Origin of the sequence: Pantoea sp. MBLJ3 (assembly GCF_000816655.1) — a bacterium.
In the GTDB taxonomy this organism is placed as follows: domain Bacteria; phylum Pseudomonadota; class Gammaproteobacteria; order Enterobacterales; family Enterobacteriaceae; genus Pantoea; species Pantoea eucalypti.
This window is the reverse complement of the sequence record NZ_JSUT01000011.1, coordinates 55,971-113,459: the sequence shown is the minus strand read 5'-3', so window position 1 is coordinate 113,459 and position 57,489 is coordinate 55,971. Positions and strand designations below refer to the sequence as shown.

The window sequence follows — 57,489 nt, the reverse complement described above, 5'->3', positions numbered from 1 at the left end:
CCCTCTTCCCTTCCTGTCATCTGTGTGTAAAATATTCACCGCTATAATTGAACTTGTGGATAACTTTAGCACTCTAAGTAGCACAGATTGCTTTCGGATTTCGCGCGACGTTGACGTAATGTATCGTCTGCGCAGGGAAATGTGCGGCAATTCCACTAAATTTGTGAGGGTTTGAATGACCAAAGAAATGCAAACTTTAGCTATTGCTCCTCTTGGCAACCTGGAGTCTTACGTCCGGGCTGCGAATACCTGGCCGATGCTCTCGGCTGAAGAGGAAAAAGCGTTGGCTGAACGGCTGCATTACCAGGGCGATCTGGAAGCAGCAAAGACGCTGATCCTGTCTCACCTACGCTTTGTAGTTCATATCGCTCGTAATTACTCCGGCTACGGTCTGCCACAGGCTGACCTGGTCCAGGAAGGCAACATCGGTCTGATGAAAGCGGTGCGTCGCTTCAATCCTGAAGTGGGCGTGCGTCTGGTTTCATTTGCCGTGCACTGGATTAAAGCGGAGATTCACGAATACGTGCTGCGTAACTGGCGTATCGTGAAAGTCGCGACCACCAAAGCACAGCGTAAGCTGTTCTTTAACCTGCGTAAAACCAAGCAGCGTCTGGGCTGGTTCAATCAGGACGAAGTCGAGATGGTTGCGCGTGAGCTGGGCGTAAGCAGCAAAGATGTGCGTGAAATGGAATCGCGTATGGCCGCGCAGGACATGACCTTTGATATGTCTGCCGACGATGAGAGCAGCGAAGGCCGTTCGATGGCGCCGGTGCTTTATCTCCAGGATAAAACCTCTGACTTTGCTGACGGCATTGAAGAGGATAACTGGGACGCGCATGCCGCTGACAAGCTGAGCTATGCGATGGAAGGTCTGGATGAGCGCAGTCAGCACATCATTCGCGCCCGCTGGCTGGATGAAGACAATAAAACCACGCTGCAGGAGCTGGCCGATCAATACGGCGTATCAGCGGAACGTGTCCGGCAGCTGGAAAAGAACGCCATGAAGAAACTGCGTATGGCGATCGAAGCGTAACGCACTTCGACACCTCAAGGGGCGACAGATGATGTCGCCCTTTTTGTTTTCTGCGTCAGGCTACTCTACCGCCAGTATCCACCCATCACTCTGAGCCCTGAAACCACACGCCTGCATAAATGCCGCCCGCACCTGCTGATCGTCACTGCCATCATCGGCAATCCACCAGTCTGATATCGACCCGTTCTGCCTGATCGTCTCCTCAAGCAAATATTGTCCCACACCGCGTCGCCGGGTGACATCGCGCACCGTCAGCCGGTGGACCTTGCCATGCATCCCTGAGATTTCCAGCTGCAGACCCGCCAGCAGCCGATCGTTAAAGCGTGCGGCATAAAGACGATGACGCTCATCCAGGTGCTGCTCCAGTTTTTCAATCTCCAGATCCGGCCAGACTTTGCCCAGATCGATGCGGTCCTGCGCGGTCAGCGTGGTTAAACGCTGAATAGTGAGCTTCATAACAAAAACCTCTGTAATAGGGGAAAGTGCAGCGAAAGTATACAACCAGAGTGCCACCACATTTTCATCAATAAAACAGGTCAAAAGATGGCCTGGATGCCAGGATGATAGTTGTAAACAGGGAAATCAGACGATCAATCCAGCACAACGCGCTGGCAAAATGGTGAAAAACCGGCCATTGCCTCCAGTGTATTATGCTGTTTCACTCAGTCAATTCTGAATATGTCAGTTGATTTAAAGAAGAAAATTCCTGTTTAATAACCTGAAAAATAAAGCCTTATTATCAAAAAATACCGGAAAAGTGCGCTAAGCCATTCATAAACATCATTTTTCGGCTTTATCCGGTAGCAACAGCAAACCACAACTCACAGTCACAACAAGATGGGGAAGTCCGCATGAAAATGAGTAAAGGCCGCGCATTACTGGCGGGTTGCGTTGCGCTGGCAATGAGCCACGCCGCCCTGGCTGCCGACATTAAAATCGCTATCGTTGGTGCCGTAACTGGCCCGGTCGCGCAGTACGGTGATATGCAGTTCACTGGTGCCGCGCAGGCGATTAAGGACATTAACGCCAAAGGCGGCATAAACGGCAACAAGCTGGTCGGCGTAGAGTATGACGATGCCTGCGATCCGAAACAGGCCGTGGCGGTGGCAAACAAGGTTGTTAACGACGGCATTAAATACGTTATCGGCCATCTTTGCTCCTCTTCTACCCAGCCTGCGTCCGACATCTATAACGATGAAGGTGTGCTGATGATTACCCCGGCAGCCACGGCACCGGAGCTGACGGCACGCGGTTACGAAACCATTATGCGTACAACCGGCCTGGACTCCGATCAGGGCCCGACTGCCGCGAACTATATTCTTGATCAGATCAAGCCTAAGCGTATCGCCGTGGTGCATGACAAGCAGCAGTATGGTCAGGGTCTGGCGGAATCAGTACAGAAAACGCTGAAAGCGAAAGGCGGCAACGTGGTGCTGTTTGAAGGCATCACTGCAGGCGATAAAGATTTCTCTACGCTGATTACGCGCCTGAAGAAAGAGAACGTCGACTTCGTTTATTACGGTGGCTACTACCCGGAAATGGGTCAGATTCTGCGTCAGGCGAAAGCGGCTGGCCTGAAAGCGGGCTTTATGGGACCGGAAGGCGTGGGTAACGCTTCACTCTCCAATATCGCGGGTGATGCATCAGAAGGTATCTATGTGACGCTGCCGAAGCGCTACGACCAGTTGCCGGAGAACAAGGCGATTGTTGAGGCCATCAAAACCAACAGCGCACAGAATCGCAAGGATCCGACCGGCCCGTTCGTCTGGACCACTTATGCGGCAATCCAGTCGCTGGTAGCGGGTATCGAACGCAGTAAGAGCGACGAGCCAGACGCGATCGCGAAAAACCTGAAAACCGGTGAGCCGGTACCAACAGTGATGGGCAACCTGAGCTGGGATCAGAAAGGCGATCTGAAAGGCTTCGAGTTCGGCGTATTCAAATGGCACAAAGACGGTTCGTCTACCGCAGTTAAGTAATCGTTCCATCGACAGACCAATCCTCTGCCGCGTCGGCAGAGGATTTTCCCGTTCTCATGCAGGTCTTCACTATGTCCGAGCAGTTTCTTTATTTCATTCAGCAGATGCTTAACGGGGTCACTCTCGGCAGCACCTACGCGCTGATCGCCATTGGTTACACCATGGTTTACGGCATTATCGGCATGATCAACTTCGCCCACGGCGAAGTCTATATGATCGGCAGCTATGTCTCTTTTATCGTGATTGCCGCCCTGATGATGATGGGTATCGACACGGGCTGGCTGATGATTGCCGCTGGCTTCGTGATGGCGATACTGATCTCCAGCGCCTACGGCTGGAGCATAGAGCGCGTCGCCTATAAGCCGGTGCGATCGTCGAAGCGTCTGATCGCACTGATCTCCGCCATCGGCATGTCGATCTTTCTGCAAAACTACGTCAGCCTGACGCAGGGTTCACGCGACCTGGCGCTGCCGAGCCTGATCACCGGACAGTGGACGGTAGGCGAGAGCAACGGTTTTGCCGCCACAATTTCTACCATGCAGGTTGTGATCTGGGTGGTGACGTTCCTGGCGATGCTGGCGCTGACCACCTTTATCCGTTATTCCCGCATGGGCCGCGCCTGTCGCGCCTGCGCTGAAGACCTGAAAATGGCCAGCCTGCTGGGAATTAACACCGACCGCGTCATCTCGCTGACCTTTGTGATTGGTGCTGCCATGGCGGCGGTAGCGGGCGTGCTGCTGGGCCAGTTCTACGGCTCCATCAACCCCTTCATCGGCTTTATGGCGGGCATGAAAGCCTTTACCGCTGCCGTGCTGGGCGGCATTGGCAGTATTCCGGGCGCGATGATTGGCGGCCTGGTTCTGGGCATTGCTGAAGCACTGACCTCCGCATATCTCAGCACGGAATACAAAGATGTGGTGTCGTTTGCTCTGCTGATCGTGGTGTTGCTGGTAATGCCGACCGGGATTCTGGGTCGCCCGGAGGTTGAGAAAGTATGAAATCTTCCTTTATCAACGCGCTGCTCTCTTCTGTCATGCTGCTGGTGCTGGCCAGCTTCTTTATGGGCATGCGTCTCGGCCTCGACGGCACCCGACTGGTGGTGCAGAGCGCGGGCGACGTGCGCTGGAACTGGATTTTCGTCGGCTGTGCCGTGGTCTTTCTGTTTCAGCTGCTGCGTCCGTTCTGGCAGCGCGGTCTGAAAAAGATTTCCGGTCCGGCGCTGGTGCTGCCTGGCATCGACGGCTCAACGCCGAAGCAGAAGCTGTTTATGCTGGCGCTGATCCTGGTCGCGGTGGCCTGGCCCTTTTTCGTGTCGCGCGGCACGGTAGACATCGCCACGCTGACGCTGATCTACGTGATGCTCGGTCTGGGCCTGAATGTGGTGGTCGGCCTGTCGGGGCTGCTGGTGCTCGGCTATGGGGGCTTCTATGCCATTGGCGCTTACACCTTTGCTCTGCTGAACCACTATTTTGGTCTCGGCTTCTGGGAGTGTCTGCCGCTGGCGGGCATTGTCTCGGCGCTGTTCGGGCTGCTGCTCGGCTTTCCGGTGCTGCGCCTGCGCGGAGACTATCTGGCGATCGTCACGCTGGGCTTCGGCGAGATTGTGCGTATTTTGCTGCTGAATAACACGGCGATTACCGGCGGTCCCAATGGCATTGCGCAGATCCCCAAACCGTCACTGTTCGGCCTTGAGTTTGGCCGCAAAGTCTCTGAAGGGGGCTGGAACACCTTCCACGATTTCTTTGGCCTGAAATACGATCCCAGCGACCGCGTGATTTATCTCTACCTGGTGGCGCTGCTGCTGGTGGTGCTGACGCTGTTCGTGATCAACCGGCTGCTGCGGATGCCGCTGGGCCGTGCCTGGGAAGCATTGCGTGAGGATGAGATTGCCTGCCGTTCACTGGGCCTGAGCCCGACCCGCATCAAGCTGACCGCCTTTACCATCAGTGCCGCGTTTGCTGGTTTCGCGGGCACGCTGTTTGCTGCGCGCCAGGGCTTTGTCAGCCCGGAGTCCTTTACCTTTGTCGAATCGGCTTTTGTGCTGGCGATTGTGGTTCTGGGCGGAATGGGTTCGCAGTTTGCAGTGATTCTGGCGGCCATTCTGCTGGTGGTGTCGCGCGAGCTGATGCGTGATCTGAATGAATACAGCATGCTGGTGCTGGGTGGCCTGATGGTGCTGATGATGATCTGGCGTCCGCAGGGATTATTGCCGATGAAGCGTCCGCATCTGAAGCTCAGAACCGGTAAAAAAGGAGAGCAGGCATGATCCAGCCTTTATTAGCCGTTGAAGGCCTGATGATGCGCTTCGGCGGTTTGTTAGCCGTGAACAATGTGGCACTGGAGCTGCGGCCGCAGGAGATCGTTTCGCTGATTGGCCCTAACGGTGCCGGTAAAACCACCGTGTTTAACTGCCTGACCGGTTTTTATAAGCCCACTGGCGGCACGATTAAACTGCGTGAACAGCATCTGGAAGGATTGACGGGTCAGAAGATTGCGCAGATGGGCATTGTGCGTACTTTCCAGCATGTGCGTCTGTTCCGTGAGATGACGGTAATTGAAAACCTGCTGGTCGCTCAGCATCAGCACCTGAAAAGCGGCGTGTTTTCCGGCCTGCTAAAAACACCTGCGTTTCGCCGTAGTGAGAGCGAGGCGCTGGATCGCGCGGCGACCTGGCTGGAGCGGGTCGGTCTGCTGGAGCTGGCTAACCGTCAGGCGGGCAATCTGGCCTATGGTCAGCAGCGTCGGCTGGAGATTGCACGCTGCATGGTGACGCGCCCGGAGATCCTGATGCTGGATGAACCGGCAGCAGGCCTTAACCCTAAAGAGACCCACGAGCTGGATGCGCTGATTGCGGAGCTGCGTGGCGAACACAAGGTATCAGTGCTGCTGATTGAACATGATATGAAGCTGGTGATGGGCATTTCTGACCGTATTTATGTGGTTAATCAGGGAACGCCGCTGGCTAACGGAACGCCGGAAGAGATTCGTAATAATCCGGATGTCATCCGTGCCTATTTAGGAGAGGCCTGAGATGGCAAATGCGATGTTAACCATTGAGAACGTCAGCGCCCACTACGGCAAAATTCAGGCGCTGCACAATGTCAGCCTCTATATCAATCAGGGCGAAATCGTTACCCTGATTGGCGCTAACGGCGCCGGAAAAACCACGCTGCTGGGTACGCTGTGCGGTGAGCCACGCGCCACGCAGGGCACCATTACCTTTGATGGCAAAGCTATCACCGACTGGCAAACGGCGCGCATTATGCGTGAAGCGATTGCCATCGTGCCGGAAGGCCGGCGGGTGTTTTCGCGCATGACGGTGGAAGAGAACCTGGCGATGGGCGGTTTTTTTGCCAGCCGTCCGGATTATCTGACGCGGATCAAACGCGTTTATGAACTCTTCCCGCGTCTGGAAGAGCGTAAAATCCAGCGCGCTGGCACCATGTCAGGCGGCGAACAGCAGATGCTGGCAATTGGCCGTGCACTGATGAGCCAGCCGCGACTGCTGCTGCTGGATGAGCCGTCACTGGGGCTGGCACCGATCATTATTCAGCAGATCTTCGACACTATTGAGCAACTGCGTAGCGAGGGGATGACGATCTTCCTGGTGGAGCAGAATGCGAACCAGGCGCTGAAGCTGGCGGACAGGGGCTATGTGCTGGAGAACGGGCATGTGGTGCTCGAAGACACAGGTGCAGCGCTACTCTCCAACGAAGCCGTCCGCAGCGCTTACCTCGGCGCTTAAGGTTTAGAGGCCTGGCTTACTTGCCATTTCGACACCGGGCAGTGCTCGCATTCCTCACGTACTTCAGTACGCTCCGGATGCTGTGCGCTGGCCGGTGCCGAACTGCCTGCGACGCCGACGGCCTTGAGTGTCGGTGTGGGTGGTGGTGCCGACGGCCTTCAAATTTGCCTGAAAGTAGGGGCAAGTTCTGCCATTGCCAGAGGCCGTTGCAGCTTCTGGTAATAAATTCGACGTAATAATGATGTATAGCAGCTCAGGCTGCTGACAAACTCAAATCAGGTGAATCTGGCCGCAACACATAAACTTAACGCGCAGGGAACACGGGCAGAAGAGGAAAGCGTCCCGCGCCATGGACGGTGCGGGCCGAGCGTGTCATGGATGACGGATTTTGCGTCTTTCCGATCTGACCGTGTTCTCTGCGCAGGGCACAGTCTTAAAGCAACCAAGCCAGACTTTGTCAACAATCTCAACAATAGTTAGCTGCTCCGCTTTTCCTCTTTTTCGCCTGTCATCCTGCTGTCATCTCCCTGTTATTAATCCGTCATTTCCCCGTGTCATGTTACTTCGCGAAACAGAAATCCGTGATTTCACGCGTATTTACCTGCACAGGAAAATTCTATGTCCGTCGTTACCTTTCGTCGTAGCCTGATGAGCGCGCTGCTCGGTCTGACGCTCTGCAGCCATGCCATGGCCGCCACTGAGATCCCTTTCTGGCACTCCATGGAAGGCGAGCTTGGCAAAGAAGTGGATTCGCTGGCACAGCGTTTTAACGAGACGCATCCCGATTACAAAATTGTTCCGACCTACAAAGGTAACTACGAGCAGAGCCTGGCAGCAGGGATTGCGGCCGTGCGCAGCGGCAAAGCGCCAGCGGTGCTGCAGGTCTATGAAGTCGGTACGGCGACCATGATGGCCTCAAAGGCGATTGTGCCGGTGCATCAGGTATTCAAAGACGCCGGCATTCCCTTCGATGAAAAACAGTTCGTGCCAACGGTGGCGGGCTACTACAGCGACAGCAAAGGTCAGCTGATCTCTCAGCCGTTCAACAGCTCGACACCGGTGCTCTACTACAACAAAGACGCCTTTAAAAAAGCGGGCCTGAACCCGGACCAGCCGCCTAAAACCTGGCAGGAGCTGGCGACAGATGCCGCCGCACTGCGTAAATCGGGCATGAGCTGTGGCTACGCCAGCGGCTGGCAGGGCTGGATCCAGATTGAAAACTTCAGTGCCTGGCATGCTCTGCCGGTCGCGACGGAAAACAACGGATTTGACGGACTCGATGCGGTGCTGGAGTTCAACAAGCCGGTGCAGGTTCGTCATATCGAACTGCTGGAAGCGATGAACAAGAAAGGGGACTTCACCTACTTTGGTCGCAAAGATGAATCCACCGCCAAGTTCTACAACGGCGATTGCGGTATCACCACTGCCTCATCCGGTTCGCTGGCCGATATCCGTCACTACGCCAAATTCAACTTCGGCGTTGGCATGATGCCGTATGACGACACCGTACCGAATGCGCCACAGAACGCCCTGATTGGCGGAGCCAGCCTGTGGGTAATGAAAGGCAAAGATGCAGCAACGTACAAAGGCGTAGCTGAGTTCATGCAGTTCCTGGCTAAACCGGAAATCGCTGCGGAATGGCACCAGAAAACCGGCTATCTGCCGATTACGACCGCCGCCTACGAGCTGACGAAACAGCAGGGCTTCTACGACAAAAATCCGGGTGCGGATATCGCCACTCGCCAGATGATGAACAAGCCGCCATTGCCCTTCACTAAAGGCATGCGTCTGGGCAATATGCCGCAGATTCGTACCGTGATCGACGAAGAGCTGGAAAGTGTCTGGACCGGCAAACAGTCGCCACAAAGCGCACTGGATAACGCCGTGAAACGCGGCAACGAGCTGTTGCGCCGCTTTCAGCAGCAGGTGAAGTAATCTCTTCCTGCGGGCCCGCTCAGGCTGGCCCGCTCTTTCTGACGCCAGGTATGCCATGTCTTCATCCCGTCCGGTCTTTCGCACCAGTCTGTTGCCCTATCTTCTGGTACTGCCGCAACTGCTGATTACCGCCATCTTCTTTCTCTGGCCTGCGGGTGAAGCGCTGTGGTACTCGCTGCAAAGCCTCGATCCCTTTGGCATCTCCAGCAGCTTTGTCGGGCTGGAAAACTTCAGACGGCTATTTGCCGATCCTTACTATCTGGATTCCTTCTGGACCACGATAAAATTCAGTGGCATGGTCACGGTGTTTGGCATGGTCTTCTCGCTGCTGCTGGCGGCGCTGGTGGATTATGTGGTACGACTCCGCCGCCTCTATCAGACCCTGCTGCTACTGCCTTACGCCGTTGCGCCGGTGGTGGCTGCGGTGCTGTGGATGTTTCTGTTTAACCCTGGCCTGGGTCTGTTCAGCTACCTGCTGAACCACGTCGGCTACAACTGGAACTTCGCGCAGAACAGCGGTCAGGCGATGTTCCTGGTGGTGCTGGCCTCGATCTGGCAGCAGATGAGCTACAACTTCCTGTTTTTCTTTGCCGCACTGCAGTCTATCCCTAAATCGCTGGTGGAAGCCGCTGCCATCGACGGTGCCGGACCGGTGCGTCGCTTCTTCAACCTCTCACTGCCGCTGATCACGCCGGTCAGCTTCTTCCTGCTGGTGGTGAACCTGATCTACGCCTTCTTCGATACCTTCCCGGTGATCGATGCCGCAACCGGCGGCGGGCCGGTGCAGGCGACCACCACGCTGATCTACAAAATCTATCGCGAAGGCTTTACCGGTCTGGATCTCTCCTCTTCCGCGGCGCAGTCGGTGGTGCTGATGTTGCTGGTGATCGGGCTGACGGTGCTTCAGTTCCGCTTTGTTGAACGTAAGGTGCAATACCAATGATTGAGAATCGACGCGGGCTGGATATCTTCAGCCACATCGTGCTGGTGCTGGGCGTGCTCACTATCCTCTTTCCGCTCTATGTCGCCTTTGTGGCGGCAACGCTGGATAACGAGGCGGTCTATCAGGTGCCGATGACCCTGGTGCCCGGCACGCACCTGTGGGAGAACATCTCGCGCATCTGGACGCAGGGCGTCAACGGCAGCGGACCAGCGTTTGGCCTGATGCTGCTCAACAGCATGATCATGGCGCTGGGTATCACCTTCGGCAAAATTACCGTCTCAATGCTGTCGGCGTTTGCGCTGGTCTGGTTTCGCTTTCCGCTGCGCACGCTCTTTTTCTGGCTGATCTTCATCACCCTGATGTTGCCGGTTGAAGTGCGTATCTTCCCCACGGTGCAGGTGATAGCCGACCTTAATATGCTCGACAGCTACAGCGGATTAACTCTGCCGCTGATGGCGTCGGCCACCGCGACTTTCCTGTTCCGTCAGTTTTTTATGTCGCTGCCGGATGAGCTGGTAGAAGCGGCGCGTATCGACGGTGCCAGCGCAATGCGCTTCTTTATCGACATTGTTCTGCCGCTGTCGAAAACCAATCTGGCGGCGCTGTTTGTCATCACCTTTATCTACGGCTGGAACCAGTATCTCTGGCCGCTGCTGATCATCAATGACGCCAGCCTCGGCACAGCGGTGGCGGGGATCAAAAGTATGATCTCCACCAGTGGATCGCCGACCCAGTGGAATGAAGTGATGGCGGCAATGTTATTAACCCTGATCCCGCCGTTGGTGGTGGTGTTAGTCATGCAGCGTGCCTTTGTGCGCGGTCTGGTTGAGAGTGAGAAATAAGATGGCAGGCGTAACCCTTCAGGCAGTAACCAAGTCCTACGATGGCAAAAATCAGATCATTCAGCCGCTGAACGTCACCATCAATGACGGCGAGTTTATGGTGATGGTGGGGCCATCCGGCTGCGGTAAATCGACGCTGCTGCGCATGGTAGCCGGACTGGAGCGCGTCAGCTCCGGTGATATCTACATCGACAACCGGCGCGTCACTCAGGAAGAGCCAAAAGATCGCGGCATTGCGATGGTGTTCCAGAATTACGCGCTTTATCCCCACATGTCGGTGGAGGAGAACATGGCCTATGGCCTGAAAATCCGCGGCATGGGCAAAGAGCAGATTCGCCAGCGGGTGCTGGACGCAGCGCGCAGCCTGGAACTGGATCACCTGCTGATGCGTCGGCCTCGCGAACTCTCGGGCGGTCAGCGCCAGCGCGTGGCGATGGGTCGCGCCATCGTACGTGAACCGGCGGTGTTTCTGTTCGATGAGCCGCTGTCGAATCTTGATGCCCGCCTGCGGGTGCAGATGCGGCTGGAGCTGCAGCAGCTGCACCGCCGCTTACAGACCACCAGTCTCTATGTGACGCACGATCAGGTCGAGGCGATGACGCTGGCACAGCGGGTGATGGTGATGAACAAAGGCGTGGTCGAGCAGCTTGGCACGCCGGTCGACGTATATGAACGTCCGGCCAGCCAGTTTGTGGCCTCGTTTATCGGTGCGCCCGCCATGAACCTGCTGAAAGGACAGTTCAGCAGTGACGGCTCGCGCTTCCAGCTTGATGCCTCACACGCGCTGCCACTCAGCGACACAAAAGCGAAATGGGCTAACCGCCCGGTGGTGCTGGGCATCCGGCCAGAGCATATTCAACTCAGTAGCCGCGAGCAGGGCGGCGTGCCTTTGCGGGTCGATACACTGGAGATGCTGGGTGCCGATAATCTGGCACATGGTCGCATCGGGGAGACGCCACTGGTGGTACGCTTAGCCCACAGCGAACGGCCGCAGCCAGGCAGTACGCTGTGGCTGCATCTGCCGTCAGATGCGTTACACTTCTTCGATTCAACCCATGGAAAGCGTCTGGAATGAGCACACAACACTGGCCTTATCCCCGCATCGTCGCTCATCGCGGCGGCGGTAAACTGGCACCGGAAAATACCCTGGCAGCCATCGACACGGGTGCAAAATATGGCCATCAAATGATTGAGTTTGATGCTAAATTATCAATGGATGCCCAAATCTTCCTGCTGCATGACGACACACTGGATCGCACCAGCAACGGCTGGGGCGTGGCAGGTCAGTTGCCCTGGGAGAAGCTGTCGCAGCTCGATGCAGGCAGCTGGTTTGATAAGGCGTTTACCGGCGAGAAGCTGGCGCGGCTGGATGAGGTGGCAGCACGCTGCCGTCAGCATCAGATGATGGCAAACATCGAAATCAAACCGACCACCGGCAGTGATGCCGAAACCGGACGTGCGGTGGCGCAGGCAGCCGCAATCCTGTGGCAGGGACAGACCGCGCCGTTGCTCTCTTCATTCTCGTTTGAGGCGCTGGAGGCAGCAATGCAGGCCGAACCACAACTGCCGCGTGGTCTGTTGTCGCACAGCTGGGATCCCGAGTGGCAGGCAAAAACAACAGCGCTGGCCTGCGTCTCGATCCATCTGAATCACAAGGTGCTGACCGCTGAGCGGGTCGCCGAACTGAAAGCGGCCGGACTGAAAATTCTGGTTTATACCGTGAACAACCCGGATCGGGCGCGGGAATTGCTGAAATGGGGCGTCGATGCCATCTGTACTGACAGCATCGACATCATTGGCCCCGATTTTCATTAGTTCTGGTTTTGATTCTGCTGGCCCGGCTGCGAGGTAATAACCCGCTGCTGGGCGCTATTTCGCTGTTCCTGCATTTTGCGCTGCATATCCTGCGTCTGACGCTGCTGATCCTGGCGCAGCTTCAGCTGCTGCTGCTGCTGATCGGTCTGCATCTGCGACTGCATCCGCTGCTGGCTCGGGTTATAGCCCGGTTTATTGGGATCATTGGTGCTGTTGAGCGTGTTCGCCTGGCTGGCGAATGGCAGCAGGGCCGCTAAAACAATTATCCACTTTTTCATCACTCCTCCTTCCGTAAACGCGACAGGGTTTTGGGTGCACAATCGCGCACCCCGATATCAGGGTCGCATCCATAAGTTTACCCGATATCACAGACCTTACTTTCAGATGTATTCCTGATTTGACTTAACCCCGGTTATTTTGCTGTATTTGTAGAGACTTGCAGAAATGATAAAAAAATGTAAATAACTATACGGGATGGTGGCAGGATGAAAATGCAGCAAACAGTGCGTCAGCTTAGCTGGTCGCTGGTGATGAGTTTCACCGTGGTGGCAGGGGCGAACGCCGCACCCACTCAGGCACCGCCGGTCTCTTACGGCGTGGACAGTGACACCTTTCATCCGGTAAAAGCGCAGCACGGCATGGTGGCGTCGGTGGATGCGATGGCAACCCAGGTCGGCGTGGAGATCCTGCGTCAGGGCGGGAATGCAGTGGATGCCGCGGTCGCTGTGGGCTTTGCGCTGGCTGTGACCCATCCGCAGGCAGGCAATCTGGGCGGCGGCGGGTTTATGCTGCTGCGCACCGCATCGGGACGCGCGACGGCTATTGATTTCCGTGAAATGGCACCGGGCCACGCGTCGCGCGATATGTTCCTGGATAAGCAGGGTAATGCCGACAGTAAGCTGTCGCTGACATCACATCTTGCCTCAGGTACGCCGGGCACTGTGGCCGGACTGGCGCTGGCTGCGCAGAAATATGGCACCCTGCCGCTGAGCACTCTGCTGGCACCGGCGATCAAACTGGCGCGTGACGGTATTCCGGTCAATGACGCACTGGCGGATGACCTGAAAACCTACGGTAAAGAGGTCCTGATTACCCATCCCAACAGCAAAGCGATCTTCTATAAACCGGACGGCACGCCGTGGCAGAAGGGTGACCGGCTGGTGCAGAAGAACCTGGCGCACAGCCTGCAATTGATTGCCCGTCAGGGACCGGATGCCTTTTACAAAGGTGAAATTGCAGATGAGATTGCCGGAGAGATGGCGCAACACGGCGGCCTGATCAACAAAGCTGACCTGGCAGCCTATCGCGCGGTCGAGCGTAAGCCCGTCAGCGGGACATACCGTGGCTATGAAGTTTTCTCAATGCCGCCTCCCTCATCCGGTGGTATCCATATCGTGCAGATTCTGAATATCCTGGAGAACTTCGATCTGGCGAAGATGGGCTTTGGCAGTGCTGACGCCATGCAGGTGATGGCTGAAGCGGAAAAATATGCCTACGCGGACCGCTCGGAATATCTCGGCGATCCCGATTTCGTGAAGGTGCCGTGGCAGGCGCTGACCAGTAAAGCCTATGCTAAAAGCCTGGCGCAGCAGATCGATGTGGCGAAGGCGCGGCCTTCCAGTGAGATCAAACCCGGCAAGCTCGAACCTTATGAAAGCAATCAGACGACCCATTTCTCGGTGGTCGACAAGCAGGGAAATGCGGTTGCGGTGACTTACACGCTGAACACCTATTTCGGCAGCGGAATTGTGGCGGGCAAAAGCGGCATCCTGATGAATAACGAGATGGATGACTTCTCTGCCAAGCCAGGCACGCCAAATGTCTACGGACTGGTGGGCGGTGAGGCGAATGCGGTGCAACCGGCGAAGCGTCCGTTGTCATCGATGTCACCAACCATCGTCGCCAAAGGCGGCAAAACCTGGCTGGTCACCGGCAGTCCTGGCGGCAGCCGCATTATCACTACGGTGTTGCAGATGGTGGTAAATAGTATCGATTTCGGGATGAATGTGGCGGAAGCCACTAACGCGCCGCGCTTCCATCATCAGTGGCTGCCGGACCAGCTGCGAGTGGAGAAGGGCTTCAGTCCTGATACGTTGCGTCTGCTGGAAGCCAAAGGTCAGCATGTGAAGGTGCTGCCATCGATGGGCAGTACGCAGAGCATCATGATTGGGCCGGATGGCATGCTGTATGGCGCGTCTGATCCGCGTAGCATTGATGATTTGAGTGCGGGTTATTAATTTCCAGGACTGCTGACAAACCTAAACCCAGGTGAATCTGACAGCAATAAATAAGCTCAATGTGCAGGGAACTGGGTCAGAAGAGGAAAGCGTCCCGCGGCAGGACGGCGCGGGCCGAGCGTGTCATGGATGACAGCTTTTGCATCTTTCCGATCTGACCCTGTTTCCTGCGCAGGCGCTAACTGACAGCGAATCCTGGCAGGTTTATCAGCATAAAGGGCACCTTCGGTGCCCTTTATGCTTCCAATCGTCAGGCTTTAACCCGCGCCATATAATGCGCGTCGATCAGTTCACCGTGTCGCATAGCGAAGCCTTTAGCCGTTCCCTCAATCTCAAAACCGAAACGCTGATAAAGGGCGATGGCCGGGCCATTATCGACAAACACCGTCAGCTCCATCCGGCTCACCTGCAGCCAGTTGTCGCACAACGAGACCATTTCACGCATCAGCGCCGTGCCGACGCCGCGCTGCCGGTAGCGATCATCCACGCCCATCCCTAAAGAGGCAGCGTGACGGCGTCTGGCGCGATCTTCTACGTGCAGCGCACACTGACCAACAACCTCTTCGTCGATACAGGCGACCAGCAGATGCGCATTGGGCTGTGGCGTAGCGAGACGGGCATGCCACATCTGCAGGGATGCGTGAGGCAGATGCAATGTGCTGGCCTGAGTATCTGGCTGACCATAAATTCTGTGCAGTGCAGCGGCATCTTCTGGCGTAACGTGGCGGATAACGATGTCACTCATGTGCTCTCCTTTTGCCGATAAAAACCCTTTAAACATCAAGGTATTCACCACAATAATCAAGCGAAAAAAACGTGAAAACAGCTTTACAGATACGAATGATAATGATTATTATTGTCATGCGTTCCCGGGCAGTCATCGACAGTCTGAGAAAGCACGACATTGCTCACATTGCTTCCAGTATTATTTAGCCAGCTTATCCGCTGGCTTTTTTTTGCCTGCCACTCACTGACTGGAAAAGAGAGGCGGTAAGCTCACTCATCATTTGGTTTTAAGCCGGTAATATGAGCCTGACCGACAGCGGAACAGGTTTCCCTTTTCGCCCCTTTTCAGACATAGCCATAATTCAATAAAAATAAAGCCTGAAGGTTATATTTCATCGCTTACTTTGTTAATAAATAACTTACTTTGATGCAGGTGCTGTTATTTTAAAATTATCTTCTTTATTTGCCGGCGGGTTTACTCAATAATTTATTCTGTATATCCCGCAATGAGATATTGCTATGCGTTTTAATACTCTTTCCGATGGCGCAATAATTGCTGAATTGTGCTGCAGAATTAAAGAAACCCGTATGCAGCTTGGGATCTCTCAGATTGAACTGGCTGAACGTGCACGCGTTGGTACGGCCACCATTAAACGGGCAGAGTTAGGTGAGTCCGTTACGCTGAGCACCTTAATAGGAATATTGCGGGGTCTTGGACGGTTGCATCAGCTGGAGTCCATTTTGTCCGATTCTCATATGCGAACCTTTAATGCGCAGTTTACCGACTCGCCACCTGCACGTATTCGCATCCGAAAAAAACAGCGCAGCCAGTCACCGGCGGCGAATAACACTGAAGCTGTTGCTGAGCAGTCTGTCAGCGCAACGATAAATGAGTGGTACACCTCCTCTGAAATGCGGAGTATGGTCTGGTCCAGTCTGCCCCGCGAAAACGAATCAAAATAATCCTGCTCAAAGCCCATCTTCAGCAAAACCGGAGCAATGAAGAAACCGCCAGCCTCACAGCCAGCGGTTTTCAGATCGTTACGATTCACATATCGCCACTTTGATCGCCAGACCGCCGCGGGCGGTTTCACGGTATTTGGCGTTCATGTCTTTGCCGGTTTCAAACATGGTTTCGATAATCTTATCCAGTGACACTTTGGGATCGCTGGTGCGGTACATCGCCATACTGGTTGAGTTAATGGCTTTGACGGCAGCAATCGCATTCCGCTCAATACAGGGCACCTGGACCTGACCCGCTACGGGATCGCAGGTCAGACCAAGATTATGCTCCATGCCAATTTCAGCGGCGATGCAGACTTTCTCCGCATCGGCCCCCAGCAGTTCAGCCAGTCCCGCCGCCGCCATGGAACAGGCCACGCCGACCTCTCCCTGACAGCCGACTTCAGCGCCAGAAATCGACGCATTCATCTTATAAAGAATGCCGATTGCGCCTGCTGTGAGGAAATAGCGCATATAGAGTTCAGGCGTTACCGGCTTGATGAAGCGATCATAATAAGCCAGTACCGCCGGAATAATCCCGCATGCGCCATTGGTGGGTGCGGTGACCACACGTCCTCCAGCGGCATTCTCTTCACTCACTGCCATCGCGAACATATTCACCCAATCCATGGCACTCAGGGGATTAATGGACTGGCTCAGTGGCGCCAGGATGCGATGCAGGGAAGAAGCCCGCCGTGGCACCTTCAGCGGACCGGGTAAGACGCCCTCAGTGCTGATGCCACGTGTTATCGCATTGCGCATGGTTTGCCACAGTTGTGCCATGTTCTCTTCGACCTCACGGCGACCATGACGCGCTATCTCGTTCTTCATCATGACGGCCGAAACCGAAAGGTTATTGCTATGGCAATGTGCCAGCAGGTTACGGGCGGAATAGAAGGGGAAGGGAATATCGATTTCGCTATCCAGGCTTTTACCAAAATCGTCTTCGGTGACAATAAAGCCGCCTCCGACAGAATAATAGGTCTGGGTGTAAACGCTTTTTCCATCACAAAAGGCGGTTATGCTCATGCCATTTTCATGTAACGGCAGAAACTCGCTGTGAAAGCGTATGCACTCTGCCACCGGGAAGGCAATCTCCCGGTGCCCTTCTTCGATACGTAACTGTTGCTGCGTATTCACGTCGCGAATGATGGCGGGGATCTGATCGATATTTACCGTGTCAGGCAGATAACCACTCAGGCCGAGAATAATCGCAATATCTGTATGGTGGCCTTTTCCCGTCAGGGAAAGAGAGCCATAAATATCCACGACCAGCCGGCTCACACTATCCAGCAGGCCTTTTTCCTTTAGCGTATCAACAAAATGTTTACCCGCTTTCATGGGGCCCACCGTATGCGAACTGGATGGCCCGATGCTGATTTTAAAAATATCGAAAACGCTAATCATGATTCACCCATGCGGATTGCAATATGAAAGAGGCGCTGACCAGTATGGCAAGCGACGGCATCAGTTAAGTAAAGAAAAGGCGATGGCGGAGATAGCAATCAGGCCAATGATGACGACGAAAAGATTGCTCAAATGACCGCTATATTTACGCATCGCCGGGACTTTATTAATGGCGTACATCGGCATCAGGAACAGGATCATGGCGATAACCGGTCCGCCCAGGGTTTCAATCATGCCCAGAATGCTGGGGTTTAGGGTGGCGACAATCCAGGTGGTGATCAGCATAAAAAGGGCGGTGATGCGGTTCAGTTTATTGATTTCTATCGACTTGCCTTTGCTGCGAAGCGATTTGATCACCATGCCATTGAAACCTTCACGCGCCCCCAGATAGTGGCCGAGAAAAGATTTGGTGATCGCGATAATTGCGATGATGGGGGCCATCCAGGCAATTAACGGCGCGTTAAAATGGTTAGCGAGGTAGGAAAGGATAGAAATATTCTGCGCCTTTGCCTCCGCCAGGTGTTCCGGAGAGAGACTCAGCACACAACTGAAAACGAAAAACATGACGGTGAGCACCATCATGATATGAGCACAGGCCAGAATGCGTGAACATTTTGACGCCGCCTGATCGCCGTACTCCTGACGCTTGGCTACTGCAAATGATGAAATAATGGGAGAATGATTAAAGGAGAAGACCATGACGGGAATAGCCAGCCATAGTGTGAGCCATAATCCGCTTCCGGTCGTTTCAGAACCCCTCATTGAGAGCGTATCCAGAATAGCGCCGTTCCATTGTGGAATCAGATACAGCGCGAGCAGCATCAGTGCGGCCACGAACGGAAACACCAGAATACTCATCGCCTTCACGATAGCTTTTTCGCCGAAGCGTACGATAGCCATCATGCCGACAATAAGAATGAAAGCCAGTACCGCACGCGGCGGCGATATCAGATGAAGCTGGTGGGTGAGAAAACTGTCGACGGTGTTGGTAATCGCGACGCTATACACCAGCAGGATAGGGTATATAGCAAAAAAGTAGAGCAGAGTGATGAGTTTTCCCGCGCCGATACCAAAATGTTCTTCCACCACTTCAGTAATATCTCCCCCCGGATTTTTGCCGGAAAGAACAAAACGGGTGAGCCCGCGATGGGCAAAGAATGTCATCGGAAAAGCCAGCACAGCCATAATGATTAACGGCAGCAAACCGCCAGTGCCTGCATTTATCGGCAAAAACAAAACGCCAGCACCAATTGCAGTTCCATATAATCCCAGCATCCAGACGGTATCACTTCTTCTCCAGCGTGGCGTTTCATCTGATATCAGCGTATTTTGAACGGCATCCATAATCGGGCTCCTGATAATAATTTAAAATAAAATGAATCGGAGGGTGTTTAAAACGAAAGGTTTTTATTTATCGGCTATTTTAGTAGGATTTATGAAAGCGGGTTATTTACGGCGATCACATTCTTTAATTTACAGGTGAAGTTTTAAGGCATCAAAAGTAATACCTTATTGACTCTATTTTTTAAGGTATCATTTTTAATGCGTTAATCACGTTGTGTGTGTCAAATCCAGAGGCTAAATTAGCCTGGGATGATGACACGGAAAATAAAGTAACCGCGGATTATCCGGCTTTCATTATTTTACGGGTTTATCAGATTAACCTTTATTTCAGGCTTTCCCTTAATATCTTTCATTCCTGCATCACCTCCTTTTCCTTCGATCTGTTTCAGTGAGAAGCCCGATTTTGTTCAACGAATTTGAACAGAGAAGTGAAGTTTTTCAGCTATCAATCATACCGCCTCGGGAACACACTATAAAAAACATTGAGGAGAATTAAACATGATCTATGTACGCAAAGCTGAAGAACGCGGTCACGCAAACCATGGCTGGCTGGATAGCTGGCATACCTTCTCTTTCGCCAGCTATCACGATGCGAACTTCATGGGTTTCTCCGCGCTGCGTGTCATCAATGAAGATGTGATCGATGGTGGTCAGGGGTTTGGCACCCATCCTCATAAAGATATGGAAATCCTGACCTACGTGCTTTCCGGTACCGTTGAGCATCAGGACAGCATGGGTAACAAAGAGCAGATCCCGGCAGGGGAGTTCCAGATCATGAGCGCCGGCACGGGTGTACGTCACTCTGAGTACAACGCCAGTGAAAGCGAGCCATTGCACCTTTATCAGATCTGGATCATTCCTGAGCGTACCGGCATTGAGCCACGCTACGATCAGCGCCGCTTCCCGGATGTTACAGGGCGTCAGCTGGTGTTAAGCCCGGATGCCCGTGAAGGGTCGCTGAAAGTTTATCAGGACATGACCTTATCGCGCTGGGTACTGGCTGCTGGTGAGCAGGACAATGTCGCCGTTGAGGCAGGACGTCGTATCTGGATTCAGGTGGTCAAAGGCAATGTGACTGTTAACGGTAACGCGGTGACAACCAGTGACGCCCTGGCGATCTGGGACGAAAGCGCGCTGACGATTGAAGCCAGCACGGCTGCAGAAGTCCTGCTGTTTGATCTGCCACCGGTCTAAGCAGATTACGGGCGCGCATCATCGCGCCCGGTTGGCAATTTTGTGACAGAAAAGTGATAGACTCATCGTACTTTAGCTTTCAGGGCGATCCCAGGCGCTACGATGAAGAAGAAAAGACCGGTATTACAGGATGTTGCCGATCGCGTCGGCATTACTAAAATGACCGTCAGCCGTTACCTGCGTAATCCTGAGCAGGTCTCTGTTGCCCTGCGGGACAAGATTGCAGTGGCACTGGATGAGCTGGGTTATATCCCCAATCGCGCCCCCGATATGCTTTCTAACGCCACCAGTCGCGCCATTGGCGTGCTGCTGCCGTCACTCACCAACCAGGTTTTCGCCGACGTATTGCGCGGCATTGAAGCCGTCACCGACGAAGCGAACTATCAGACGCTGGTCGCCCACTTTGGTTACAACCCGCAAAAAGAGGAGCGGCAACTGCGCTCGCTGCTGGGCTGGAACATCGATGGCGTGATTCTCACCGAACGTACCCATACGCCAGGCACGCTGCGCATGCTGGAAGTGGCCGGTATTCCGGTGATAGAGATGATGGACAGCGTCACACCCTGCCTGGATATGGCCGTCGGCTTTGATAACGTTGAAGCAGCCCGGCAGATGACGCGGACTATCCTGAGTAAAGGCCATCGTCACACTGTCTACCTCGGCGCACGCCTTGATGAACGTACGTTGCAGAAGCAACAGGGTTATGAAATCGCCATGCGCGAAGCGGGGCTGACGCCGCGCAGCGTGATGATGGAAGAGGCTTCTTCATTCAGCGCCGGTGGCGATCTGCTGCGTGAGGCGCAGCGTCTTTATCCTGAAACGGATAGCCTGTTCTGTACCAATGACGATCTGGCGGTCGGGGCGATGTTTGAGTGCCAGCGGCAGGGATTACAGGTGCCCTCGCAGATGGCCATTGCCGGTTTCCACGGCCATGACATCAGCCAGGTGGTGACGCCACAACTGGCGACCGTGCTCACGCCACGTGACCGCATGGGGCGTGAAGCGGCGACGCGGCTACTGGCGCGCATTGCCGGTGAAAGCAGCGATAATCGGCTGCTGGATGTCGGTTTTGAAATCAGTGAAGGTGGCAGCATCTGATTGTGGCGTTTTTATGAGTCAGCTCACACTTTCATGCTTTTCCTGGTAAAAAGGTTGCCAGGCTGTTAACCGGCCAGGAGAATGAGAAACGACATTGTTATCGGTAACATTGGCAAATTCTCACCTGCCGGAGCAGAAAAATGACAACGCAATCCCCGTCACATCACGTCTTCATCCTGATGGGCGTTTCAGGCAGCGGAAAGTCTGCCGTCGCCAACCAGGTTTCTCACCAGCTCAACACGGCCTTTCTTGACGGTGATTTTCTCCATCCGCGCGCCAACATCCTGAAAATGGCCGATGGTCATCCACTGGATGACGGCGATCGTCAGCCGTGGTTACAGGCGCTGAACGATGCCGCGTTTGCCATGCAGCGCACCCAGGCGATCTCTATCATTGTCTGTTCAGCCCTGAAGAAAAGTTATCGCGACATTCTGCGTCAGGGAAATGACAACCTGCGTTTTGTTTACCTGAAAGGCGATTTCGACACTATCGAAGCCCGTCTGAAAGCGCGTAAAGGCCACTTCTTCAAGCCGCAGATGCTGGTAACTCAGTTTGCCACGCTGGAAGAGCCAGGCAGCGATGAGTCGGATGTACTGGTGGTGGATATCGCGCATTCACTGGACGATGTGGTGGCAGCTACGGTTGCCACTATCCAGGACGCTATCAGCCAGGGTTAGAGATGAATACCGCAACACTCGTTTTGACCGCAGCAGGCTCTGTCCTGCTGCTGCTTTTTCTGGTGATGAAGGCGCGCATGCACGCTTTTGTCGCGCTGATGTTAGTCTCCATTGGTGCCGGACTTTTCTCCGGTATGCCACTCAACAAAATCGCGGAAACCATGCAAAAGGGGATGGGCGGCACGCTCGGTTTCCTTGCCATTGTGGTTGCGCTGGGCGCGATGTTCGGCAAAATCCTGCATGAAACCGGCGCCGTCGATCAGATTGCTATCAGGATGCTGAAAACCTTTGGTCAGAGTCGTGCCCATTATGCGATGGGCATTGCCGGTCTGATCTGCGCGCTGCCGCTCTTCTTTGAAGTTGCCGTGGTGCTGCTGATCAGCATTGCGTTTGCGGTGGCGCGGCGTACCGGCGGCAATCTGGTGAAACTGGTGATCCCGCTGTTTGCGGGCGTTGCGGCATCGGCGGCCTTCCTGCTGCCCGGACCGGCCCCGATGCTGCTGGCCTCGCAGATGCACGCGGACTTTGGCTGGATGATCCTGCTGGGTCTGTGTGCGGCGATTCCCGGCATGCTGATTGCCGGGCCACTGTTTGGCAACTTTATCGGCAACCACGTCACGTTCAGCGCGCCGCCGGAAGATCATCAGCCGGATGTTGATGAGAGCAAGCTGCCGTCATTTGGTTTCAGCCTCTCACTGATCCTCTTCCCGCTGGTGCTGGTTGGCCTGAAAACCATCGGCGCACGCTTCACAACCGAAGGCACCACGCTGTATGAATGGCTGGAATTTATCGGCCATCCTTTCACTGCGATCCTGCTGGCGCTGCTGGTGGCGATTTATGGCCTGGCTTACCGTCAGGGTATGGATAAAGAGCGGGTGATGCAGGTGTGTGGCAGCGCGCTGCAACCGGCCGGGATTATCCTGCTGGTGATTGGCGCGGGCGGTGTGTTTAAGCAGGTACTGGTGGATTCTGGCGTCGGTCCGGTGCTGGGCAATGCGCTGACCGGCGCAGGACTGCCGATTGCGCTGGCCTGCTTTATCCTGTCGGGCGCGGTGCGGGTTATTCAGGGGTCGGCGACGGTCGCCTGTCTGACCACCGTCGGGCTAATCATGCCGGTGATTGAACCGCTGCACTACAGCGGTGCTCAGCTGGCAGCGCTGTCGATCTGCATCGGCGGTGGCTCAATCATTATCAGCCATGTGAACGATGCCGGCTTCTGGCTGTTTGGCCGCTTCACCGGGGCCAGCGAAGCGGAAACGCTGAAGACCTGGACGCTGATGGAGACCATTCTTGGCACTGTTGGCGCGGTTGTCGGGATGATTGCTTTCGAACTGCTTTCCTGACCAACCTGACGGGCTAACTGCCCGTCAGTTTTTTTCCCGCGAGCGCGGGAAGAGTAAAAAAGGGAACAGCAGATAAGGCGCCACTACCAAAAGGACAATGACGCCGGATGAATAGCCAGCGTCATTTATTCTTCTCACCCCGCAGGAAAAAACAGGCAAAATAAACAGCAGCAGCGCGATTAAGCCAATTTCATGCAATGGCCCGGTAAACCATTGCAGATAACTGCAGAACCAGGCCAGCTGGAACAGCAGGAAAATAAAATAGCTCGTCCTGCCTTCACGCCCTTGATAATTAAAGGTGCGCAAAAAACAGCTTTTGATGATCTGCAGCAGACTGTTCATGCCCATTTTCTTCTTATCAGAGCAAAAAGAACCAGCGTGATGGCGGCGGCAGATAAGTAAACCCAGGCAAAATCAGTAACGTCAACCTGCATCAGCTGCGCGTCATTCAGCGCCGCTTTCTGGCCCGGGAAGGATAGTACGGTCAGGCCCAACCTCATTACATTTCCCCCGCGTTTTCAGACGCTGCATCTAATTTTCGATACTGCCTGCCATGGATATCTCTTTTTGCGGCATTATATAAATATTATTATTCATTTCAATGCCGTAACGTTGTGATAAGCCGGCTGAATGAAGGCGGCAGCCTGCTCGCCTGCCAGGATAAAAGGACACAGGTGCGCTTACAACTTCAGATAAGCCCGAATGCCATCCAGGAACATCTGGGTGGCCAGCATAATCAGTATCAATCCCATCAGCCGCTCCAGCGCATTCACGCCTTTATCACCCAGCAGACGCAGGAACAGACCTGACATCAGCAGAATGCCGACCGTCACGCCCCAGGCGATCAACAGCGCGCCCACCAGATGCGTCATCTGATGCGGATACTGATGCGACAACAGCATCAGCGTTGCCAGCAGCGATGGCCCGGCGACCAGCGGAATGGCCAGCGGAACCAGGAATGGCTCTTCACCCGCCGGTAAGCCCGAACTGCTGCTTTCCGCCGACGGAAAAATCATTTTGATGGCGATCAGAAACAGAATGATCCCGCCAGAAATCGATACCGTTTCGGTGCGCAGATTTAAAAATGCCAGAATGCGTTCGCCGGTAAACAGGAACAGCAGCATGATGATCAGGGCAATCAGCATTTCACGGATTAGCACAACCCGCCGCCGTTTCGGCTCCAGATGCTTTAAAACCGACATAAAAATCGGCAGATTGCCCAGCGGATCCATAATTAATAACAATAATATTGTCGCCGAAATCATTTCAGTCATCGGTTTTACGCCATGTTGTTCGCGAAAAAGCAGAGTTATTAGTTACGCTGCTGAAAAAGTTAGCGTAATCGAATTAATTCACTTGCTACCCGGCCTGCATTTTGTAGAGTGAGGGGACACAGGTAAATCTTATTATTACGCAGAGCGGCGTGAAAATAGCACGCCGCTCTCTCCTCTGAAATGAAAAGCAGGTGTAACTGCCTTAGACGGACACGACATGAAGAATGTAGGTTTTGTTGGTTGGCGCGGCATGGTCGGCTCAGTGCTGATGTCCCGCATGAGTGAAGAGCGTGATTTTGATGCAATCAATCCGGTCTTCTTCTCGACGTCGCAGCATGGTCAGGCGGCACCCGCGTTTGCGGGCAAACAGCAGGGCACACTGCAGGATGCGTTTGATATTGAGGCGCTGCGCGGGCTGGATATCATTATTACCTGCCAGGGTGGCGACTACACCAGTGACGTCTATCCTAAGCTGCGCGCCAGCGGCTGGCAGGGATACTGGATTGATGCGGCCTCCACGCTGCGCATGAAAGAGGATGCCATCATCATCCTCGATCCGGTTAACCACGCGGTTATTCGTGACGGCATCGACCGTGGCATCAAAACCTTTGTTGGCGGTAACTGTACCGTCAGCCTGATGCTGATGTCACTGGGCGGTTTGTTTGCTCAGGATCTGGTTGAGTGGGCCTCAGTTGCCACCTATCAGGCAGCCTCGGGTGGCGGTGCGCGCCACATGCGCGAATTGCTGACCCAGATGGGCATGCTGCACGATCACGTTGCGCCTGCATTGCAGAACCCGGCTTCCGCCATTCTCGACATTGAGCGTAGCGTGACCGACTTCACCCGTTCCGGCACGTTACCGACCGACAACTTCGGCGTACCACTGGCGGGCAGCCTGATTCCGTGGATTGATAAGCAGCTGGACAACGGCCAGAGCCGCGAAGAGTGGAAAGGCCAGGCAGAGACCAACAAAATCCTTGCCACCTCTAAAGTCATCCCGGTTGATGGCTTGTGCGTACGTGTCGGTGCGCTGCGCTGTCACAGCCAGGCCTTTACGCTGAAACTGAAACGCGATCTGCCGCTGGCGGAAATCGAACAGCTGCTGGCCTCTCACAATGAGTGGGTCAAGGTGGTGCCAAATGACCGTGAGCTGACGATGCGTGAACTGACGCCTGCCGCTGTCACCGGCACGCTCACCACACCTGTTGGCCGGTTACGTAAACTCAATATGGGGCCGGAATATCTCTCGGCCTTCACGGTGGGCGACCAGTTGTTATGGGGCGCAGCCGAACCGCTACGTCGCATGCTGCGGTTGTTAATCAGCTAAACAGACATATCACCAAAGGCCGGATTTACCCGGCCTTTTTTGTTTGTGTCGTATGCAAAACAACCTGCCGTTTCGCTTACTCAGTGATCAGCTTCCCTTTTTTGCCAGCCGTTAAAGAATATTTTGCTTAAGTCCATGGCAACTGCCGTGACCAAGCTATGATTTAACCATGATGTGCCACAGGTAACCCTTGTGCTTTCCGGATTAAATGGTTGTGGTACGCGACAAAAACACTTTTCCCATGGAATGGCCTGACTACTTTGTCGTTGTACGTATGGCTCAATGAAGAGCAGCGCAGGTGAAGCGCGACAGGCTATGTTGCGTTCATTTCGGCTGCCAATTATCACAGGAAGAAAGTCATGTCAGAGCTTCCCGATCGCGATGCGATCAATGCCCTGTTTGCGGGTAATTATGCCGACCCTTTTTCGTTACTAGGGATGCACCGAACTCAGCAAGGCCTTGAGGTCAGGGCATTGCTCCCCGAAGCGCTTGAAGTGTGGGTCATTGAAACCTCCACCGGGCGTAAACTGGCTCAGCTGGTGTGTGAAGATGCACGCGGCTTCTTCAGTGGCGTCATTCCACGCCGTAAAAATCCATTCCGTTATCAACTGGCGGTCAACTGGCATGGTCAGCAAAACCTCGTCGATGATGCCTATCGTTTCGGGCCACTGCTGCAGGAGATGGATCTGTGGCTGCTGGCGGAAGGGACGCATCTGCGCCCTTATGAGACGCTGGGCGCGCACGGCGACGTGATTGATGGCGTCTTCGGCACCCGCTTCTGCGTCTGGGCACCCAATGCCCGTCGCGTTTCCGTGGTTGGCGATTTCAACTTCTGGGATGGCCGCCGTCATCCGATGCGTCTGCGTCAGGAGTTAGGTATCTGGGAACTGTTTGTGCCAGGTGCGGTTAACGGCCAGCTCTACAAATATGAAATTATCGATGCCAATGGTGAGCTGCGCATCAAAGCGGACCCGTACGCCTTTGAGGCACAGATGCGTCCGCAGACGGCGTCGATGATTTGTGGTCTGCCGGAGCCGGTTGAGATGAAAGAGGAGCGCAAGGCCGCCAACGCTTTCGACGCGCCCATCTCAATCTATGAAGTCCACCTGGGTTCCTGGCGTCGTCACACCGACAACAACTTCTGGCTGAGCTACAAAGAGCTGGCTGAACAGCTGGTGCCTTACGTTAAAGAGATGGGCTTTACCCATATCGAACTGCTGCCCGTTAACGAACATCCGTTTGACGGCAGCTGGGGCTATCAGCCGCTGGGCATGTATGCGCCGACCCGCCGTTTTGGTACGCGTGACGAGTTTCGCGCCTTCATTGACGCTGCCCATGAAGCGGGCCTCAACGTGCTGCTCGACTGGGTGCCAGGCCACTTCCCCAGCGATGATTTCGGTCTGGCGAAGTACGACGGAACAGAGCTCTATGAGCACAGCGATCCGCGTGAAGGCTTCCACCAGGACTGGAACACCCTGATCTACAACTTTGGCCGCCGCGAAGTGAGCAACTACCTGTCGGGTAATGCGCTCTACTGGACGGAGCGCTTTGGCATCGATGGCCTGCGTGTAGATGCGGTCGCGTCGATGATTTACCGCGACTACAGCCGCAGTGAAGGGGAGTGGGTGCCAAATCAGTACGGTGGCCGTGAGAACCTGGAAGCGATTGAGTTCCTGCGCTACACCAACCGCACGCTCGGCACGGTAGCATCCGGGTCGGTGACAATGGCTGAAGAGTCTACAGACTATCCTGGCGTGACGCGTCCAACTGAAGGTGGCGGGCTGGGCTTCTGGTTCAAATGGAATCTGGGCTGGATGCACGACACCCTCGACTACATGAAAGTCGATCCCATTTACCGCAAGCATCATCACAATTTGATGAGCTTCGGCATGATGTACAACTACACTGAAAACTTTGTGCTGCCGCTATCGCATGATGAAGTTGTGCACGGTAAACGCTCGATTCTGGATCGTATGCCGGGCGATGCCTGGCAGAAGTTCGCCAACCTGCGTGCTTACTACGGCTGGATGTGGGCCTTCCCGGGCAAAAAACTGCTGTTCATGGGCAATGAATTTGCCCAGGGCCGTGAGTGGAACCATGACGTCAGTCTCGACTGGCATTTGCTGGAAGGGGAGGATAACTGGCACAACGGCGTTCAGCGTCTGGTGCGTGATCTCAACCATACCTATCAATATTACACGCCGCTGCATCAGCTCGACTTTGATCCGGCAGGCTTTGAGTGGTTAGTGGTAGACGACGCAGAGCACTCCGTCTTCGCCTTTGTGCGCCGCGATCGTGAAGGCAACGAAGTGATCGTGATCAGTAACTTTACGCCGGTGCCGCGCCCGGGTTATCGCTTTGGCGTCAACCAGCCGGGCTACTGGCGCGAGGTGCTGAATACCGACCAGCATGATTATCACGGCAGTGACGTGCGAAATCAGCGGGTACATACCGATGAGCAGGAGAGCCACGGACGACCGCAGTCGCTGAGTCTTAATCTGCCACCGCTGGCAACAGTATGGCTGGTGCGGGAGGCTGAATGACCATCACTGCCGGCGATCCCGAACCGCTGGGTGCCAGTTACGATGGCAAAGGCGTTAACTTCACCCTGTTCTCACAGCATGCAGAGCGCGTAGAGCTCTGCCTGTTTGATGAACAGGGCGCGGAACAGCGTCTTGACCTGCCTGGCCGCAGTGGGGATATCTGGCACGGTTATGTTCCGGCGTTAAAACCGGGACAGCGCTACGGCTACCGGGTGCATGGCCCCTGGGCGCCGCAGCAGGGACACCGTTTTAATCCGGCGAAGTTGCTGGTTGACCCCTGCGCCCGCGCCGTGGAAGGCGATGTGCCTGATGATCCGCTGTTTCATGGCGGTGAAGCGCAGCCCGATCCGCATGACAACGCAGCGATTGCGCCGAAGTCCCGGGTCGTCGCGGAGGATTTTGACTGGCAGGGTGATGTCGCACCACGTATCCCGTGGGGTAACACAGTGATTTATGAAGCCCATGTGCGCGGCCTGACGCAGCAGCATCCGGAAATTCCGGAAACGTTACGCGGGACTTACGCGGCGCTGGGTCATCCTGTTATGGTGAATTACCTGCGCGATCTGGGGATTACCACCCTTGAGCTGCTGCCGGTTGCCCATTTCGCCAGTGAACCGCGACTGCTGCAGCTTGGCCTGAGTAACTACTGGGGCTACAACCCCTTTGCACTTTGGGCGGTGGATCCCCGGTACGCCTCCGGTCAGCCGGGCGTAACGCCGCTTCAGGAGTTCCAGCAGGCGGTTAAAAACCTGCATGCAGCGGGTATCGAAGTGGTGCTGGATGTGGTGTTTAACCACACAGCCGAACTGGATGTGATTGGCCCGACGATTTCAATGCGCGGCATCGATAACGCCAGCTACTACTGGCTGGATGAGCAGGGTGAGTATCAGAACTGGACCGGCTGCGGCAACACACTGAATATCCACCATCCGCAGGTGATGACGTGGACCCTGGAGGCGCTGCGCTACTGGGTGCGGGTCTGCCACGTCGACGGCTTCCGCTTTGACCTTGCGCCGGTGCTGGGCCGCACGCCCGATTACCAGCGTGATGCGCCCTTTTTTGACGCGATACGCGCCTGTCCGCTGCTCTCTCAGGTCAAGCTGATTGCGGAACCCTGGGATATCGGCCCTGACGGCTATCAGGTTGGCCGCTTTCCGCCACCGTTTGCCGAATGGAACGATAAGTTTCGCGACACCGCGCGTCAATACTGGCTCCATGGCGGCTTAAGCAATGGCGAGTTCGTTCGCCGCTTTGCCGCCTCCAGCGATCTCTACCAGCACGACGACCGGCCGCCACACGCCACGGTTAATCTCATCACCGCCCACGACGGCTTTACGCTGTGGGATGTGGTGAGCTTTGAACGTAAACACAATGAGGCGAACGGGGAAGATAACCGCGATGGCCATGGTGATAACTACAGTCACAACCACGGCAAAGAGGGGCTGAACGTCAGCTTTGACGTCATTGAACGCCGTCGCCGCAGCGTACGGGCATTGCTGACGACGCTGCTGCTGTCACAGGGCACGCCGATGCTGCTGGCAGGTGACGAGCGTGGCCACACCCAGCGCGGTAATAACAACGCTTACTGTCAGGACAACGCGTTGAGCTGGCTTGACTGGCAGGCGGATGAGAAAGGATTAGTCGGATTCACCGCAGCACTGATTGCTCTGCGCCAGCGCATTCCGGCGCTGACCGCAGATCGCTGGTGGCAGGACGGTGACGGCAATGTGCAGTGGCTCAATGCCGGTGGCCAGCCACTGCAACACGATGAATGGGCACAGGGAATGCACAGATTGCAGATCCTGCTGTCCGGCCGCTGGTTAATAACAATAAACGCCACGGATACGGTGAATGACATCGTGTTACCAGACGGAGAATGGCGTGCCCTTCCTCCTTTCGCCGGGGACGACAACCCCATCCTGTTAACTGTCTGGCATGGTCCCGCACACGGTGTGTGCGTGTTCCAAAAGCAATCATAAGGAGTCAGACATGGTTAAGTTAGATAGAACAGATCACCTGATGCTGGCCCGCCAGCTCCCTACACAGACGGTTGCTCTGATCCTCGCCGGCGGACGCGGCACGCGACTGGTCGATTTAACGGCTAAGCGTGCCAAACCTGCGGTGCATTTCGGCGGCAAGTTCCGCATTATCGACTTTGCCCTCTCCAACTGCGTTAACTCCGGTATCCGACGGATTGGCGTGATTACGCAGTATCAGTCCCATACCCTGACTCAGCATATCCAGCGTGGCTGGTCCATCTTCAATGAAGAGATGAATGAGTTTGTCGATTTGCTGCCAGCGCAGCAGCGCTTTTCGACCGAACAGTGGTATCGCGGTACGGCCGATGCCGTGACGCAAAACCTTGATGTGATTCGCCGCTATCAGGCGCAGTACATCGTGATCCTTGCCGGGGACCACATTTATAAGATGGATTATTCACGCATGCTGCTGGATCACGTGGTCAACGAGGCGAAATGTACCATTGCCTGTTTGCCCGTGCCGGTACATGAAGCCACGGCGTTTGGTGTGATGGCGGTGAACGAAGAGAACATGGTGATCGACTTCGTGGAGAAACCTGCGAAGCCGCCTACCATGCCAGGTGATGACACGCAGGCGCTGGCCAGCATGGGGATCTACGTTTTTAACGCGGACTATCTCTATGCGTTGCTGGAGGAAGATCTGCAGACGCCAGGCTCTAACCATGACTTTGGCAAAGATATTCTGCCGAAAATTGTGGCAAGTGGCGAAGGCTATGCACACTCTTTCGCGCTCTCCTGCGTTCAGAACGACGACAACGCGCCACCTTACTGGCGTGATGTCGGTACGCTGGAAGCCTACTGGCGCGCCAATCTCGACCTGGCATCGGTGATGCCGGAACTCGATATGTATGACGTCACCTGGCCGATTCGTACCCATATGGAGCCGCTGCCGCCAGCCAAATTTGTTCAGGATCGTTCCGGCAGTCACGGGATGACCATGAATTCATTGGTTTCAGGCGGCTGCATCATCTCCGGTTCGGTGGTGGTCAACTCGGTGCTGTTCCCACGGGTACGCGTTAACTCGTTTTGCAATATCGATTCAACTGTACTGCTGCCTGATGTGGTGGTTGGCCGATCGTGTCGTCTGCGTCGCTGCGTGATTGATCGCGCCTGCGAACTGCCGGAAGGCATGGTGATTGGCGAAAACCCTGATGAAGACAGTCGCCGGTTTCATCGTTCGGATGAAGGGATCGTACTGGTAACCCGCGCCATGCTGGCCAGACTGGCCAAAGCGGGGCTGTAAGCGATAAGCGGAACTTACGCAATCGGCACGCGGAGCGTGCCGGATAACTTAATGAGGTCGAGGATGCAGGTTTTACATGTCTGTTCAGAACTTTTCCCGCTGCTGAAAACGGGCGGACTGGCTGATGTAGTCGGGGCATTACCTCAGGCGCAAATTGCGGGCGGTACGGATACGCGGGTGCTGTTGCCTGCTTTTCCCGCATTGCGCAAAGGCATACCTGATCTCCAGGTAGTGACGGAGCGAGAGACATTTGCTGGTCATATACGTCTGTTATTTGGTGAATTTAACGGTGTGGGCATCTACTTAATTGATGCGCCCGGCCTCTACGATCGTCCTGGTAGTCCTTATCATGATGAGTCGCAGTTTGCGTATGTCGACAACTATCTGCGCTTTGCGCTGCTGGGCTGGGTTGGCTGCGAACTGGCGTGTGGCATGGATTCCATGTGGCGTCCCGATATCGTGCACGCGCACGACTGGCATGCAGGCCTGACCTGCGCCTATCTGGAAGCACGAGGACGTCCGGCTAAGTCGGTGTTCACGGTGCACAACCTGGCGTATCAGGGCCTGTTCATGGCGCATCATATGGATGAGATTGGCCTGCCATGGTCATTCTTTAACATGCATGGGCTGGAGTTCTTCGGTCAGATCTCTTTCCTGAAAGCGGGCCTTTTTTACGCCGACCATATCACGGCGGTCAGTCCGACTTACGCCCATGAAATTACCTCTGCTGAATATGCTTACGGCATGGAAACCCTGCTGGCGCAGCGGATGCGGGAAGGTCGTCTTAGCGGGATTCTTAATGGCGTTGATCCCTCTATCTGGGATCCGGCGCACGACCTGCTGCTGAGCGCACGCTATAACCGCGACACGCTGGAAGCAAAAGCAGAAAATAAACGTCAGCTGCAGGTTGCGATGGGCCTGAAAGTGGATGATAAAGCGCCGGTGTTCTGCGTGATCAGCCGCCTGACTAAACAGAAAGGTCTGGACCTGGTTTTAGAGGCGCTGCCTGGCTTGCTGGCGCAGGGCGGACAGCTGGTGCTGCTGGGTCAGGGCGATGCCGAACTGCAACAGGGATTCCTGGCGGCGGCGGCAGAACATCCCGGAAGTGTAGGCGTGCAGATTGGCTATCACGAAGCATTTTCACACCGCATTGTGGGTGGCGCGGACGTCATTGTGGTGCCGAGTCGCTTTGAGCCCTGCGGTCTGACACAACTTTATGGCCTGAAGTATGGTACGTTGCCGTTAGTGCGACGTACGGGTGGACTGGCCGATACCGTTAATGACAGCTCGTTAGAGAATCTGGCCGACGGTATCGCCAGTGGATTCAGTTTCGAAGATGCCAATGCCTGGTCGCTGTTACGGGCCATCCGACGTGCGTTCGTATTGTGGTCCCGTCCTTCGTTATGGCGCTATGTTCAGCGCCAGGCGATGGCAATGGACTTTAGCTGGCAGGTGGCAGCAACAGCCTACCGTGATCTCTACCAACGTTTGATGTAACGGATTGGGAAAACTGGATATGAACGCACCTTTCACTTACGCCTCACCAACGTTGACGGTTGATGCCTTAAAGCATTCGATTGCCTACAAACTGATGTTTACCATTGGCAAAGATCCCTCTATCGCCAACAAGCACGAGTGGCTCAACGCCTCGCTGCTGGCGGTGCGTGATCGGATGGTTGAGCGCTGGCTGCGTTCCAGCCGTGCCCAGCTCTCTCAGGATGTCCGCCAGGTTTATTACCTGTCGATGGAGTTCCTGATGGGCCGCACGCTGGGGAATGCGCTGCTGGCGATGGGGATTTATGACGATCTCAACCAGGCGCTGGATGAGATGGGGCTGGATCTGGCCGAGCTGATGGAAGAGGAGAACGATCCGGGACTGGGCAACGGCGGTCTCGGTCGCCTGGCGGCCTGTTTCCTCGATTCGCTGGCGACGCTGGGCATGCCGGGCCGTGGCTACGGCATCCGCTATGACTATGGCATGTTCAAACAGAACATCGTGGAAGGTGAGCAGAAAGAGTCTCCGGATTACTGGCTTGAGTATGGTAATCCGTGGGAATTCCAGCGTTTCAATACCCGTTACAAAGTGCGTTTCGGCGGTCGCGTGCAGCATGAAGGCACGAAAGTGCGCTGGCTGGAGACCGAAGAGATTCTGGCGATGGCTTATGACCAGATCATCCCGGGCTTCGACACCGACGCCACCAACACCTTACGACTGTGGGGTGCGCAGGCCAGCAACGAAATCAACCTCGGTAAGTTTAACCAGGGTGATTATTTCGCGGCAGTGGAAGATAAAAACCACTCTGAGAACGTGTCGCGCGTACTCTATCCGGATGACTCTACCTATTCCGGCCGTGAACTGCGTCTGCGTCAGGAATATTTCCTGGTCTCCGCCACGGTGCAGGACATCCTGAATCGTCACTGGCGGATGCATCAGACCTGGGACAACCTGGCGGACAAAATCGCCATTCACCTCAACGATACCCATCCGGTATTGGCGATCCCTGAACTGATGCGCCTGCTGATTGACGACCATAAGTTCAGCTGGGACAGCGCTTTTGACGTTTGCTGTCAGGTCTTCTCCTATACCAACCATACCCTGATGACCGAAGCGCTGGAGACCTGGCCGGTTGATATGATCGGTAAGATCCTGCCGCGCCACCTCAGCATTATTTTCGAGATTAACGACTTCTTCCTCAAGACCATTCAGGATCACTATCCGGATGACCTGGATCTGCTGTCGCGCATTTCGATCATTGATGAGAACGACGGCCGCCGGATTCGCATGGGCTGGCTGGCGGTTGTGGTCAGTCACAAAGTGAACGGCGTGTCTGAGCTGCACTCCAATCTGATGGTGCAGTCTCTGTTTGCCGATTTCTCGCGCCTCTTCCCGGGCCGTTTCTGTAACAAAACCAACGGTGTGACGCCACGTCGCTGGCTGGCGCTGGCCAACCCGGCGCTGTCAGAGGTGCTGGATGAGGAGATTGGTCGTAACTGGCGCACCGATCTCAGTCAGCTGAGCGAACTGAAAGCGCAGATCGACTATCCGGCGTTTATTGAAAAAGTGGCGGTCGCCAAGCATCAGAATAAGCGCCGCCTGGCTGACTGGGTCGCGAAGAATCTGGACGTGGTGCTCGACCCGAACGCGCTATTCGATGTGCAGATCAAGCGTATTCACGAGTACAAACGCCAGTTACTCAATGTGCTGCATGTGATCACCCGCTACAACCGAATCAAGGCCGATCCGCAGGCGAACTGGGTGCCGCGCGTGAATATCTTTGCCGGTAAAGCGGCATCAGCGTATTACGTTGCCAAGCACATTATTCACCTGATCAACGATGTCGCGAATGTGATCAACAATGATCCGCAGGTGAAGAACAAGCTGAAGGTCGTTTTCATCCCGAACTACAGCGTGAGTCTGGCGCAGATCATCATTCCGGCGGCCGATCTTTCTGAACAGATCTCCACCGCAGGCACTGAAGCCTCCGGCACCAGTAACATGAAGTTTGCGCTGAATGGCGCGCTGACTATCGGTACGCTGGATGGGGCTAACGTTGAGATGCTGGATCACGTTGGTGAAGAGAACATCTTTATCTTCGGGAATACCACGCCACAGGTCGAAGCGCTGCGTAAGAACGGCTATAACCCGCGTGACTATTACGAAGGCGATGAGGAACTGCACCAGGTGCTGACCCAGATTGCTTCAGGTCTGTTTAGTCCGCAGGATCCGGGCCGCTACCGCAATCTGTTCGATTCACTGGTTAACTTCGGCGATCACTATCAGTTACTGGCGGATTATCGCAGCTACGTAGATACCCAGGATAAGGTGGATGCGCTCTACCGTAAGCCGGATGAGTGGCAGCGCCGCGCGGCGAAAAACATTGCCGGAATGGGCTACTTCTCGTCGGACCGTACTATTCAGGAGTACGCTGACGAGATCTGGAATATCTCGCCGGTAAGGTTGTAAGGCTCCTGCAGTAAATTTTGTTTTCTCTGCGGCCGAGGGATCGGCCGCACTCTTCCTCTTTCTGCTTCTCTCCCACGCCACACACCTCTAAAAAATTCAGCCGCTTATCGACTCCGGGCCTGTAAATGCCCGTTGTGCGAGCGTGATCATTACACCCTGGTGAAGAATCGTTACTATGCGGACATGCAAAACGACCCTACAGGCAACCGCAGCCAATGAGTGACAACATTAACCAGGAAATTACCTTCCGTAAGCTCAGCGTCTTCATGATGTTTATGAGCAAAGGCAATATCGCCCGCACGGCGGAAGCGCTGGAGCTGAGCAGCGTCAGCGTGCATCGCGCCCTGCACACGCTGGAAGAGGGCATCGACTGCCCGCTGTTTATTCATAAAGGCCGCAACCTGGTGCCGCTGCCGGCTGCCTGGACGCTGCTGGACTATTGTCGCGACGTGACCACACTGATGGGCAAAGGCATTGAAGAGGCGCGCAAAGTGGCGGGTATCGGCGGGGGTCGCCTGCGGCTTGGCACACTCTACTCGCTGACGCTTGAAACCATTCCCCGCCTGATCATGGGCATGAAGCTGCGTCGTCCAGCCCTGGAGCTTGACCTGACTATGGGGTCGAATCAGATGCTGCTCAATATGCTGGAAGATGACGCGCTGGATGCGATTCTGATCGCCACCGATGAGGGCGAACTCAGTGATGCGCAATTTGAAGTGATTCCGCTGTTCACAGACAGCATCTTTCTGGCCATGCCGGCTGGAGAATCGCAGAGCGCAACCGGACCGGTGGATCTGCGTGATTATGCTGACCGTGATTTTGTCTCACTGGCAGAGGGATTCGCCACTTATGCCGGTTCACAGGAGGCATTTCAGATTGCCGGATTTGAACCGCGCATGGTTACCCAGGTAAATGACATCTTCTCGATGATAAGCCTGGTGCAGGCGGGCGTGGGTCTGGCGCTGATTCCGGGACGGATGAAGAAGGTGTATGAAAATAACATCCAGCTGCTGAGGCTGGCTGAGCCTTACCAGATGCGTCAGCAGATCTCGATTGTCTACTCACATCACCGCGAACGTGACAATGACCTGCTGGCCCTGGCGGCAGAAGGGCGAATGTACGCCCGCAGCCTTACTGATGTAACCGTTTAACGAGATGCAGTGCCACCTCCACGCTGTTACGTTCCAGACAAATCGCTTCGCCCTGCCAGTTCGCCTGACGCGTCAGACCGGTCAGCACACTGCCAGGCGGCATCTCAATGGCCAGTCGGGCGTCACGCTGATTCGCTGCAACCATCGCATCATTCCACTGCACTGTGCGCGCCATATTAAAGGCAAGATCGTCGGCAATTTTCTCCGGCTCCCAAATCACCCGCGCGGTTGAGCCGCTGAGGTAGGCACAATCGGGGCGGGAGAGGGTGACGGACGCAAAGGCGCGAGCCAGTTCGGCGGCGGGTTTATCCAGCAGCGCGCAGTGCGATGGCACGCTCACCGCGAGCTTAATCGCTTTACTGGCTCCCGCATCCAGCGCCCTCTGCGCGACCACTGCCATATCCTCGTCGCGGCCAGCAATCACAATCTGCGTTTCCGCATTGAGGTTCGCGATGTAGGTGTTACTGCCGGGCAGCAGTTTCTCCAGCTGGCTCAGCGTTAAGCCAGTGATCGCGGTCAGGCCATATCCCTGCGGATACGCCTGCTCCATCAGATCGCCGCGCAGCGCAACCAGCCGCAGGGCGTCGCTGAAATCCAGCGCGCCGGAAATCACCGCCGCAGGAAACGCGCCAATCGATAAACCGCTGACGATATCGGGTTTCACCCCACGGCGGATCAGTTCGCGCGCCCAGGCAACACCTGAAATCAGCAGACAGAGCTGCACGGCTCGGGTGTGGCGCAGTGCATCGGCACTGTCGAGCCGGTCAGCTTCGTCGCCCAGCACCGCACGCACGCGGCTTTTCAGCGCATCCCCCTCAGGCAGATGTTGCAGCATCCCGGCACGCTGGGTGCCCTGGCCGGGGAAGGTAAAGAGTATTTTCATGGATTCTCCCTGCTCCAGGGTGAAGCGGTCAGTATCGGTCCGGTGTCGGTTTTTAACAGCACGCGCTCCTCGCGTAGCCACTCGTTCAGGGCAAAGGCGCCAGACGGCGTTTCCACCTGCGTATCCACCCGGCAGCTCAGCGCGTCGGTTGCTGTCTGCCAGCGTTGCAGCGCATCGCGTGGCAGTGGCTGCGGGGCGCGGATGATGACATCCAGATCGCTGGCGGCGTGCAACACAGGGCATTGCGTTGCCAGCGCATAACCGGTGCTGCCGGTAATGCCCCAGCGCCACGGCCAGGCGGTCTCGCTGAGCGAAATCGCCGCGCTGACAGGCGCATAAGCCGTAAAGGGCGAATCCAGCAGCCGTGTGCGTTCAGCCAGCCATTCTGGCGTCACCACGCGGATAATAGTGTCTGACGTGATCCAGCCAGCGGCGCGTTGCTCACGTCGCTCACCGCGCACGCCAATCGGGATCAAACCGGATTCATGGCGATCGCGCCGCACCACCACCGGCATGTCGGGATGCCAGAACGGGCTGACCCAGCTCTCCTGAATCGTGGCTAAAGCACTGCTGTGTCGCAGCCAGAGCAAATCGTGGGGACGCGGCGCACGCATATTACATTCCTGATGTCAGCGTAATGAACAACGGTAAAGATAAAATACACAGAATTGAGCTTAGCAGCAGCACGGCCTCAGCATCGGGTGACTGCACGCCAAAGCGGTTGCCGAACACCACGCCAAAGAAACCGGCTGACAGCGCTATCATCAGAATAGCGGTGATTGCCACTGACCCGTGAAGTCCCAGCGCCAGCACCAGACCCCAGGCGATAAAGGGCTGAATCAGCAGTTTGGCAACCGTCCCGACGCCGACGATGGCGTTGAGTTTCAGCTGACGTGCGGAGAGGATCACGCCGGTCAGGAACAGCGCGGCGGCGGTGGCTGCCAGCCCCAGCGGCTTAATCGCTGAGATGACCAGCTCCGGCATTCTGAAGCCCAGCGCCGACAACACCACACCCAGCAGCGGGCCAAGAACGATCGGCTTTTTGAGCGAGCGCCACATCAGCACCGGCAGCATGGTCACTGTCGAACCCACATTCTCACCGGCAATGCGCGCTTTTTCCCGTTCCAGAATCAGCAGACAGAAGGGTGTCATCAGCACCGAGCCGCAGGCAATTGAAACCGCAACAGAAAGTGAGGTTGATGAACCTTCTCCCAGTACGCTGCCCAGAATCGGCAGCCCCAGCGCGGCGTAATTGGGCAGGGCGACAGTCAGCGTTAATACCGCAGCATCCTGAGGCGACTTTTTAAACAGGCGGGTCGCCAGGAAATAGAGCGCCACATAGGTTATCCACATCGCCCCGGTTAAGACGACAATCAATGGCGACTGCGCCACGATACCCGACCAGGGTGTCTGAACGGTGGCACTGAACAGCGCAGCGGGCAGCGCAAAATCCATCACGAAAATATTGAGCAGGGAGACATCTCTGTTATTGACCATTCCGGCCTTACCGGCCCAGAAACCTAACAGCATAATGATAAAAATTGGAGCAAGGGCATGAACAATTATGTAAATCATAAATCACCTGTAATTAAGAGAAAAATTCTTTAAAAACAGCGATGTTTATAATTCTGAACACGGCCACTGCTCCGGGGCGCACGTCGCTATGCGCCCCGTCAGACCGGTTTCGGCAGGTTGGTTTTTTTTATGTCATTACCAGGTCGCGCGCATACGTTCGCGAACCAGGGAGGAGCTTTGACGATTAGAGGCGCCAAGGCGGTTTTTCAGGGTAGGATCCTGACGCGCGTCACTGATCGCCTTCTGTAATGCAATCTCAACCATCGCCACATCGGCGTCAGACGGCGTATCAGGATTGGCAACGTTCAGCAGATCAGAGAGCAGACCCAGCGTGGCGAAGTTATTCACATCATATGCCATTGGGGGAATGGTGGCGGCCAGTTTCTCCAGCGCCTCTAACGAACGCAGTGTGATGCGCGCCGCTGACGCTTTGCCCATGGCATGGACCAGCACGCCCTGATCGTTGAGCGCAATCAGGCGGTTGGCCTGATATCCGTGTGCCAGGAACGCACCGGACATTGCTTTACCCACAATCAGACCAATCACCGGATGACCGTCAAGGCGCGCATTCGCATAGGCGCCTGCTGCACCTGCCAGCGCCTGGTGAATGCCAAACGCCTCTTCGCGGCGACCGTAGGCCTGACTGGGGACGTCGATCACCGCCACAATCGGACGTTTCACAGCGCTGTTTTTGTCAGCTTCCCGCGTTTCATTCACCACTTTCGCCAGCGTCCAGCCTTCCAGCAGACCCACTTCACCCTGCGCGGCGCGCGGATAGTGGTTTTGGGCATCGGGCACGACGGCGATAAAGCGGACATCTTCGCCATTAAGCTGGCCGTCAGCCACCTGAACAGAGGCGCACAGACCGCTCAGGCGCTGTGCATCAGGTGCAAGTTTTTCCAGCCAGGTTGCACCACGGCTGCTTGTCTGTGTCATTATTTCTCCTCCTGGGCGAAAAGCTGTTTAATCTGCGCGGTGTCCGCCTGCTGGCGGGTATCGAACTGCGTCAGACGTGACAGGAAGTCGTCATACTTATCACTGCGGTTCTGCGCCGGAACGCCCCTGGCAATAAAATCATGCATCGCGGTTTTCACGGCATTGATACCGTCATTCACCAGCGCATCGACCAGGCCACTTGCGTAGCGGATTTCGCCGCCGGTCATGCTCCAGATAAACGGACGATCGCGAGAGTCGTACTCTTCAATTCCCGCTTCCTGCTCAATCACCTGCGGGCCGTTCAGGCCCAGACGGGCTTCACGGGTCACAATCAGGTAGCTGCAGAGCGCGGCGGCGATAGACATCCCACCGAAGCAGCCAACGGTGCCGCTGACGATGCCGATCACCGGGGTGTAGCGGCGCAGGTCGACAATCGCCGCATGAATATCGGCAATCGCTGCCAGCCCCAGGTTGGCTTCCTGTAACCTCACGCCACCGGTCTCAAGGCAGAGCACCGCCTGTGTCGGGATGCCGTTGCGATTGTCTTCTGCCGCCAGCTCCAGCGCTGCGGCCATTTTCGCCCCGGAGACTTCACCCATGCTGCCGCCCTGGAAGGTGCCTTCGATGGCGATCACCACCGCAGACTGACCGTTCAGCGTGCCGCGTGCCACGACCATGCCATCATCGGACTGGGGCACCACGCCCTGCGGAGCCAGCCACGGCGACATGATGCCCTCAAAAGGATCCAGCAGTTCGCGGTAGCTGCCCGCATCCAGCAGCGCATGAGCACGTTCGCGGGCCCGTAATTCAATAAAACTGGCATCGTTACGCATGACTCACCTCTTCAAAAACCTGTTCAATACGGATACGCGCCACGCCGGGTGTCGCACCGAAATCGTGGATAATCATCTCTCCGGCGGGCAGGCCGTTGATTAAGTTCAGGCGGTCAAACAGCGCTTTCCAGCGGGCGTCGCTGTTATCCAGTGAGGTGGTGATATTGACGTTCAGTGTCTGGCCTTCAGTTGCGGTGTACAGCACTTCCATATCACCGGAACCAACGACCCCGGCCAGCGCTCTGCCACTGAGCAGGCGGTTAGCAGGTAGAGATAATGTGATGTGTTCCATAATGGCCTCTAAAAATAAGAATGTTCAGGCGAACAGACCCGATCGATAAACAGCGTTGCGGCCAGCAAATCGGCGGCTCCGCCCGGCGAGGCGTTGAGCGCCAGCATCCGGCGGTCAAGCTGCTGAAGCGCCCTCTGACCCGCCGCTGTACGGCAGCCGCCTGCCAGCAGCACGGCGCGTGCGCCCTGTTGCATGGCGTCGAGTCCGGTCATGCCTGCACGTGACAGCACGCAGGTATCGCTGAGTGAAGTCATGATTGCCATCAGCGCATCCAGCCGGGCTTCGCTCTCACTGGCACCAACCGCACGGCTGATCAGCAACTGCGGCAGCGCCAGCTTCATCACGTGAGGAAATGCCTGTTGCGCCTCTTCGCGTGCGCCGGGTACCTGATAGCGGTGCGTCGCTTTTAACCCTTTGCTGAACACTCTGGGGGCGTGGCTGTCGGGCAGGCTCGCCAGCGCGGCAGCGGTGCGGGCCAGCGTGTCAGCCGTGGCTGTGCCACCCTGCATGGCAGCGGCACTGACCAGCAATCCCAGCGCCCAGATCGCGCCCCGATGGGTGTTCACGCCGCCGGTTGCTGCCATCATCTGCTGTTCGCCATCGCGGCCGAGCCGACCGACTGTTTCGCGCAGGGCGATGTCGGCGGGACGAAGCCAGCTGTGACGGGCCAGCGCCAGAAAGGTGGGCATCAGGCTGTGGGCAGAACGCTCCATCAGCGCCAGCGTCAGATCCCGATGTGCGCCGTTTCCCCGACTGTCTACCAGACCCGGCTTGGGGCTCAGGCGTGCTTCATCAATCAGGCAATCGCGCGCAATCGTCGCCAGATGACTGGCCTGCGCCTCGGCATGAGTCTGTGACAGGAGTTTCATTACCAGCTCCGGAATTTAGCAGGCGGGTTGTACAGGCCATCTGACCATTCAACCAGGTCAGCGACGCTGCCAGCGGCAAGCAGTGAGCGGGTGGCATCGGAGCGACGAATACCCATATCCTCCGGGTAAACCACTTTGCCGCTTTTACGCAGGGCAGCGACGCGTGCTGCATCCACGCCCAGACCGATATCGGTAATTCCGGCGACTGCGGCGACCATGGCGCGACGTTCCTCAAGGCTTTCTGCCCGATAGAGATAGGCGATACCTTCCTCGGTCAGCACGTGCGTCACGTCATCGCCGTAGATCATCACCGGCGCCAGTGGCATACCGGAGGATTTCGCCACCTCAACCGCATCGAGGGTTTCAACGAAGGTTGGTTTTGCACCGGCCTGGAAGGTCTCGACCATCTGCACCACCAGTTTTTTACCGCGCTGCATCGGGTCTGGCTCGGTGATCATATTCAGCCAGGCGGGTGTTGCGTGGCGGCGGCCATGGGGATCGTGACCCATGTTTGGCGCGCCACCGAAGCCGGAAAGACGACCACGGGTGACGGTAGAGGAGTTGGCCAGGCCATCAACCTGCAGGGTGGCACCGATAAACATATCGACCGCGTACTGACCTGCCAGCTGACAGAACGCACGGTTAGAGCGCATTGAACCGTCGCTGCCGGTAAAGAAGATGTCGGGACGGGCGCGGATATACTCTTCCATCCCCAGCTCGCCGCCGAAACAGTGCACGCTCTCCACCCAGCCGCTCTCGATGGCCGGGATCAGCGTCGGATGCGGGTTCAGCGCCCAGTGCTTACAGATTTTGCCTTTCAGACCAAGCTGTTCGCCGTAGGTGGGCAGCAGCAGTTCGATCGCGGCGGTGTTAAAACCGATACCGTGGTTAAGCGACTGCACCTGATGCTCGGCGTAGATGCCTTTAATCGCCATCATCGCCATCAGGATATGCTCCTGCTTAATCAGGCGCGGATCGCGGGTAAACAGCGGTTCGATAAAGAACGGTTTATCTGCCACCACGATGTAGTCAATCCAGGAGCCAGGAATATCGACGCGCGGCAGGTCGGTTTCGTCATCGACCAGTTCGTTGACCTGGGCTATCACGATACCGTCACGAAATGCGGCGGCCTCCACCAGCGCCGGGGTATCTTCGGTACTCGGGCCGGTATAAAGGTTGCCTTTGCGGTCGGCTTTATAGCCGGCAATCAGCGCCACATTCGGACTGAGGTCAACGTAGAGACGGGAATAGAGTTCGATATAGGTGTGAATCGCGCCGATTTCCAGCTGACCATCCTGCAACAGCTGAGACATGCGCAGGCTCTGGGGACCGGAGAAGGAGAAGTCGAGTTTGCGGGCAATGCCTTTTTCAAAAATATCGAGATGTTCGCTGCGGCCGACGCTGGGCATAATCATATGCAGGTCGTGAATTTTCGCCGGATTCACCGCCGCAAGGGTGCGGGATAAAAAGTCAGCCTGCTTCTGGTTGTTGCCTTCCAGTACCACGCGGTCGCCTGGTGCGATTAACTGTTCAAATGCTTCAACGGCTCTTTCAGCAGGAATAACTTTGCCATCAAGGGGAAAGGAGGCCAGACGACGCGCTTTTTCACTGCGGCGTGTGTTCCACTCCCGGGCAGGCGTTTGGCCTGTGTTCATTTCAACCTCCGGATTTGAATCGCTCTGTTGACGTTTATGCTGAGGGAAGTCTGAGCTTTCTTAAAACGGTGTTCAATTAAGCAAAAAAACGGAACGTTAGATTTAAGGTAACAATGGCGAAAAGGGGGATACGCAGTCAGGATGCGTTGAGTTTACGCGGGGAAGCATGAAGAAAAGGTTGCAGGGGGGCAAAAGCCTAAATCGGTATTCATGATGAACAAAGCCAGTCATACCGGTTTGCTCGCTGACAGGCGTTTCTTCTGATGAGGTGTGAGGATGCGGCTGGCCTGAATATTAACCGAATAAGCAGCCAATAAAAAAGCAGGCCGAAGCCTGCTTTCTGTTGTTGTATTGCTCGCTTATGACGCCAGGGACAGTGCCGGTTTGGCTTTCGCCGCCAGCCACTCTGCCACCCGGGCCTGCTGCTCTTTGGTCAGCCACATACCCTGTTTGGTACGACGCCAGATAGCATCGTCAAGCTCACGTACCCATTCATGCTGCACCAGGTAGCGTAACTCCGCCTCATAGAAGTCGTGACCGAAGTTCTCACCCAGATCGTCCAGACTTTTCGCACCCGCCAGCAGGGTTTCAGTGCTGCTGCCGTAAGTGCGTGAGAAGTGGCGCGCCATGTTTTCGGTGATGAACGGATAACGACGACGCAGGCTGACCGCGTAATCATCGCTGGTGCCGTTGATATTACCGCCCGGCAACACGCAGTTTTTGGTCCAGGCTGGGCCGGCTTTCGGATAGTACTTCGCCAGTTTCTCCAGCGCATGTTCTGCCAGCTTGCGATAAGTGGTCAGCTTGCCACCAAACACGGAAAGCAGCGGTGCCTGACCGTTATCATCGCGCACATCCAGCGTGTAATCGCGAGTGATCGCCTGCGGCGAATCAGACTCGTCATCGCACAGCGGACGGACACCCGAGTAAGACCAGACGATATCGTCGGCGGTCAGCTGCTTTTTAAAGTGTCCGTTGAACACTTTCAGCAGGTACTCGGTCTCGCTGTCGTCGATATGGACGCTTTTCGGATCGCCTTTGTATTCCACATCGGTGGTGCCGATGATTGAGAACTCATCCATCCAGGGAATGACAAACACGATGCGGTTATCTTCGTTCTGCAGGATATAAGCCTGTTTCTCGGTATGGACGCGCGGCACCACAATATGGCTGCCTTTAATCAGACGGATACCGTAAGGCGATTTCAGCTTCAGGCTGTCGTCGAACAGCTGTTTGACCCACGGGCCTGCCGCGTTGACCAGACCTTTTGCCTGCCAGGTAAAGGTTTTGCCGGTATCAACATCTTCGGCTTCGACCATCCACAGGCCACCTTCACGCCAGGCGCGGGTGACACGAGTACGGGTACGCACTTCGCCACCATGCTTAACCACTTCCTGCGCATTCAGAACGACCATGCGGGCATCATCTACCCAGCAGTCGGAGTATTCGAATCCGCGCGTGATTTCTGGCTTCAGGGCCGAATCCGCGCCAAATCGCAAACTTTTGCTGCCTGGCAGGCTGGTACGCTTGCCAAGATGGTCATACATGAACAGGCCGGTACGAATCATCCACGCCGGACGCAGATGCGGACGGTGCGGCAAGCGGAAGCGCATCGGAAACGCCAGATGCGGCGCCATTTTCAGCAGGACTTCACGCTCGGCCAGTGCTTCACTGACCAGGCGGAATTCGTAGTGTTCAAGGTAGCGCAAGCCGCCATGAATCAGTTTTGAGCTGGCTGAAGAGGTCGCGCAAGCCAAATCCCGCGCCTCCAGCATTAACACCGACAGTCCGCGTCCTGCAGCGTCTGCTGCAATGCCGGCACCGTTGATGCCGCCGCCGATCACGATCAGGTCTTTGGTTTCCACGTCATCTCCTCCGATGTTCGGAATAGTTCTCTTATGTTCGTTTTCGAGCATAATCATAATCGCAAACCAACATTTACGCCAGTCTTTAACCCGGTAAAAACATTTTTGCGTGATATAGCTAACATTCTGCCCACCAAAAAAACAGATAGCCGTAACGATTGTCAGGTTATCGGCGCGGATTATCGGGTTACACTACGCGCTATTGTGATGCTGTTATGAGAGATCCCATGGAAACGTTTGAATGTATTGATGTGCAGCAGGCGCAGGCGCGTCTGGCGCAGGGTGCGCTGCTGGTGGATATCCGTGATCCGCAAAGTTATGTCCTTGGCCATGCGGCGGGCGCGCTGCATCTGACCAACGCCAACCTCAGCGAGTTTGTCAGTGGCGCGGATCAAAGCCTGCCCGTGCTGGTGATGTGCTATCACGGTAATAGCAGCAAAAGTGCGGCGCAGTATCTTCTGGGACAGGGCTTCAGCGCGGCGTACAGCATTGATGGCGGCTTTGATGCCTGGCGTGCCGCCTTCCCTCAGCAGGTTGCCTCTGGCAGTGAATAGCTTGCTGCTCGTCACATGGAGAGTTAATGATGCGCATTACCCAATTTAATCAGCCGCGCATGGCGCAGGCGTTTGTTGACTACATGGCGACGCAGGGCATCACGTTGCGTATTGAGCATGAAAATCACTACGTCATCATGCTGGATGATGAGAGCAAGATTGCAGTGGTCGAAAACGAACTTCAGCAGTTTCTGCATGACCCTAACCATCCGCGCTATCAGGCCGCCAGCTGGCACAGCGGCAAGACTGACAGCGGTTTGCGCTATGAGCGTAGCAATATCTGGGCGAACATCCGCGAGCGTGCCGGTCCGCTGACCATGACCCTGATGGTGCTCTGCATCGCGGTCTTTATTCTGATGCAGGTCATGGGCGATCAGGCCGTGATGGCGTGGCTCTCCTGGCCGGATGCCGACCAGCATCTTCAGGTCTGGCGCTGGTTCAGTCATGCGCTGCTGCACTTTTCACTGCTGCACATCCTGTTTAATCTGATGTGGTGGTGGTATCTCGGCGGCGCGGTTGAAAAGCGTCTGGGCAGCGGCAAACTGTTTGTAATTATGCTGATTTCGGCGCTGCTCAGCGGCTGGCTGCAGGCGAAGTTCAGTGGCATCTGGTTTGGTGGTCTGTCGGGCGTGGTCTATGCCCTGATGGGTTACTGCTGGCTACGCGGTGAGCGCGATCCCGACAGCGGCGTCTATCTTGAACGGGGATTGATCGGTTTTGCGGTGGTCTGGCTGGTGATTGGCTGGTTCGGCGTCTTTGGTCTGGCGATTGCCAACGCGGCGCACGTTGCTGGTCTGGTGGTCGGGCTGGCGATGGCGCTGGTCGATACGCGTAACGTCACGCGTCGATAGACAGGTTTAGCGGGTTAACAGGAGAGGAACGTGAAGCAGACGCAACGTCATGACGCGATTATCGATTTAGTCCGTCGTCAGGGATATGTCAGTACTGAGGAGCTGGTAGATCATTTTGAGGTCAGCCCGCAGACCATTCGTCGCGACCTCAACGATTTGGCCGATCAAAACAAAATTCAGCGCCACCACGGCGGCGCGGCGCTTCCTTCCAGCTCTGAGAATACCGCCTGGCACGATCGCAAAATGATGTGGTCAGCGGAAAAAGCGCGGATTGCGCAGCGTGTTGCCAGCCAGATCCCGGATGGCGCTACGCTGTTTATTGATATTGGCACCACGCCGGAAGCGGTGGCGCATGCGCTGCTCAACCACAGCAATTTACGTGTGGTGACCAATAACCTTAACGTCGCGATGCTGTTAATGGGCAAACCCGATTTCCGGGTGATTATCGCGGGCGGTGAAGTGCGCACCCGCGATGGCGCCGTGATGGGGGAAGCGACGCTCGACTTTATTTCTCAGTTCCGGCTCGATTACGGCATCCTGGGGATCAGCGGCATCGACATGGATGGGTCGCTGCTGGAGTTCGACTATCACGAAGTCCGCACCAAACGCGCGATTATAGAAAATTCACGCTGCGCGATGCTGGTGGTGGATCACTCGAAATTTGGCCGAAATGCCATGGTTAACCTTGGCAACATGAGTCTGCTGGATTATCTCTACACCGATAAAATGCCGCCAGCCAGCGTCATGAAAGTGATTGAGCAGCATGAGGTTCACCTCGAACTCTGCTGATTCCTGCGACGCCAGCCACCCGGCTGGCGTTTTTCTTTGATTGTTGTCGCTTTTTCCCCCACTCACGTCTTAACTTAACGGTTGCTGGCACCCGGTTGCCAGCCCGTGCGCTTTCTATTTTTGTTTTGCTTCACCTCATTGCGTAACAGAAGGGAGTGATATGCCGCAGCAAAAATTTAATAAAGCCCGTTTTACCGCTGCCCTGACCCGACAGTGGCAACAGTTGAGTCTCCATTCCGCCCAACAGATGACCTCGCACCAGGCGTGGCAGGCGGTCAGTGCGGCACTGGCAGAACTGCTCGATACCCAGCCGGCACCGCGTCCGGCTAAGCAGCAGCGTCACGTAAATTACCTGTCGATGGAGTTTCTCATTGGTCGTCTGACCGGCAACAATCTGCTGAATCTCGGCTGGTATGACGAGGTCAAAGCGGCGCTGGCTGAGCAGCAACTTGATTTAACCGAATTGCTGGAGCAGGAGATCGACCCGGCACTCGGCAACGGCGGGCTGGGGCGACTCGCCGCCTGCTATATGGATTCGATGGCAACGGTGGGGCAGTCCGCCACCGGCCACGGGCTGAATTATCAGTATGGCCTGTTCCGCCAGTCTTTTGAGGAGGGTAAGCAGATTGAAGCGCCCGATGACTGGCAGCGTGAACGCTATCCGTGGTTTCGTCACAATGCGGCGCTGGATGTGGACGTTGCGATGGGCGGCCGGGTGGAAAAGCGTGAGGATGGCGGTGTACGCTGGCTTCCCGATTTTACGCTGCGTGGTGAGGCCTGGGATTTGCCGGTGACCGGCTACCGCAACGGCGTGACACTGCCGCTGCGCCTGTGGCAGGCCGTGAGTGCGCACCCGTTTGACCTGACGGCCTTTAACGACGGCAATTTCCTTCAGGCGGAGCAGCCTGGTATTGAGGCGGCAAAACTCACCAAAGTGCTCTATCCCAATGACAACCATCAGGCCGGCAAGCGGCTGCGTCTGATGCAGCAATATTTTCAGTGTGCCTGCGCCGTAGCCGACATCCTGCGCCGTCACCATCTGGCGGGCCGCAGCATTCACAGTCTGCCGGACTTCGAGGTGATCCAGCTCAACGATACCCATCCAACCATCGCCATCCCCGAGATGCTGCGTGTGCTGCTGGATGAACATCAGCTAAGCTGGGATGAGGCGTGGCATATCACCAGCCGTTTGTTCGCTTACACCAACCACACGCTGATGCCCGAGGCGCTGGAGCGCTGGGATGAGAAGCTGATGCGCAGCCTGCTGCCGCGCCATATGCTGATTATCAAAGAGATTAATCAGCGGCTGAAAAAGCAGGTGAAACAGCACTGGCCGGATGACAAAGCGATGTGGCACAAGCTGGCGGTGGTGGCGGACGGACAGGTGCGCATGGCCAATCTCTGCGTGGTAAGTGGCTTTGCGGTCAACGGCGTGGCGGCACTGCACTCCCGCCTGGTGGTCAGCGATCTCTTCCCGGAATATCACCAGCTCTGGCCGCAAAAATTCCACAACGTCACCAACGGCATTACGCCGCGTCGCTGGCTGAAGCAGTGTAATCCGGCGCTGGCGGCACTGATTGATGAGACGCTGAAAACGGAGTGGGCCAATAACCTTGATGCGTTAACCGGTCTGGAGTCGTATGCCGACGATCAGGCGTTTCGTCAGCGCTATCGCAGCATCAAACAGCAGAACAAAGCGCAGCTCACAGAGTATATCGCCCGCCATACCGGCATCATCGTGAACCCGGCGGCGCTGTTCGATGTGCAGATCAAACGTCTGCATGAGTACAAGCGCCAGCACCTCAGCCTGCTGCATATCCTCTACTGCTATCAGAAGCTTCTGAACAACCCGGAAGATGTCACCTTCACGCCGCGGGTGTTCCTGTTTGGGGCCAAAGCCGCGCCGGGTTACTACCTGGCAAAAAATATTATCTACGCCATTAACAAGGTTGCGGAGGTGGTGAACAACGACCCGCGGGTGGGTGACAGGCTCAAAGTGGTGTTTATCCCGGACTACCGCATCACCGTGGCTGAACTGATGATCCCGGCGGCCGATCTCTCCGAGCAGATCTCTACAGCCGGTTATGAAGCCTCCGGCACTGGCAACATGAAGCTGGCGCTGAATGGCGCGCTGACCATTGGCACGCTGGATGGTGCGAATGTCGAAATTGCCGAACAGGTGGGTGAGGAGAATATCTTTATCTTCGGTCACACCGTGGATGAGGTGAAAGCGCTCAAAGCGAAAGGCTACAACCCGAAAAAGGTGCGTAAGCAGAACAAGCCGCTGGACGATTTACTGAAATCGCTGGAGAAAGGCAAATTCAGCGGCGGGGATAAACATGCGTTTGACCTGATGCTGGAGAGCCTGACCAAAAATGGCGATCCCTGGCTGGTGCTGGCTGATTTTCAGGCCTATGTCGAGGCACAGCAACGGGTGGAAGCCCTGTGGCGTGACCCGGAAGGCTGGACCCGCGCCGCTATCCTCAATACGGCCCGAACCGGCATGTTCAGTTCGGACCGTTCCATTCGTGACTATCAGCAACGTATCTGGCAGGCACCGCGCTAAGGAGCAGCAATGAAGCAAAATGCACTCGATCAGGCCGCCCGTGCCGCGGGAATTTCACTGGATTACATCAACGTTAACGGCGAGAAAGCGGCGATCAGCGATGAGACCAAACGCGCGCTGCTGGCGGTAATGGACGATCCGCAGGATGCCAAAAAATCACCGCTGCCGCCGGTCGCGGTGTTCAGCGGCAGTGGCAAACGGCAATTAACGCCACAGGGCAGCGGCGTCTACAGCTGGCAGTTGCAGACCGAAAAGGGCAAGCAGTTCAGTGGCGAGTTAACCGCCGGAGAGCCTTTTTCGCTGCCGGGGCCGCTGACACAGGGTTATCACCAGCTCACGCTCACTAAAGGAAAGAAGCGCTGGCAGACGCGGATTATTGTCGCGCCGCGCCGCTGCTATCTGCCACCAGCGCTGGAGGCCGGAGAGAAACGCTGGGGCGCGCTGGTGCAGCTCTACACGGTGCGATCTGAACAGAACTGGGGCATTGGCGACTTCGGCGACCTTGACCAGCTGCTGGTGCAACTGGCTGAGCGCGGCGGCGATTTTGTCGGGCTGAATCCGCTGCATGCGCTCTATCCCGCCAGCGCCGGTTTCGCCAGCCCGTACAGTCCGTCATCCCGCCGCTGGCTGAATGTGATTTATATCGACGTCAGTCAGGTCGCCGATTTTCAGCAAAGCGCGGCAGCACAGAAGTGGTGGAAAAGTGCCAAAACCCAGAAGGCGCTGACCAAAGCGCGAGAGGCAGAGTGGGTTGACTACGAGGCCGTGATGGCGCTTAAGCTCACTGCGCTGCGGCACGCCTGGGCCCACTTCCAGGCGCGTGATAACCAGAGCGAAGAGCATCAATCCTGGGCAGCTTTTGTACGTCAAGGCGGCGACAGCCTGCGTTATCAGGCGGCCTACGACGGTATCCAGCTGGAGCGGCAGGCGGACAAGACGCAGCAGGGCGGCTGGCCTGCATGGCCGGAAGCGTGGCGTAACAGCCAGTTGCCCGAGGTGCAGCAGTGGTGTGAGCAGCATGAAGAGGAGATCGCGTTCTGGCAGTGGCTACAATGGCTGGCACAGCAGCAGTTCTCGGCCTGCTGGACGCACAGTCAGGCGCTGGGCATGAGTGTGGGGCTTTATCGTGATCTGGCGGTGGGCGTAGCAGAGGGCAGTGCGGAAACCTGGCACGACCCGGAGCTTTATCGCCTTAAAGCCTCAGTGGGCGCGCCACCCGATCGTCTGGGTCCGCTGGGACAAAACTGGGGCTTACCGCCGATGGACCCGCATGTGATGCAGGCGCGGGGCTATCAGCCGTTCATCGACATGCTGCGCGCCAACATGCGCGACTGCGGCGCATTGCGTATCGACCATGTGATGTCTCTACTGCGTCTGTGGTGGGTACCGGCCGGGGAGACAGCGGATAAAGGCGCCTATGTCGCCTATCCGGTCAATGACCTGCTGGGCATCCTGGCGCTGGAGAGCCATCGGCTGCGCTGCATGGTGATTGGTGAAGACCTGGGCACCGTGCCTCAGGAAATTATCAGCCTGCTGCGTAAAAGCGGTGTCTTTTCATGGAAGGTGCTCTGGTTTGAGCAGGAGAAAGATCAGCGTTATCGCGCGCCGCAGGACTATCCACGCCAGTCTATCGCCAGCGCCAGTACCCATGATCTGCCGACGCTGACCGGTTTCTGGGAGCAGGGCGACCTGGATCTGGGTGAGAAGCTGGGCCTTTATCCAGGCGATGCAGTGAAAGCGCTGCATCAGCAGCGTGCCGCGCAGAAACAGGCGCTGCTGGATGCGCTGCATCAGGCAGGTGCCTTACCGGCCCGCAGTCAGAAGAAGGCGGAGAAGCTGACCATGACGCCTGCGCTGAACCGGGCCATCCATCGCTTCCTGGCAGATACCGAGAGTGCGCTGCTTGGCCTGCAGCCTGAAGACTGGCTCGGTATGACCACGCCGGTCAACGTGCCGGGCACGGTAGATCAGTACCCTAACTGGCGACGCAAGCTGAGCAAAACGCTGGAGGCGATCTTTGCGGACAAGGAGGTGAATACGCTGCTGAAGGTGGTCAGTGAGCAGCGTCAGTCAGGACAGAAAGGGCAATAAAAATAGCGCGGCAGTCAGGCTGCCGCGCTTTATCATCAGTAGAACGAGTGTTCGCCACGCTGATGCTCGGTAATATCCCGCACGCCTTTCAGTTCCGGGAAGGCAGCCAGCAGCTCTTTCTCGATACCATCTTTCAGGGTCACGTCGATCATCGAACAGCCGTTACAGCCGCCGCCAAACTGCAGAATGGCGTAGCCATCTTCGGTGATCTCCATCAGCGATACGCGACCGCCGTGGCCAGCGAGCTGTGGGTTGATCTGCGCCTGCAGCAGGTACTCAACACGCTCAACCATTGGCGCATCATCAGAGACTTTGCGCATCTTGGCATTCGGCGCTTTCAGCGTCAGCTGAGAACCCAGATTGTCAGTCACGAAGTCGATTTCCGCATCTTCCAGATAAGGTTTGCTCAGTTCATCAACATACGCTGAGAGCTTCTCGAACTTCAGTTCAGTATCGGTGGCTTCAACAGCATCGGGCGGACAGTAAGAGACGCCACACTCGGCTGTTGGCGTACCCGGGTTAATCACGAATACGCGAATCTGGGTGCCATCTTCTTGTTTGGATAGCAGTTTAGAAAAATGTTCCTGGGCAGAGTCAGTAATTCGGATCATGTCGATTGCTCAATAGTTGACTAATTTAGTTGGTTATAATACGCCCATCAATGACGCGCTACAAGGTACGGCACAGACACCAGACCTGCACGCTGGCAGCACCCTGCGCCAGTAAAAGACGACTGATTTCATCTACGGTACTGCCGGTGGTAATGACGTCATCCAGCAAAGCGATATGGCGTCCCTGCACCGCCATTTCAAGGCGGAAAGCACCGCGTAAGTTAGTGCGGCGCTGGCGGGCGCTGAGCTGATGCTGTAATGCGCCTCTGCGCGTGCGGGAAAGCCCTTCACGCCATTCACATCCCAGCCAGTGCGCCAGCGGTGCGGCCAGCAGGACAGTCTGGTTGAAGCCGCGCTGCCAGCGTCGTCGCTGGTGCAGCGGAACCGGCAGCAGCAGATCAGGACGCGGCACATCACCGCGTCGGTAAACATTAAGCCAGCTTAGCAAAATCAGCCGCGCCAGCATCACCCTGAGTGCGGTTATGTGAGAAAATTTAAGCTGATTAACCCACTGGCTGAACGGCAGACAATAGTCATTAACGCAGACCAGCGCCTGCCAGGCGGGCGGTTTAAGCTGGCAGCGGCCACAGGCGACCTTTTCTGATCCTGCCGGTAACCCACAGCGTGGGCAGAGCCGCGGTAATGGCGGTAATTTGCGTAAACATAAGCTGCAGATACCGTGCCGGGCTATCCGCAACGGCATCCGGCATAGCCAACACAGGGCGGGCATTGCTAGCATAGCGACCTCCTTATCATTTTCGGGATAGTAACTGATGACGTCGCTCTACTGGCACACCTGCGGAGAAGGAAAACGCGATCTTGTGCTGCTGCACGGATGGGGACTGAATGCCGAAGTCTGGCAAAGCATTATTCCGCGACTCAGCGCGCATTACCGTCTGCATCTGGTCGACCTGCCCGGTTATGGTCGCAGCCAGAACGTTGACGCGCTGACACTGGAGCAGATGGCTGAGCAGATAATGCCTTTCCTGCCACCGCAGGCCATTGTGGTGGGCTGGTCGCTGGGCGGACTGGTCGCGACGCAGCTTGCGCTGACCGCGCCAGAAAAGCTGGACGCCCTGATTACCGTTGCATCATCACCCTGTTTCACCGCCACAGAGCACTGGCCCGGCATTAAACCGGAAACGCTGCAGAACTTTCAGCAGATGCTCAGTAATGATTTTCAGCGCACGGTGGAGCGCTTTCTGGCGCTGCAGACGCTGGGCACCGAAACGGCGCGTGCCGATGCGCGACAGCTGAAAGAGGTGGTACTGTCACAACCCGTGCCGGCGGTGGCGGTGCTGGATGGCGGGCTCGACATTCTGCGTCAGGTCGACCTGCGCGACGCGTTACCGCAGATCACATTGCCGTTTTTGCGACTCTACGGGGCATTAGATGGTCTGGTGCCGCGTCGGATTGCTGCTGAGATCGATGAAATGTTGCCAGCCTCGCCCTCTGTGATTATCGAAAAAGCAGCACATGCACCTTTTATTTCTCATCCAGAGATGTTTTGTCAGCACATTATTAATTTTATCAGCAGTTTAGAGGGATAGTCGTGCTACGGGTTGGCAAAAATCGTTAACAGCATCAATACTTCTCTTTGTGAGCAAGGCCGCTGCAATTTTATGTGATTAGTCACGGAAATGACTATGCCGTTCCATACTGCCTTACGCGTTTAGCGGCTGCTTACATCTCACAATGGATCATGAATGAGGGTAAACATAATGAAGGTTTTTAAATGGGTTGTGGCTTCAATGATGATGGGCGCGATTTCATTTTCTGCGATGGCAGCGAAGGAAGTCACCAAAGAAGAAGTTAAGACAATGAACCTGCAGAAAATTGGCACCGTTAACACCACAGCGGAAACCACCTCGCCAATGGATGCTAAAAAAGTACTGTCTAAGCTCGCTGACGAAAAAGGCGGGAAATACTACCTGGTGATCGCCGGTCGCGAACACGGTAAATTCAGTGCAACGGCTGAAGTCTACAAGTAATTAACGCAGCCACATGAACTGCCAGGCATCCAGCTTAACCGGCTGGGTGCCATCAATCTTCTCTCCGCTCACCACATCCTGCAACGTATGCGCCACCGGCAATCGCGTTTCCACTGACCGGCCACTCAGATTAAACACGCATAGCAATCCGCCGCCGCTTTCTGGCTGATGACGGCTGAGCACCAGCACGGCGTTTTCGCTGTCGTAGATTGTCATCGGATTATCGGGATGGAATGCGGGCTGACGACGACGCAGCTGGATCAACTGGCTGAGTCGGGTATAAATCTGCTGACGCAGCCAGTCACCACCCGCCAGGGCCGCTTCAATCTGCTGTAAATCATACTTCTGACGGTTAATCGCCCGGTTATGTCCGGCGGCCCGCACGCCATCATAATGGTTACGACCGCCCAGAATGCTCTGGACATAGATGGCCGGCACGCCAGGAAAGACCAGCAGAATCGCATGGGCCAGCAGGAAGCGTTTCAGCCGCGTGGCATCATCATCCGCTTCACGGTTCAGCGCATCCAGAAACGTGACATTAATTTCATAGGGGCTGGTGCTACCGTCAGGGTTATTTTTATAGGAGACCAGCGCGCCCTCCAGCGCCAGGTCGCGCACCAGCGACACAATCTCCACTTCAGACAGGATGCCGCGCGCCGGATTCAGCCCGATACCATCGTGTGACGCCAGGAAGTTGAAGAAAGTGGTGTCATTACTACTGAGATCCAGTGAGCTGGCCCACTGCCGCAACGCGCGCGCCGAGCCGGTGTGAATGGCATGCAGCACCAGTGGCGGCAGCGAAAACTGATAAACCATCTGCGCTTCATCGTGCCCGTTGCCCAGGTAGCTGATGTTGTCCTGATGCGGCACGTTAGTCTCGGTAATAATCACCGTACCTGGCGCGACATGGTTGGCAATCGCGCGGAACAGCTTCACCAGTTGATGGGTCTTTTCCAGATGAATACAGCGCGTGCCTGGCGTTTTCCACATATAGCCGACCGCATCAAGGCGCACATAGTCGGCGCCACGGACCAGGTAGTCGAGCAACACGTTGACCATGCGCAACAATACCTCAGGATTGGCAAAGTTAAGATCAATCTGGTCGGCACTGAAGGTGGTCCAGATGAAGCGGGTATCACCATCCGCCATCTTAAACGGTGTCAGCAGCGGCGAGGTGCGTGGGCGCGTCACGGCGCTGAGATCCGTGGCAGGTGGCATGCTGATAAAGAAATCGTCCCAGCCGGGATCCTGCGCCAGAAAGTGGCTGAACCAGGCGCTTTTTGCCGACATATGATTGCAGACGAAGTCGAACATCAGGCGGGTTTCCTGATGCAAACGCGAAATATCCTGCCAGTCGCCACACACCAGATCGACCTCGTGGTAATTAATCACCGAAAATCCGTCGTCGGACGACCAGGGGAAAAAAGGTAGCAGGTGAACCAACGGAAAGGTGGATTGCAGGTGCTGCTGATAGAAACGGGAAAAGGTATTGAGCGTGGGTTTATCGGTTTCACGAAACTGGTCGGCGTAGGTGATGAGCACCACATCCTGCTCATCCCAGTGGGCCTTGCGCGGCAGCTTAATCGCCTTGCGGGCTGTGGCAATGTCAGCCTTCAGGCGCGCTAAGGTCGCCTCCGGGAATGTGCCAGCATAAATCTTATCAATCAGATCGGTGATCGTTTCCATTGTGAATTGGGTGCCACAGCAGGTGTTGTTTTTATGACAGGCTTCTTTTTAGCGTAGCGCGATGATGGGGATTTTCAACCGGGGGAAAGCGTGTGAAGAGGGGGCCTGATGCGGCCCCCTGAAAAGCTTAGCGTTTTTTACCGAATGCCGCAGCCAGTGCATCACCCATTGCACTGTTGCCTGCGGATGCGCTGGCTGGACGCGGACGGCCTTTACCTGCAGCCGGACGTTTCTCTTCGCGCGGCGCGGCATTCTTCGCGCCACCCCGTGCATTGCCTTCGCCTGGCTGCTCATCAAGACGCATGGTGAGGGCGATACGTTTACGCTGGAGATCGACTTCCATCACTTTCACTTTGACGATATCGCCGGCTTTCACCACCTGATGGGGATCTTCCACGAAGCGATCAGAAAGCGACGAGATATGCACCAGGCCATCCTGATGCACGCCGATATCCACAAACGCACCGAAGTTAGTGACGTTGGTGACGGCACCTTCAAGGATCATGCCCGGCGTCAGATCGTTCAGTGTTTCAACGCCTTCCGCAAACTGCGCAGTCTTAAACTCAGGACGCGGATCGCGA

General features: G+C 55.9%; 52 protein-coding genes (1 of these 52 cut by a window edge). 31 read left to right on the top strand and 21 right to left on the bottom strand.

Annotated features, from left to right (window positions below; genetic code table 11):
- Positions 1 to 175 precede the first annotated feature (175 nt).
- The gene (gene rpoH / locus NP77_RS16225) at positions 176 to 1,033 is read left to right on the top strand and encodes an RNA polymerase sigma factor RpoH (RefSeq protein WP_003852201.1); all 858 of its coding nucleotides are present in this window, start codon (positions 176 to 178) and stop codon (positions 1,031 to 1,033) included.
- Positions 1,034 to 1,093: 60 nt separating this feature from the next.
- Here the strand turns inward: rpoH and panM are convergent, their stop codons facing one another.
- Positions 1,094 to 1,489: an aspartate 1-decarboxylase autocleavage activator PanM gene (panM, locus tag NP77_RS16220; protein WP_008926293.1), complete on the bottom strand. Its 396-nt coding sequence runs from the start codon at positions 1,487 to 1,489 to the stop codon at positions 1,094 to 1,096.
- Positions 1,490 to 1,884: 395 nt separating this feature from the next.
- Between panM and NP77_RS16215 the strand changes: the two genes are divergently transcribed.
- From NP77_RS16215 to ugpQ, 10 genes are all read left to right on the top strand, one after another.
- Positions 1,885 to 3,012 (top strand): branched-chain amino acid ABC transporter substrate-binding protein, encoded by a 1,128-nt coding sequence (locus tag NP77_RS16215; protein ID WP_003852205.1) that lies wholly within the window; start codon positions 1,885 to 1,887, stop codon positions 3,010 to 3,012.
- Positions 3,013 to 3,083: 71 nt separating this feature from the next.
- Positions 3,084 to 4,010, top strand: a complete 927-nt coding sequence (gene livH, locus NP77_RS16210) for a high-affinity branched-chain amino acid ABC transporter permease LivH (protein WP_008926292.1) — start codon at positions 3,084 to 3,086, stop codon at positions 4,008 to 4,010.
- Positions 4,007 to 5,278 (top strand): high-affinity branched-chain amino acid ABC transporter permease LivM, encoded by a 1,272-nt coding sequence (locus NP77_RS16205; protein ID WP_003852208.1) that lies wholly within the window; start codon positions 4,007 to 4,009, stop codon positions 5,276 to 5,278. Before livH ends, NP77_RS16205 begins: the two co-directional genes overlap by 4 nt.
- Positions 5,275 to 6,042 (top strand): high-affinity branched-chain amino acid ABC transporter ATP-binding protein LivG, encoded by a 768-nt coding sequence (gene livG, locus NP77_RS16200; protein WP_003852209.1) that lies wholly within the window; start codon positions 5,275 to 5,277, stop codon positions 6,040 to 6,042. The genes NP77_RS16205 and livG overlap by 4 nt, the downstream gene beginning before the upstream one ends.
- 1 nt (position 6,043) lies before the next feature.
- Positions 6,044 to 6,757, top strand: a complete 714-nt coding sequence (gene livF / locus NP77_RS16195; RefSeq protein ID WP_008926291.1) for a high-affinity branched-chain amino acid ABC transporter ATP-binding protein LivF — start codon at positions 6,044 to 6,046, stop codon at positions 6,755 to 6,757.
- Between the two features lie 618 nt (positions 6,758 to 7,375).
- Positions 7,376 to 8,692, top strand: coding sequence for a sn-glycerol-3-phosphate ABC transporter substrate-binding protein UgpB (ugpB, locus tag NP77_RS16190; RefSeq protein ID WP_008926290.1), 1,317 nt, complete (start codon positions 7,376 to 7,378; stop codon positions 8,690 to 8,692).
- A gap of 55 nt (positions 8,693 to 8,747) precedes the next feature.
- A complete protein-coding gene (gene ugpA / locus NP77_RS16185; RefSeq protein ID WP_003852215.1) occupies positions 8,748 to 9,635 on the top strand; it encodes a sn-glycerol-3-phosphate ABC transporter permease UgpA in 888 nt (295 codons plus the stop codon).
- Positions 9,632 to 10,477, top strand: a complete 846-nt coding sequence (gene ugpE / locus NP77_RS16180) for a sn-glycerol-3-phosphate ABC transporter permease UgpE (protein WP_003852217.1) — start codon at positions 9,632 to 9,634, stop codon at positions 10,475 to 10,477. Before ugpA ends, ugpE begins: the two co-directional genes overlap by 4 nt.
- 1 nt (position 10,478) lies before the next feature.
- A complete protein-coding gene (locus tag NP77_RS16175) occupies positions 10,479 to 11,552 on the top strand; it encodes a sn-glycerol-3-phosphate import ATP-binding protein UgpC (RefSeq protein WP_003852219.1) in 1,074 nt (357 codons plus the stop codon).
- Positions 11,549 to 12,292: a glycerophosphodiester phosphodiesterase gene (gene ugpQ, locus NP77_RS16170; RefSeq protein ID WP_003852221.1), complete on the top strand. Its 744-nt coding sequence runs from the start codon at positions 11,549 to 11,551 to the stop codon at positions 12,290 to 12,292. The genes NP77_RS16175 and ugpQ overlap by 4 nt, the downstream gene beginning before the upstream one ends.
- Here the strand turns inward: ugpQ and NP77_RS16165 are convergent.
- Positions 12,289 to 12,570: a DUF2756 domain-containing protein gene (locus tag NP77_RS16165; protein WP_003852222.1), complete on the bottom strand. Its 282-nt coding sequence runs from the start codon at positions 12,568 to 12,570 to the stop codon at positions 12,289 to 12,291. The genes ugpQ and NP77_RS16165 overlap by 4 nt on opposite strands.
- Positions 12,571 to 12,777: 207 nt before the next feature.
- Between NP77_RS16165 and ggt the strand changes: the two genes are divergently transcribed.
- Positions 12,778 to 14,529 carry a gamma-glutamyltransferase gene (gene ggt, locus NP77_RS16160; protein ID WP_033743311.1) on the top strand — a complete coding sequence of 584 codons (1,752 nt, stop codon included), beginning with the start codon at positions 12,778 to 12,780 and terminating at the stop codon, positions 14,527 to 14,529.
- Positions 14,530 to 14,779: 250 nt separating this feature from the next.
- Here ggt and NP77_RS16155 read toward each other — a convergent pair whose 3' ends face one another.
- Positions 14,780 to 15,274: a GNAT family N-acetyltransferase gene (locus tag NP77_RS16155; RefSeq protein ID WP_039660840.1), complete on the bottom strand. Its 495-nt coding sequence runs from the start codon at positions 15,272 to 15,274 to the stop codon at positions 14,780 to 14,782.
- A gap of 500 nt (positions 15,275 to 15,774) precedes the next feature.
- Here NP77_RS16155 and NP77_RS16150 point away from each other — a divergent pair, with 500 nt between their 5' ends.
- Positions 15,775 to 16,218, top strand: a complete 444-nt coding sequence (locus NP77_RS16150; protein WP_003853070.1) for a helix-turn-helix transcriptional regulator — start codon at positions 15,775 to 15,777, stop codon at positions 16,216 to 16,218.
- 78 nt (positions 16,219 to 16,296) lie between these two features.
- Here NP77_RS16150 and NP77_RS16145 read toward each other — a convergent pair whose 3' ends face one another.
- The gene (locus tag NP77_RS16145; protein ID WP_003853069.1) at positions 16,297 to 17,664 is read right to left on the bottom strand and encodes an L-serine ammonia-lyase; all 1,368 of its coding nucleotides are present in this window, start codon (positions 17,662 to 17,664) and stop codon (positions 16,297 to 16,299) included.
- Between the two features lie 60 nt (positions 17,665 to 17,724).
- A complete protein-coding gene (locus NP77_RS16140; protein WP_003853066.1) occupies positions 17,725 to 19,008 on the bottom strand; it encodes an HAAAP family serine/threonine permease in 1,284 nt (427 codons plus the stop codon).
- Positions 19,009 to 19,506: 498 nt separating this feature from the next.
- Between NP77_RS16140 and NP77_RS16135 the strand changes: the two genes are divergently transcribed.
- From NP77_RS16135 to gntU, 4 genes are all read left to right on the top strand, one after another.
- Complete coding sequence (locus NP77_RS16135) at positions 19,507 to 20,202, top strand: pirin family protein (RefSeq protein ID WP_003853063.1); 696 nt, start codon at positions 19,507 to 19,509, stop codon at positions 20,200 to 20,202.
- A 102-nt stretch (positions 20,203 to 20,304) separates the two neighbouring features.
- The gene (gene gntR / locus NP77_RS16130) at positions 20,305 to 21,300 is read left to right on the top strand and encodes a gluconate operon transcriptional repressor GntR (RefSeq protein ID WP_003853061.1); all 996 of its coding nucleotides are present in this window, start codon (positions 20,305 to 20,307) and stop codon (positions 21,298 to 21,300) included.
- A gap of 140 nt (positions 21,301 to 21,440) precedes the next feature.
- The gene (gene gntK / locus NP77_RS16125) at positions 21,441 to 21,977 is read left to right on the top strand and encodes a gluconokinase (RefSeq protein WP_008926288.1); all 537 of its coding nucleotides are present in this window, start codon (positions 21,441 to 21,443) and stop codon (positions 21,975 to 21,977) included.
- A 2-nt stretch (positions 21,978 to 21,979) separates the two neighbouring features.
- Positions 21,980 to 23,320 carry a gluconate transporter gene (gntU, locus tag NP77_RS16120; RefSeq protein WP_008926287.1) on the top strand — a complete coding sequence of 447 codons (1,341 nt, stop codon included), beginning with the start codon at positions 21,980 to 21,982 and terminating at the stop codon, positions 23,318 to 23,320.
- Positions 23,321 to 23,344: 24 nt separating this feature from the next.
- On the opposite strand, the gene NP77_RS16115 is transcribed toward gntU, so the two are convergent.
- The 3 genes from NP77_RS16115 to NP77_RS16110 all read right to left on the bottom strand — a co-directional run bounded on the left by NP77_RS16115 (position 23,345) and on the right by NP77_RS16110 (position 24,594).
- Positions 23,345 to 23,662 carry a DUF805 domain-containing protein gene (locus tag NP77_RS16115; RefSeq protein WP_003853056.1) on the bottom strand — a complete coding sequence of 106 codons (318 nt, stop codon included), beginning with the start codon at positions 23,660 to 23,662 and terminating at the stop codon, positions 23,345 to 23,347.
- Positions 23,659 to 23,820 (bottom strand): hypothetical protein, encoded by a 162-nt coding sequence (locus NP77_RS23485; RefSeq protein ID WP_003853055.1) that lies wholly within the window; start codon positions 23,818 to 23,820, stop codon positions 23,659 to 23,661. The genes NP77_RS16115 and NP77_RS23485 overlap by 4 nt, the downstream gene beginning before the upstream one ends.
- A gap of 180 nt (positions 23,821 to 24,000) precedes the next feature.
- Entirely contained in the window at positions 24,001 to 24,594 is a 594-nt protein-coding gene (locus tag NP77_RS16110; protein WP_008926285.1) for a YhgN family NAAT transporter, read from the bottom strand.
- 217 nt (positions 24,595 to 24,811) lie between these two features.
- Between NP77_RS16110 and asd the strand changes: the two genes are divergently transcribed.
- The 7 genes from asd (at position 24,812) to NP77_RS16075 (ending at position 36,861) form a co-directional block, all read left to right on the top strand.
- Positions 24,812 to 25,921, top strand: coding sequence for an aspartate-semialdehyde dehydrogenase (asd, locus tag NP77_RS16105; RefSeq protein WP_039660837.1), 1,110 nt, complete (start codon positions 24,812 to 24,814; stop codon positions 25,919 to 25,921).
- A 359-nt stretch (positions 25,922 to 26,280) separates the two neighbouring features.
- The gene (gene glgB, locus NP77_RS16100) at positions 26,281 to 28,464 is read left to right on the top strand and encodes a 1,4-alpha-glucan branching enzyme (RefSeq protein WP_039660836.1); all 2,184 of its coding nucleotides are present in this window, start codon (positions 26,281 to 26,283) and stop codon (positions 28,462 to 28,464) included.
- Entirely contained in the window at positions 28,461 to 30,443 is a 1,983-nt protein-coding gene (glgX, locus tag NP77_RS16095; RefSeq protein ID WP_039660835.1) for a glycogen debranching protein GlgX, read from the top strand. Before glgB ends, glgX begins: the two co-directional genes overlap by 4 nt.
- A 10-nt stretch (positions 30,444 to 30,453) precedes the next feature.
- Positions 30,454 to 31,746 (top strand): glucose-1-phosphate adenylyltransferase, encoded by a 1,293-nt coding sequence (gene glgC, locus NP77_RS16090; protein WP_003853050.1) that lies wholly within the window; start codon positions 30,454 to 30,456, stop codon positions 31,744 to 31,746.
- Positions 31,747 to 31,809: 63 nt separating this feature from the next.
- Entirely contained in the window at positions 31,810 to 33,243 is a 1,434-nt protein-coding gene (gene glgA, locus NP77_RS16085) for a glycogen synthase GlgA (protein WP_003853048.1), read from the top strand.
- Between the two features lie 19 nt (positions 33,244 to 33,262).
- The gene (gene glgP, locus NP77_RS16080; protein WP_008926283.1) at positions 33,263 to 35,710 is read left to right on the top strand and encodes a glycogen phosphorylase; all 2,448 of its coding nucleotides are present in this window, start codon (positions 33,263 to 33,265) and stop codon (positions 35,708 to 35,710) included.
- A 215-nt stretch (positions 35,711 to 35,925) separates the two neighbouring features.
- Positions 35,926 to 36,861, top strand: coding sequence for a LysR family transcriptional regulator (locus NP77_RS16075; RefSeq protein WP_008926282.1), 936 nt, complete (start codon positions 35,926 to 35,928; stop codon positions 36,859 to 36,861).
- Here the strand turns inward: NP77_RS16075 and mdcH are convergent.
- From mdcH to glpD, 9 genes are all read right to left on the bottom strand, one after another.
- On the bottom strand, positions 36,842 to 37,744 hold the full coding sequence (mdcH, locus tag NP77_RS16070; RefSeq protein ID WP_008926281.1) for a malonate decarboxylase subunit epsilon: 903 nt from the start codon (positions 37,742 to 37,744) through the stop codon (positions 36,842 to 36,844). The two genes, NP77_RS16075 and mdcH, sit on opposite strands and share 20 nt — an antisense overlap.
- Positions 37,741 to 38,358 (bottom strand): malonate decarboxylase holo-ACP synthase, encoded by a 618-nt coding sequence (locus NP77_RS16065; protein WP_003853042.1) that lies wholly within the window; start codon positions 38,356 to 38,358, stop codon positions 37,741 to 37,743. Before NP77_RS16065 ends, mdcH begins: the two co-directional genes overlap by 4 nt.
- 1 nt (position 38,359) lies before the next feature.
- A complete protein-coding gene (locus NP77_RS16060) occupies positions 38,360 to 39,319 on the bottom strand; it encodes an AEC family transporter (RefSeq protein ID WP_039660834.1) in 960 nt (319 codons plus the stop codon).
- Between the two features lie 135 nt (positions 39,320 to 39,454).
- Positions 39,455 to 40,255 carry a biotin-independent malonate decarboxylase subunit gamma gene (mdcE, locus tag NP77_RS16055; protein WP_039660833.1) on the bottom strand — a complete coding sequence of 267 codons (801 nt, stop codon included), beginning with the start codon at positions 40,253 to 40,255 and terminating at the stop codon, positions 39,455 to 39,457.
- Positions 40,255 to 41,088: a biotin-independent malonate decarboxylase subunit beta gene (locus NP77_RS16050; protein WP_003853038.1), complete on the bottom strand. Its 834-nt coding sequence runs from the start codon at positions 41,086 to 41,088 to the stop codon at positions 40,255 to 40,257. The genes mdcE and NP77_RS16050 overlap by 1 nt, the downstream gene beginning before the upstream one ends.
- Positions 41,081 to 41,380, bottom strand: a complete 300-nt coding sequence (mdcC, locus tag NP77_RS16045; protein ID WP_008926277.1) for a malonate decarboxylase acyl carrier protein — start codon at positions 41,378 to 41,380, stop codon at positions 41,081 to 41,083. The genes NP77_RS16050 and mdcC overlap by 8 nt, the downstream gene beginning before the upstream one ends.
- Positions 41,381 to 41,388: 8 nt before the next feature.
- The gene (locus tag NP77_RS16040; protein ID WP_039660832.1) at positions 41,389 to 42,249 is read right to left on the bottom strand and encodes a triphosphoribosyl-dephospho-CoA synthase; all 861 of its coding nucleotides are present in this window, start codon (positions 42,247 to 42,249) and stop codon (positions 41,389 to 41,391) included.
- Positions 42,249 to 43,904 (bottom strand): malonate decarboxylase subunit alpha, encoded by a 1,656-nt coding sequence (gene mdcA / locus NP77_RS16035; protein ID WP_003853034.1) that lies wholly within the window; start codon positions 43,902 to 43,904, stop codon positions 42,249 to 42,251. Before mdcA ends, NP77_RS16040 begins: the two co-directional genes overlap by 1 nt.
- Positions 43,905 to 44,263: 359 nt before the next feature.
- Positions 44,264 to 45,769, bottom strand: a complete 1,506-nt coding sequence (glpD, locus tag NP77_RS16030) for a glycerol-3-phosphate dehydrogenase (RefSeq protein ID WP_003853033.1) — start codon at positions 45,767 to 45,769, stop codon at positions 44,264 to 44,266.
- A gap of 227 nt (positions 45,770 to 45,996) precedes the next feature.
- On the opposite strand from glpD, the gene glpE reads away from it, so the two are divergent.
- The 5 genes from glpE to malQ all read left to right on the top strand — a co-directional run bounded on the left by glpE (position 45,997) and on the right by malQ (position 52,620).
- Positions 45,997 to 46,323, top strand: coding sequence for a thiosulfate sulfurtransferase GlpE (gene glpE / locus NP77_RS16025; protein ID WP_039660831.1), 327 nt, complete (start codon positions 45,997 to 45,999; stop codon positions 46,321 to 46,323).
- A 29-nt stretch (positions 46,324 to 46,352) separates the two neighbouring features.
- Positions 46,353 to 47,174 (top strand): rhomboid family intramembrane serine protease GlpG, encoded by an 822-nt coding sequence (glpG, locus tag NP77_RS16020; RefSeq protein WP_033743324.1) that lies wholly within the window; start codon positions 46,353 to 46,355, stop codon positions 47,172 to 47,174.
- A 30-nt stretch (positions 47,175 to 47,204) separates the two neighbouring features.
- A complete protein-coding gene (locus NP77_RS16015; RefSeq protein ID WP_003853028.1) occupies positions 47,205 to 47,963 on the top strand; it encodes a DeoR/GlpR family transcriptional regulator in 759 nt (252 codons plus the stop codon).
- 160 nt (positions 47,964 to 48,123) lie between these two features.
- Positions 48,124 to 50,529: a maltodextrin phosphorylase gene (malP, locus tag NP77_RS16010; protein ID WP_039660830.1), complete on the top strand. Its 2,406-nt coding sequence runs from the start codon at positions 48,124 to 48,126 to the stop codon at positions 50,527 to 50,529.
- 9 nt (positions 50,530 to 50,538) lie between these two features.
- Complete coding sequence (gene malQ, locus NP77_RS16005) at positions 50,539 to 52,620, top strand: 4-alpha-glucanotransferase (protein WP_039660829.1); 2,082 nt, start codon at positions 50,539 to 50,541, stop codon at positions 52,618 to 52,620.
- Between the two features lie 35 nt (positions 52,621 to 52,655).
- Here malQ and nfuA read toward each other — a convergent pair whose 3' ends face one another.
- Positions 52,656 to 53,231 carry a Fe-S biogenesis protein NfuA gene (gene nfuA, locus NP77_RS16000; RefSeq protein ID WP_003853024.1) on the bottom strand — a complete coding sequence of 192 codons (576 nt, stop codon included), beginning with the start codon at positions 53,229 to 53,231 and terminating at the stop codon, positions 52,656 to 52,658.
- A gap of 58 nt (positions 53,232 to 53,289) precedes the next feature.
- The gene (gene gntX, locus NP77_RS15995; RefSeq protein ID WP_003853023.1) at positions 53,290 to 53,970 is read right to left on the bottom strand and encodes a DNA utilization protein GntX; all 681 of its coding nucleotides are present in this window, start codon (positions 53,968 to 53,970) and stop codon (positions 53,290 to 53,292) included.
- Between the two features lie 34 nt (positions 53,971 to 54,004).
- Here gntX and bioH point away from each other — a divergent pair, with 34 nt between their 5' ends.
- Both bioH and NP77_RS15985 read left to right on the top strand, forming a co-directional pair.
- The gene (gene bioH / locus NP77_RS15990) at positions 54,005 to 54,781 is read left to right on the top strand and encodes a pimeloyl-ACP methyl ester esterase BioH (protein ID WP_039660828.1); all 777 of its coding nucleotides are present in this window, start codon (positions 54,005 to 54,007) and stop codon (positions 54,779 to 54,781) included.
- Between the two features lie 171 nt (positions 54,782 to 54,952).
- Positions 54,953 to 55,222 carry a YdgH/BhsA/McbA-like domain containing protein gene (locus NP77_RS15985; protein ID WP_003853019.1) on the top strand — a complete coding sequence of 90 codons (270 nt, stop codon included), beginning with the start codon at positions 54,953 to 54,955 and terminating at the stop codon, positions 55,220 to 55,222.
- On the opposite strand, the gene NP77_RS15980 is transcribed toward NP77_RS15985, so the two are convergent.
- Positions 55,223 to 56,908, bottom strand: coding sequence for an alpha-amylase family glycosyl hydrolase (locus tag NP77_RS15980; protein ID WP_039660826.1), 1,686 nt, complete (start codon positions 56,906 to 56,908; stop codon positions 55,223 to 55,225).
- Between the two features lie 127 nt (positions 56,909 to 57,035).
- Positions 57,036 to 57,489, bottom strand: the 3' end of a protein-coding gene (locus NP77_RS15975) for a Tex family protein (protein ID WP_008926271.1). It continues 1,874 nt past the right edge of the window; 454 of the gene's 2,328 nt are visible here — the last part of the coding sequence; the start codon falls outside the window, past its right edge; it ends in the stop codon at positions 57,036 to 57,038.

Excerpts from the sequence above, each read along its gene's own strand:
- rpoH (WP_003852201.1), top strand. The coding sequence starts at position 176 with ATGACCAAAGAAATGCAAACTTTAGCTATTGCTCCTCTTGGCAACCTG.
- panM (WP_008926293.1), bottom strand. The coding sequence starts at position 1,489 with ATGAAGCTCACTATTCAGCGTTTAACCACGCTGACCGCGCAGGACCGC.
- NP77_RS16215 (WP_003852205.1), top strand. The coding sequence starts at position 1,885 with ATGAAAATGAGTAAAGGCCGCGCATTACTGGCGGGTTGCGTTGCGCTG.
- livH (WP_008926292.1), top strand. The coding sequence starts at position 3,084 with ATGTCCGAGCAGTTTCTTTATTTCATTCAGCAGATGCTTAACGGGGTC.
- NP77_RS16205 (WP_003852208.1), top strand. The coding sequence starts at position 4,007 with ATGAAATCTTCCTTTATCAACGCGCTGCTCTCTTCTGTCATGCTGCTG.
- livG (WP_003852209.1), top strand. The coding sequence starts at position 5,275 with ATGATCCAGCCTTTATTAGCCGTTGAAGGCCTGATGATGCGCTTCGGC.
- livF (WP_008926291.1), top strand. The coding sequence starts at position 6,044 with ATGGCAAATGCGATGTTAACCATTGAGAACGTCAGCGCCCACTACGGC.
- ugpB (WP_008926290.1), top strand. The coding sequence starts at position 7,376 with ATGTCCGTCGTTACCTTTCGTCGTAGCCTGATGAGCGCGCTGCTCGGT.
- ugpA (WP_003852215.1), top strand. The coding sequence starts at position 8,748 with ATGTCTTCATCCCGTCCGGTCTTTCGCACCAGTCTGTTGCCCTATCTT.
- ugpE (WP_003852217.1), top strand. The coding sequence starts at position 9,632 with ATGATTGAGAATCGACGCGGGCTGGATATCTTCAGCCACATCGTGCTG.
- NP77_RS16175 (WP_003852219.1), top strand. The coding sequence starts at position 10,479 with ATGGCAGGCGTAACCCTTCAGGCAGTAACCAAGTCCTACGATGGCAAA.
- ugpQ (WP_003852221.1), top strand. The coding sequence starts at position 11,549 with ATGAGCACACAACACTGGCCTTATCCCCGCATCGTCGCTCATCGCGGC.
- NP77_RS16165 (WP_003852222.1), bottom strand. The coding sequence starts at position 12,570 with ATGAAAAAGTGGATAATTGTTTTAGCGGCCCTGCTGCCATTCGCCAGC.
- ggt (WP_033743311.1), top strand. The coding sequence starts at position 12,778 with ATGAAAATGCAGCAAACAGTGCGTCAGCTTAGCTGGTCGCTGGTGATG.
- NP77_RS16155 (WP_039660840.1), bottom strand. The coding sequence starts at position 15,274 with ATGAGTGACATCGTTATCCGCCACGTTACGCCAGAAGATGCCGCTGCA.
- NP77_RS16150 (WP_003853070.1), top strand. The coding sequence starts at position 15,775 with ATGCGTTTTAATACTCTTTCCGATGGCGCAATAATTGCTGAATTGTGC.
- NP77_RS16145 (WP_003853069.1), bottom strand. The coding sequence starts at position 17,664 with ATGATTAGCGTTTTCGATATTTTTAAAATCAGCATCGGGCCATCCAGT.
- NP77_RS16140 (WP_003853066.1), bottom strand. The coding sequence starts at position 19,008 with ATGGATGCCGTTCAAAATACGCTGATATCAGATGAAACGCCACGCTGG.
- NP77_RS16135 (WP_003853063.1), top strand. The coding sequence starts at position 19,507 with ATGATCTATGTACGCAAAGCTGAAGAACGCGGTCACGCAAACCATGGC.
- gntR (WP_003853061.1), top strand. The coding sequence starts at position 20,305 with ATGAAGAAGAAAAGACCGGTATTACAGGATGTTGCCGATCGCGTCGGC.
- gntK (WP_008926288.1), top strand. The coding sequence starts at position 21,441 with ATGACAACGCAATCCCCGTCACATCACGTCTTCATCCTGATGGGCGTT.
- gntU (WP_008926287.1), top strand. The coding sequence starts at position 21,980 with ATGAATACCGCAACACTCGTTTTGACCGCAGCAGGCTCTGTCCTGCTG.
- NP77_RS16115 (WP_003853056.1), bottom strand. The coding sequence starts at position 23,662 with ATGAACAGTCTGCTGCAGATCATCAAAAGCTGTTTTTTGCGCACCTTT.
- NP77_RS23485 (WP_003853055.1), bottom strand. The coding sequence starts at position 23,820 with ATGAGGTTGGGCCTGACCGTACTATCCTTCCCGGGCCAGAAAGCGGCG.
- NP77_RS16110 (WP_008926285.1), bottom strand. The coding sequence starts at position 24,594 with ATGACTGAAATGATTTCGGCGACAATATTATTGTTATTAATTATGGAT.
- asd (WP_039660837.1), top strand. The coding sequence starts at position 24,812 with ATGAAGAATGTAGGTTTTGTTGGTTGGCGCGGCATGGTCGGCTCAGTG.
- glgB (WP_039660836.1), top strand. The coding sequence starts at position 26,281 with ATGTCAGAGCTTCCCGATCGCGATGCGATCAATGCCCTGTTTGCGGGT.
- glgX (WP_039660835.1), top strand. The coding sequence starts at position 28,461 with ATGACCATCACTGCCGGCGATCCCGAACCGCTGGGTGCCAGTTACGAT.
- glgC (WP_003853050.1), top strand. The coding sequence starts at position 30,454 with ATGGTTAAGTTAGATAGAACAGATCACCTGATGCTGGCCCGCCAGCTC.
- glgA (WP_003853048.1), top strand. The coding sequence starts at position 31,810 with ATGCAGGTTTTACATGTCTGTTCAGAACTTTTCCCGCTGCTGAAAACG.
- glgP (WP_008926283.1), top strand. The coding sequence starts at position 33,263 with ATGAACGCACCTTTCACTTACGCCTCACCAACGTTGACGGTTGATGCC.
- NP77_RS16075 (WP_008926282.1), top strand. The coding sequence starts at position 35,926 with ATGAGTGACAACATTAACCAGGAAATTACCTTCCGTAAGCTCAGCGTC.
- mdcH (WP_008926281.1), bottom strand. The coding sequence starts at position 37,744 with ATGAAAATACTCTTTACCTTCCCCGGCCAGGGCACCCAGCGTGCCGGG.
- NP77_RS16065 (WP_003853042.1), bottom strand. The coding sequence starts at position 38,358 with ATGCGTGCGCCGCGTCCCCACGATTTGCTCTGGCTGCGACACAGCAGT.
- NP77_RS16060 (WP_039660834.1), bottom strand. The coding sequence starts at position 39,319 with ATGATTTACATAATTGTTCATGCCCTTGCTCCAATTTTTATCATTATG.
- mdcE (WP_039660833.1), bottom strand. The coding sequence starts at position 40,255 with ATGACACAGACAAGCAGCCGTGGTGCAACCTGGCTGGAAAAACTTGCA.
- NP77_RS16050 (WP_003853038.1), bottom strand. The coding sequence starts at position 41,088 with ATGCGTAACGATGCCAGTTTTATTGAATTACGGGCCCGCGAACGTGCT.
- mdcC (WP_008926277.1), bottom strand. The coding sequence starts at position 41,380 with ATGGAACACATCACATTATCTCTACCTGCTAACCGCCTGCTCAGTGGC.
- NP77_RS16040 (WP_039660832.1), bottom strand. The coding sequence starts at position 42,249 with ATGAAACTCCTGTCACAGACTCATGCCGAGGCGCAGGCCAGTCATCTG.
- mdcA (WP_003853034.1), bottom strand. The coding sequence starts at position 43,904 with ATGAACACAGGCCAAACGCCTGCCCGGGAGTGGAACACACGCCGCAGT.
- glpE (WP_039660831.1), top strand. The coding sequence starts at position 45,997 with ATGGAAACGTTTGAATGTATTGATGTGCAGCAGGCGCAGGCGCGTCTG.
- glpG (WP_033743324.1), top strand. The coding sequence starts at position 46,353 with ATGCGCATTACCCAATTTAATCAGCCGCGCATGGCGCAGGCGTTTGTT.
- malP (WP_039660830.1), top strand. The coding sequence starts at position 48,124 with ATGCCGCAGCAAAAATTTAATAAAGCCCGTTTTACCGCTGCCCTGACC.
- malQ (WP_039660829.1), top strand. The coding sequence starts at position 50,539 with ATGAAGCAAAATGCACTCGATCAGGCCGCCCGTGCCGCGGGAATTTCA.
- nfuA (WP_003853024.1), bottom strand. The coding sequence starts at position 53,231 with ATGATCCGAATTACTGACTCTGCCCAGGAACATTTTTCTAAACTGCTA.
- gntX (WP_003853023.1), bottom strand. The coding sequence starts at position 53,970 with ATGCTAGCAATGCCCGCCCTGTGTTGGCTATGCCGGATGCCGTTGCGG.
- bioH (WP_039660828.1), top strand. The coding sequence starts at position 54,005 with ATGACGTCGCTCTACTGGCACACCTGCGGAGAAGGAAAACGCGATCTT.
- NP77_RS15985 (WP_003853019.1), top strand. The coding sequence starts at position 54,953 with ATGAAGGTTTTTAAATGGGTTGTGGCTTCAATGATGATGGGCGCGATT.
- NP77_RS15980 (WP_039660826.1), bottom strand. The coding sequence starts at position 56,908 with ATGGAAACGATCACCGATCTGATTGATAAGATTTATGCTGGCACATTC.